Here is a 47868-nt window from a genome sequence, read left to right as displayed (position 1 = left end):
TCCTGCTCCAGGACCGAGCAGGATTTGCGAAACCCAGCTGAGACTCGACGCTAATCAGGTGCGGGCAGGGGGGTGAGGCATGGGTCTGTGCTTAGGGCTTCCCTACCACCAGCAAGGTAAACCCACTTACCGGCTTGCCTTTCTCCGCTACCTTCGCACCCACCAGGTAGACCTGGTTCGACGCCGTATCCAGCGCCATGGTGCGCGCGCTCTTCATGGTCGGCACATCCACCACCTTGGAGTACTGATCCGCCGAATCCTGGTGATACACGTTGAGCACGCCATCACGGCTGGAAGCGAAGACGTCATGCGTCTGAGGGTCGTAGGCCGCGGCATCGGGCCGCTTGCCGATCGGCAGCTTGGCGACCTGATGGCCGTCCGTCGCGTCGGTGACAATTAGCCAGCCATTGGCACAGGCGGAAAACAGCCGCTTGTTCGCTGCGTCCAGCGCCAAACCGGTCGGCCCTTCGCACGGTGCCAGCGACCAGGTGTGCAACACCTTGCCCGCCTTGATGTCGATATGCGCCAGCTCGGCCTTGTCTTCGATGTTGTTGTAGACATTGCCCTGGCCGTCACTGACGGCGAATTCCGGGTTGCCATCCAGTGCGATCGTGCTCAGCTCCTTGCCGCTGGCCGGATCGATCACGCTGATGTTGTTGCTGTCGCCGTTCATGGTCAGGACGTGCGAGGTAGCCGCATCGTAGATGATGGCATCCGGGTCCTTGCCGCTGATGGCGATATGGCCGGTGACCTTGAGGGTATCCAGATCGATCACGCTGACGTTGTTGCCATGGCCGTTGCTGGCATAGGCGCGATGCAGGCTGGGTACCAATGCCACGCCGTGCACGTGCTGCATGCCTGGAATTTCCTTGAGCAGCTTGCCGCTGGCCGGATCGGCCACCATCACCCGGTCGTCGCGCGCAATGAACAGGCGATGCCCAGCCTCGTCCAGGCTCAGGTAGTCCCAGCTACCCGTACCGCCGAGCGCATATTGATGCGTGAGCTTGTAGGCATTGGAGCTTTGCGCCGCAGCCCATAGCGGCGTGCAAAGCAGGCCTGCCAGGGCAAATGCCTGCACGATGTTCTTGTTCATGGGGAGACTCCCTTGGTGAAGTTTTGGGGGTAAGTGAAATCCAACTGCACGCGCAAACCGGGGCCGGCATCGGCGAGCGTCAGCCTGATCTCGTGCAGATCGGCTACCGCTGCGACCAGGGCCAGGCCCAGACCGTTGCCGGGGGTGGTGCGTGAAGCATCCAGGCGCACGAAACGCTTCAAGACGCGGCTGCGTTCGTGTGCGGGGATGCCCGGACCGGCATCTTCAATGATGACCCGGCAAACCTTATCTAAAGCTTCAAGCTTCAGGCGGACCGGCGTGCCGGGCGGGGTATGGCGCAAGGCGTTCTCGATCAGGTTGACGAACATTTGCGTAAGCAGCAAGGCGTCGCCATGCACGTGGACCCCTTGGGCGATATCGGCGTGGAGCATACGCCCGACGTCCTCCACCAGGGGGCGATAGTCTTCCGCCAGGCGCTCCAGCAAGGGGGAAAGCGCCACGCCGGCAAAGCCGGCCCGCCGCTGGCGACTCTCGACTTTGGCAATGCGAAGCAGGGCGCCGAAGGTCTCCAGCACGCTGTCGACGTCCGTGAGGGCGCGCTCGCAAGCCTTGTCATAGCTTTCGACGCTGGTGGCTTCCTGCATCGCGGCCTCCAGCCGCTGGCGCAGATGGGTGAGCGGGGTGCGCAAGTCATGTGCGATATCGCTCGACACCTGGCGCAGCCCTTCGACCAGGGTCTGGATGCGTTCCAGCATGCTGTTCAGCGACACAGCAAGGCGATCGAACTCGTCGCCACGCCGGGTTATCGCTACGCGCGCCCCAAGGTCGCCTGCTGCAATGCGGGAGGCGGCAGTGGCGATCACTTCCACGCGCCGCAAATAGCTGAGCGAGGTGACCATACCACCTGCCAGCGCTAGCAGGACCACGGCGAGGCTGGCCCAGGTGAATGTCTGTTTCAGCAGGGCATCCAACTGCTCGACACTCGCCAGGTCGCGGCCCACCGCCAGCACGCGGCCATCCTCCAGGACGGTGCCCAATACCAGCATGTGGCGAACATATTCGTCGCCTCCCACATGCTCTTCGCGTTGTTCCACCGTGCTCCAGCCAATTGCCGGCTCGTGCAGCACATCGCCAGCGATCAGCGTGTGGTCGCGTTCGAACAAGCTGTAGTCGTAGGGATTGCGTGGCGCTCTGGCCAACGCTCTGCGCACCGAATTGGCGCGTAGATTGGCCGGCTGGGCGACTACTTCGCTGGTCTCGTCGGAGATGTCTTGGCGCAACTGGTTTTCGATGTAGTTGCGCGCAGCCAGCCAGGACACCAGGAACAACGCCAAGGCTGCCAGCGCGAACAAGAAAGCCTGCAGTGCCGCCAGACGGAATGCGGCGCTCTTGAGCAAGCGTGCGCCAAGGCCGGAACTCGCAGGGGCAGTCATCAGTGATCTTGTTTTCCGCACAGCATGTAGCCTTCGCCCCGTACCGTGCGCAGCAGGCGCGGCCCGAAGAAATCGCGCTCGATCTTGCCGCGTAGCCGGCAGATATGCGTATCGACCAGATTGCTCTGGAACGACGACTGGAAGCCCCATACGTGCTCCAGCAGCATGGTGCGGGTAATCACTTCGTCTGCATTCAAGGCGAAGTACTTGAGCAAATCCCATTCACGCGGTTGCAAATGGATCTGGCGCCCGGCGCGGAAAACGCGCTGGGTAATCAGGTCGAGTTCCAGATCGCCCACTCGCAGCGTAGTGGCCGCGCTCGTATAAGCGCTGCGGCGGCAGATGGCGTTGAGCCGCGCGATCAGTTCGCTCAGCGCAAACGGCTTACCGAGATAATCGTCGGCACCGGCCTCCATGCCCTCGATGCGGGCATCCACGTCGCCCAGCGCCGTGAGCATCAAGACCCGCGCATGGGTGCCGCTGTTACGCAGGGTTCGCAATACGTTCATGCCATCGACCGCGGGCAGCATGCGATCGAGAATGATCACGTCGTATTCTTGCGCGCTTGCGCGCGAAAGGCCATCGCTGCCATTGCCGCTCTCGTCAACGCAATGCCCGCGCGCCTGCAGTCCCGAGGACACATACGATCGCGTATCCATATCATCTTCAACCAGCAGGATTTTCATGGCGTGCGCTGCAAATGTCGTGCGGTAACGGCTAAGCAAGCCTGAACAAGCTTGCAAATTCATGACAAGGTCATCCGGGTGACGTGTTTGTTGGCCCCTCCCCCATGAACGGTAGGGGAGGGGCTAGATGGTGACCCGGCTTTTTTTATCCTTGGCCCGTTCAGAACTGGAACCGAATCCCCGCCAGATAAGTCAAGTCGTAGAACTCGCGCTGGATCGGACGGTTCGGTGTACCCTGATAGAACGCATGCGGCGTGTTCAGCAGGTTCTTCACATCGAAATAGATCGACCAGTTCTGCGGAAATTCATAGCTCGCGCCGAAGTCCATCGACGTACGCTTCGCGTTGAACACGTCGCTGGTGCGATCGGTGCCGATGGCAAACAGGTCGGCCGAGACCGAATAGGCAGCCAGGTTCACCGAAAGCCCGCCGCGCTTATAGAACAGCGAAGCGTTCCAGGTGTTCTTCGAGGTTGACGGCAGCAAGGAATACTCGCCTGGACGAATCTCAAAGCGCGAATCCACCCAGGTGTAGTTGGCGCCGGCGCCCAGGCCCTGCAGCCAGTCCGGCAGGCCGCGGAACTGCTGGTTCCAGTTCAGTTCCAGGCCGCGCGCAAAGGACGAACCGGCATTCTGGTAGGTATAGACGCGCAGCGGTTGGGGATTGCCGGGCAGCACGCTGGTATCGAACGACGCGGTGGTTTGTGCGGCAACGATGTAGTTGGAGATTTCCTTGTCGAACACCCCGATGGACGCGATGCCGCCACCGGGCAGGTATTTCTCGAAGCTGAAGTCCACGCTGTTTGCCGTGGCGGGCTTGAGCGACGGGTTGCCGGTGGTCACGATGCCCGAGCCCAGATCCACGGACAGCGCCGGGCTGTTCTGGTTGAAGCCGGGGCGGGCGATGGTGGAGGAATAAGCCAGGCGCAGCAGCATGTCGTCGCCCAGGTCGTAGCGGAACTGCACGCTGGGGAAGATGTTGTGATAACGATGCCGGTTGGTGATCGGATTGGCGAAGTTATTGCCATTGGCGTCGACGCCGGCGGAGAACGCGTTGGTGCGGTTATTGGTCTGCTCGTAGCGAAAGCCAGCCAGGATACCCAGGTTGCCGTAGGTTCCCATGTACTCGCCGTAGCCGGCATAGACATCTTCGTGTACGTCGGAGAATTGCTGCTCAGCGCTCAGTATCTGGGCGGCCCCGATGCTGCCGTAGCCAAAAATGTGCTGCAGCGCGCCCGGAATGATGTCTTGACCGTTCTGGTAATTGCCGTCGTAGTAGGTCTCCGGCGTGCCACTCGATACGCTGCTCAAGGAAATCGGTGTGCTTGCCACGGCATACGGTTGCGAATTGGTTTGCTTGTGACGCTGGCGTACGCTCAGGCCGAAGTTGATCGATTCATCGCTGAGACTGCCCCAATTGACGTCCGTCTTGGAGTTAATGGCGTAAGTCATCTCACGATCGAAGTTGTACGCTGTGCTGTTGTTGATGGATGTCAGCGTGTAGTTCGCCGGGTCCAGGTAGCCTGGTGCGCCGGAGATGGTATACAAGGGAACATTGCCCGGGCCGGTGGGGCCATAAGTGACCTGGCCTTGCGATCCGGCCGGCGAGTTGTAGGTGAAGGTGGAGTTGTAGTCATAGGGCTTCTTGTAAGTGCCCTCGACGTAGGCGATGTGATAGTCGATGGTGGTTTCGCTACCTTTGAATTCGTTCTGGCCGCCAAGCATGTAGAAATGCTCGCGCGAAGTTTCCTGTTCGTCGCGCAGCGACTTGGTGATGGCGTTGGGGAAGGTCAGCGTATCCTGCAGCATGCCGTTCGACGACACCGTGGTGTTGCCGTCGGGGATGACGTCGAAATACTGGCGCTTGTATTTTTCCGTGTAGCCGGCTTCGAAAGCACGGAAGTACCACTGGTTGTCATCGTCGGGTTGATAGCTCATGTCGACGGCATAGCCATGGCGGCGGCGATGCAGTTCGTAGTCGCGCTGTTCGATGTCGTTGACTGCCTGGTAGGGATGCGCGCTGTCGTTGAAATAGGCTGGCTCCACGTCATCGATGCCGCGCGAGTCGACGTGACTGGAAGCGGTCAGCGAGATCGAGAAGGGGCCGTAACGGCCGCCACCGGTAAGAGAGAAGTTGCTTACGCCGGTGCCGCGCAACGGTTCATAGCCGCCGCCCACGTCGCCTTCGAGGAACGAGCCTTGCTCTTCCGGTGCCGTCTTGGGCAATACTTCGATCGTGCCGCCTAGCGCTTCGGCATCCTGGCTGGGCAGGTTCGACTTGGTTACGTTGACCGCGCCAATGAAGCCGGTCGGGATGGAATCCAATGCCACGGCGCGATAGCCGCCGAACGGCGATGCATTATTGGTGGGCAGCAGGCGCACGCCGGCATAGCTGATGCCGTTTAAGTCCGCGTCAAAACCACGAATATTGACGTAACGGCCTTCGCCTTCGTCGGTCTCCATCGACACGCCGGGAATACGGCGAACTGCTTCAGCGGTGTTGACGTCGGGCAACGATCGGATCTCGTCGCCGGTGCGGATATTGATCAGGTTGGGCGCGTTTTGCTGGGTAAAGCGGGCCATTTCCTCGGTAGTGCGCGGCGCTACCACATGCACACCCTGCAGATCCTTCGGCTTTTTCCTGTTCTCGGGCTGTTCGTCGTCGCTGTCCGTGGCTGCAGGGGCATTGGTGTTGGACGGTCCATGCGCTGCAGCGGAAGGCGTACTTTGATCCCCCGCGTAACCGGGTGCACACCAGGCACCAAGACCAACGATTGCCATACAGCTTAGGATTGCCTTAGTTAAACTTGAACGTTGCATGAAACGAGCCTCGATTGGGAAAAACTCGCCCTGGACGCATGCGGAACATGCGTCACGGAAGAGCGTTGGGGGACTCGTTCAAACTAGAAGTTGCGTATGACGATTTTGTTGCTGTCGATTGACGATGCGGTAAGACATCCTTCAATAATGAAGAAAATCACATGCGCATGTGAGCAATAGGTATAGGTGCTTGACGATCGCCGATAGAGGGCGCGGGCGCGATCACGTGGTTAGTTCTGCTTAGCCTGCCGCTGCTTTCGGTACTCGGGCACCGGCAATCCGCCCCAGCCCCAGTTCGTAGGCTGGGATGCTAATCCCAGCTTGCTAGGTTGCGTCCTAATGCTGGGATTGCCATCCCAGCCTACAAGCTCTTTGGCATTAGGCGGGCATCGCGCCCGCCCCATGTCGGTTATTAGTGACCAGCGCTCTGGCCACCGTCGACGTGCAGGATCTCGCCGGTGACGAAACCCGCAGATTCCAGGAACAGCACGGCGTCCGTGACGTCGCTGACCTCTCCCAGGCGGCCGACCGGATGCAACGAGGCCAGTGCGGCATGGGTTTCGGGCGCATGCATCGGAGTCTTGATCACGCCCGGCGCTACTGCGTTGACGCGAACACCGCGCTTGGCGTACTCGATGGCGAGCGACTTGGTCGCTGCATTGAGGCCACCCTTGGTCAGCGAAGCCAGTACCGAGGGCACACCGTCGATGGCATATTCGGCCAGCGTCGTGGTGACGTTGACGATGTGGCCGCTGCGCTGCTTCTCCATCTCGGCGATGGCCAGCTGCGTGATATGGAAGAAGCCATTGACGTTGATCCCCAATATGTTGGCGTAATCCTCGGCGGTGTAGGCAGTAAACGGCTTGGCAATGAAGATGCCGGCGTTGTTGACCAGCGTATCGATGCGGCCAAAGCGAGCCATCGCTTCCTTCACAATGCGCTCTGCCACGGCGCGATCGGAAATGTCGCCGGCAACAGCCAGCACGTCAGGATCGCCGGACGGCTTGATGGAGCGCGAGTTGGCCACGACGCGATAGTCGCGATCGCGAAATGCCTTGACCAGGCCTGCGCCAATACCTTGGGATGCGCCGGTAACGACGGCGACTTTGCGTGAGCTGTTCATGCTGATGACCTCTGAAGAAAGGGAAGCCAGCGCGCTACCAATCAGTTGTGGAGCGCCGACGCCTTCAATCTAGGCTCATCGCGTGGATTAGCGAATCCCTGCTATCCGGCAGACATTCTTCCGCGGCGCGGTGGAATCGGTGCCTGCGGCTTGGTTTCCACATCCCTGGCCAGGCTTGCGAATTGCGTGCGTAGGCGGGGCAGGGCGAAGTCGACGAAAGCGCGCACTTTCGGTACGGAAAGACGTCCATACGGTGCTACGACATGCACCGGAATCGGCGCCTGCTCCGCATCCGCAAGTACGATGCGCAGCAGCCCCTGCTTGATTTCTTCGGCTACGTGATAGGACAGCAGGCGCGTAACGCCATGGCCTTCGACGGTCGAGGCGATCGTCGCCCGTACGTTGTTCACGATCAGGCGCGGCGCGACGGGCACGACTCGTGGGACTGACGAGCCTTCAAGCGGTGGAAAAGTCCACGACTCCACTCCGCTATGTTGCAGGGCGATAACCGGATGCTTGGATAGATCCCCTGGTTCATCGATGCGAGGATGCGTGGCCAGGTAGCGGGGTGAGGCCACGATTACCCTGCGCACCTCGCCGACACGATGCGCGACCAGGGTCGAATCGGGAAGATGCGTGATGCGCAAGGCCAGGTCCATGCCTTCGTCGATCAGGTTGACCGGCCGTTCCAGCAGATACATCCGCACACTGACGGTCGGGTATTGCTCCATGAACGCATCCACGATCGGACGCAGCAGTTCCACGCCCGCATAGACGGTGGCGGTAATCGTAAGCGTGCCGCGGGGCACGGATTTTTCCCCTGCCGCCTGGCGATCCGCTTCTTCCAGATCTGCAAGCACTTTCCGGCAAGCCATGGCATAGCGTTCGCCGGCTTCGCTGAGCTTGATGGAGCGGGTAGTCCGATGCAGCAGCGGCACACCTACGTGTGCTTCCAGGAAAGCGATTGCGCGGCTGACTGCCGCCGCGGAACGCCCGGTCTTTCGGCTTGCACCGGCAAGGCTGCCTTCATCCAGCGCCGTAACGAAGACTTTCATGGCGTCGATGCGGTCCATACGGCGTGCCTCTTGGTTTGTGCGTGGATGGCGGCAGCCGGAAGTTTGCTACAGGTTTGGGGATGCCGTGTAGGCTGGGATGACAATCCCAGCTTCGCGATGCTGCATGTATGGCAATGCTGGGATTGCCATCCCAGCCTACTCGCTCAATGCAGCGCCAACTCCAGTTCGTGCTCCAATTCCCGCATCAACGCGTGCGTAGGTAACGCTCGCGCCAACGGCGCCCCTTGTCCAGCCCATTGCGCTCCATAACCGGTCAAGCCCGCAGCCTTGCCCGCCGCATTCAACGCTTTTCCAGCATCGTAAGTAATCGGATAGTCAGGCACTGCATTGTCGGGCACGGTGGCGCCCCAATGGGTGAAGTCATTCGCCAGACTGCGCGCGGGTCGTCCGGAAATGACGCGCGTCATGACGGTGTGATGCGCAGCATCGCTGAACAACCGCTCGCGAAAAGCCTGGTCCGCCAGCGATTCATCCGTGGCGATAAAAGCCGTGCCCAATTGCGCGGCTACCGCGCCTAATTTCATGACCGCGGCAATGCCGGCACCATCCATGATGCCGCCCGCCGCGATCACGGGAATGCCTAGCGTGCGTACCAGCAAGCGCGTGAGGGCGAATGTCCCCAGGCGACTGTCTTCATCATCCGGTTCGAACACGCCACGATGTCCACCTGCTTCATAGCCCTGCGCGACGATGGCATCGACACCTGCGGTTTCGAGCGCTTTGGCCTCTTGTGTATTCGTGGCCGAACCCAGCAGTACAATGCCGGCTTCATGCAGCGCCGCGAGCTGGTCCGGTCGCGGTACGCCGAAGTGAAAGCTCACGACTTGCGGCTTTTCTTCCACCAGCATGGCCAGCATGTCGTCGTCGACAAGAAAGGATGTATAGACCTCGCGCAGGTTTGCGGGCGGTTGCGCGTTGGCACGTCCAAACTGCGAGTCCAGACGCTGCAGCCATGCGCTTTCCTTTTGCGGATGGGCCTGGGCGGGCCGATGCACGAACACGTTCACGTTGAGCGGCCCCTGGCTCAGCTCGCGGAACTGATGAATCGCTTGCCGTGCTTGCGGTGCAGTCATGGCGCCTACACCGAGCGAGCCGAGACCGCCGCAGTTGCTTACGGCTGCCGCCATGGCGGGCGATGACACGCCGGCCATCGGCGCCTGGACGATGGGTAGCCGGATGCCAAGTCGGCCGAGCAATGGCGAGTAGGGCGAAGCCGCCATGAATGGAAACTCCTGTGCAGAACGGTGAACGGTGGGGACAATCACGGAAGGGCAGGATACTTTACGCGCGCCGGCGTGAGGATCGAAGCCATGCCGCATGGGAGCTAGGGATGCTTTGATCTATTCCACGTACCCGTCACCGCCGAAATCGACGACCATCAACGGCGCTGGAAATTCACCCCTGCGGACATCAGCCTCGGTCTTGGTCGAGGGCAGCCACGGCTTTCCCTGATCGAAGGCTTCGATGGAGGTGTACGTGCCCCGGACACGGAAACGCTCCAGAGCATAGGGCAAGCCCTCCGCGCTGAGCGGTGCATTGGCGTCGCTGACATGAAAATGCAGGTGGGGGCCGGTGGATTCGCCGGTAAAGCCCAATTGCCCGATGACTTGCCCGCGACGCACGTGGTCACCGGCTTTTACTGTGATGCTGGCCGGCTTGAGATGTTCGTAAAACGCGTAGCGCCCATCACCCAGTGCCAGTGCCACGTAGTTGCCTGCCGCATTTTCCAGCGAGACCTTGTGCGCGGCACCCTCGGCGAGCGTGCGGGCTTCAGGAATGCCCTCGCCGGTGGACGCCACCACGGCGTCAGCAACGGCCAACACCTGGGCGCCGTAACCAAACCACTGCGCAGGCGTAGCACCATCGCCACGTGCATAGCCGCCATGGTCGCCGACCAGGATCCAGTCGATCGCAAATCGCCCGGGAATGTGCACGGTTCCGTTGGTCGCGTAGAGCACGCGGCGATGGCCACGTTCCCAACGGGCATCGTAGATGGCTACCCAGGGACCGCCACGCAACGGTGGCCCCAACTGCAATGGCTTGGGTGGATCGATCGCGAAGGTCCCGCCTTCGACATGAAAAGTCTGTCCTGAACTCGTCGCGTACAAGATGCGATGCTTGATGCCGCCTTTAGCTGCCGTGCTGCTGTCTATGGGAGTCGACAGGAAGGCGATGGCAGAGATGCCGGGCGGTAGCAGGGCATTGTCGTGATCGGCGGGGTGGTCGGGCCGGCCGAGTATCTGGTCGAGTGCGGTTTTCCCCCATTCGGCCAGCACATGATCTTGTGCATCCAGTACGGTGAGTTGCGTCAGCTTCAGTGGTTCCTGCGCGTAGTTGGTCACGCGTAGCTCATAAACTAGCGATGTCTTGCCATCCACCTGCACCGGCTGCGGTATCCACGGCACGTGCAGGTCGAATGACTGCTTCTGCGGTGTGCGTTGCGCGATCGCGCCGGCAGCGGCAAGACTCAGCAACAGGGCCACCAGGGAACGGTGCCAGGCATTCACTCACATGCTCCGCAGCAGAAAAGCGTGTGCCAGCTTGCGGGCAACGTCCAGGAGGAGCCAATGCCAGAGGTCACTGCTGAAATGCTTCCCATCGGCGTCGTACCATCCACGATGGTCCTGGGCATTGCCAAAACCTCCATGGAGCATCGTCATGTCAAGCAGAACAGCCTCCTGCTATTGCGGGCAGCTAAGGATAGAAGTCCAGGGGGAAATCCTTGGCACGGGCGTTTGCCACTGCCTGGCCTGCCAGCAACGAACAGGCAGCATGTTCGCTGCGCTTGCAGCTTTCGCCATGCCCTATACGGTTAGCGGTGCGGCCGCCGAGTTCGTTCGCACCGGCGACCAGGGCGCGAAGTTTTGTTTTCGGTTCTGCCCCATCTGCGGCAGTAACGTGTTTCATACCGAAGTAGGCAATGACAACTATGTAATGGTGGCAGTGGGGGCCTTTGCCGACCCCAGCTTTCCAGCACCGCAGGATTCCGTCTACGAATGCCGCCGGCATCCGTGGGTGCAATTGCCGGCAGGCATCACCCGCTACGACAAAGACCCGATGTGAGGAAATCCGGTCGCCACGCCCTCTGCTTTGCCTCAAATATCCCATCCATTTTCATTTGCGCCGATCCGCACGGCATTCGCCAGACGAAGCTGTCGGTGAGAGAAGACGGTTCGCCGACGATGTTTCCGGCCAGCGGAATGGTGCTGGGAGGCGCCGAACATCCATGGAGCGTAGGCTGGGATGACAATCCCGGCATCGGGATGCCGTGTGGAAAAGCTGGGATTATCATCCCAGCCTACGCGCTTTTCTTCGTACTCGATGGCCGCTTCATCGCACCTGGGCGCCCGAGCGGGCGATCATCCTGATGGTTGAGACGGTCGCCATCGTTCCTACCGGCGACGCCTGAGCATTCATTGTCTTGTCGTGGTGCAGGCGTGAAAGCGGCCGAGCGCGGCCGTGAACGCAAAACCGTGGCCGAATGCGGTTTGCAGCCGACCGTTACAGCAAACTGTTTTTCACATTTGGACCACAGCGCAATGGGTACATCAGAGAGCTGTCACCGCCCTGCAGCAGTTTGCGCCCACAATGAATCCCTTTGATCTTTCCGTTCTCCGGTTTATCAACCACTTCGCGTTTCGTTCGACTCTTTTCGACTACATGGCGATGGCCATCGAAAAGTTCTATTTCACACGCGGTCTTGGCTTGATCTGTTTGCTGTGGTGGATCTGGTTCCGGAACGGACCCGATGCGCGCCGCGATCGGGAAATCGTCGTCTGCACGGCTGCGGCGACCATGCTTTCGTTAATCATAGGCAGGCTACTCGCCCATTATCTGCCGTTCCGGGTGCGCCCCTTTGCCGATCCTGCCTTGGCCATGCACTTCCCTGCGGAGGTCTCCACCTGCAAGGCTCCCATCATGCGTTCGTGGAGTTCCTTTCCCAGCGACCACGCGATGATGTGGTGCGCGGTGGCAACCGGCGTTTACCTGGCCTCTCGAAGGTTGGGCATCGTTGCGTTTATCTACACCATCGCCTTCATCTGCTTCCCGCGCGTGTACCTGGGCATGCATTATCCGACGGATATATTGGCTGGCGTTGCTCTAGGCGTCGTGATCTGCCTGCTGCTCAATCATGCCGTGATTCGGCAGCGTATTGCCGCTCCGGTACTGGAGTGGTCGGTCAAGTACCAGGGAGCCTTTTACGTTTGCATCTTCCTGCTGAGCTTCGAGCTGGCCAGCCAGTTCGATGAGTTGCGCAAGCTGAGCGAATTCCTGTGGGACAGAGCCTGAGAAGCCGATTTTGGGAGCTGCGATGGCTCTGCGCTCATGCCGGTTGCGTAGCCTCCACCGCTATAATCGCCTCATGCAGCTGGGTCAGCGTAAAAGGCTTGTTGAGCACTCGCACGCTGTCGGGAATATTCGAGATGGCATCCGCATGACCGGTGATGATGATGGCCGGCAGCGAGTTTTTCCTGGCGCGCAGCTTGCGGATGACCTCGGACCCGGACATCAGCGGCATGGCGTAGTCACTGATCAATACGTCCACGGCCTCCAGCTCCTCCTCCGGCAGTTCGGCAGCCTGCACACCGTCGGGCAGGGCGGTCACGCGATAGCCGAGCTCTTCGAGCAAGGTGGTGGTGGTCAGGCGCACTCCGTCGTGATCATCGACCAACAGGATATGCTGCATGCCACCCACCTGGGCGTGCGCCGGTTTTGACAGTGCTCGTGGTTTTTCCGCGGCGGTTTGCGGTAACTCCACTGCACGCGGCAGCCAGATCTCCACCGTGGTGCCCTGGCCAAGGCGGCTTTCGATCTGCACCATGCCGCCGGATTGGCGCGCGAAACCGTAAACCATGCTGAGACCCAGGCCGGTGCCTTTCCCCTGCGCCTTGGTGGTAAAGAACGGTTCGACCACTCGTTCGAGATCATTCGGTGAGATGCCTATGCCCGTGTCGGATATGGCCAGCACCACATAATCGCCGTCGGCCAGGCCGTTATGGCCGCCATGCGCATTTCTGCCGCTTATGCGTATCGTGCCGCCTTCGGGCATGGCATCGCGGGCATTGATTGCCAGGTTTACCACGGCCAGTTCCAACTGCCCTGCGTCGGCGTAGGGATGCCAGAGATGTTCTTGCCGTTCCCACTCAAGCGTTACCAGGCCGCCGAGCGTGTGTTCCAGCAGTTGCGTGACGGCGGTGGAAAGCGTCGCGATATCGATACTGGCCGGTTGCAGCTTCTGCTTGCGCGCAAAGGCCAGCAGGCGTGTAACCAGGGCTGCGCCCTGTTCGGCGGCGCGGCGCGTGATGGCGAAAAGCTTGCCATGCTCGGGCGCCATTGGTACGCGCATCTCCAGCATTTCCAGCCCGCCCAGTACCGCCGCAAGAAGATTGTTGAAATCATGCGCTATACCGCCGGTGATCTGGCCGAGCGCATCCATCTTGCGTGCATGCAGCAATTGCGATTCCAGTTCCTGCTCCTGCAGGGCTTTCACTTGCACTTCTCGCCGCATCATGAACAAGTCGACGAACACCGCCACCTTCGATTGCAGCACGACGGGTTCGACCGGCTTGAACACATAATCCACCGCGCCCATCGCATAGCCATGCAGCAAATGCTCCACTTCTTTGTTGACGGCGGAGAGGAAAATGATCGGAATGCGCTTGGTCTGTTCGCGCGCGCGAATCAGCTGCGCGGTTTCGTATCCGTCCATGCCCGGCATATAGACATCCAGCAGGATGACTGCGAAATCCCCCTTCAACAATTGTCGCAGCGCTTCCTCGCCCGAACCGGCGAGCACCACCTCCGCAATGTCTTCCAGTACGGTCTTGATTGCATGCAGGTTGCGCTCGTCATCGTCCACTAGCAGAACCCGCGCACGGGGGGTGTTCGATAGCGGTACCTCGCTGGAGGTCACGGAGGTAGACGACGAAGGAGAGAAATTCATGGACTATTCTCCAGCACCAGGTTCAACGTGCGGGGAGGCGTCGATGCGCGTTCGCGCGACCGTATTATCCAGACGCGCAGCAGCGCGAGCAGCAACTCGATGTCGACCGGCTTGGCGATGTAGTCGGAAGCCCCGGCGTCCAGGCATTTTTGCCGGTCGCCCTTCATCGCCTTGGCGGTGACCGCAATCAGCGGTACGCGAGCCAGCTTGGGCAGCGCACGAATCTGCTGCATGGTTTCGTAGCCGTCCATCTCGGGCATCATGATGTCGATCAGCGCAAGGTCGATGCCCGGCGTTTGTTCGAGAATGAGAATGCCGTCCCGCCCACGCTCGGCATGCAACACCTGCACATCATAGTTCTCCAGCACGCTGGTGAGCGAATAGATATTGCGGATATCGTCATCGACGATCAGGATTTTTGCCCCCGCCAGCTCGGGGACAGCGCGTAGGCCCGTCACCGGAAGGCTGGCGCCATCGGCAGTAAGGGGCGAGGGCGATATCGGCGTGTGGCGTATATACCTGGCAAGATCGTTGAACACCGTGGTCAGGTGCTCAAGCGTGGCGGGTTTTTCCGTCACCGGGTACTCGCTCAGCGATTGATCCGACTGCAGGTTGTCGGCGCCGGAAATGATATGGATCGGCACGTGCATGGTGTGAGGATCGTGCTTGAGCAAATCCAGCAGCACGAAACCATCGATGTCCGAGAGGCCAAGGTCCAGGGTGATTGCGCTGGGGCGCAGCTTGCGCGCCAGTGCCAGCGTGCCGGCACCGGCGGTCGAGACTATGCCCTTGAGTCCGGTGTCGCGCGCGATGTCGAGCAGGATCGAAGCGAAGGTGGGATCGTCCTCGATGATCAGCACGAACGGAGAATCGTCGATCGTATCGCGATCGTCGGTTACCTCCATCGGTGCCGGCAGCGCGTTGGGCACACTGGCGCCGCTGTTGTCATAGCGTGCATTGCCGATGTTGGAGGAAGAGGCCGCGTGCGAAGGCAGCTCCAGCGGGACGAACAGGGTGAAGGTGGAGCCTTGGCCGGGCGTGGAGCGCACTTGCAGTTCGCCACCCAGCAGGCGGGCGATTTCCCGGCTGATCGACAATCCCAGGCCGGTGCCGCCGTATTTGCGGCTGGTGGTGCCGTCGGCCTGCTGGAACGCTTCGAAGATCAGCTTCTGCTTGTCCTTGGGAATGCCGATGCCGGTGTCGGTGACGGCAATCTCGATGGTGCAATCCACATCGCGCAGCACCGGATGGTTGGTGCTCCAGCCTTCCTGCGCGCGATTGACGGCCAGCGTGACGCTGCCCTGCGAGGTGAACTTGAAGGCGTTCGACAGCAGATTGAGCATGATCTGCTGCAGGCGCTTTTCGTCAGTGCGGATGGAGGCCGGCAGCTCGGGGCTGAAATCCACCTGGAAATCCAGGTTCTTGTCGGCCGCCAGCTGACGGAAGGTGCGCTCCATATGCTGTTTCAGGCTGTTCATCGACATGTCGCCGACTTCGATCGACACCGTGCCGGATTCGATCTTGGACAGGTCCAGGATGTCGTTGATCAGGCTGAGCAGGTCCGAGCCCGCCGAGTGGATGGTGCGCGCGAACTCGATCTGCTTTTCGTTGAGGTTGCCCTGCGGGTTGTCGGCCAGCAGGCGCGAAAGGATGAGCAGCGAGTTCAGCGGCGTGCGCAGCTCGTGACTCATGTTGGCCAGGAACTCGGACTTGTATTTCGAAGTGAGCGAAAGCTGCTCCGCCTTTTCTTCCACCGCGCGGCGGGCGAGCTCGATTTCGAAGTTCTTGGCCTCCACCTGCTTCTTTTCGTTTTCCAGAAGCTGTGCCTTTTCCTGCAGCTCCTCGTTGGTGGTATGCAGCTCTTCCTGTTTGGTGGTCAGCTCGGTTTGCCGCGCCTGCAGCTCTTGCGTGAGCAGCTGCGATTGCTTCAACAGGCCTTCGGTGCGCATGGTAGCGGCGATCGTGTTGAGCACGATGCCGATCGATTCCATCAGCTGGTCGAGAAAGCTCTGGTGCGTTTCGTTGAAGCGGCTGAAGGAGGCCAGCTCGATCACGGCTTTTACGTCGTTCTCGAACAGCGCGGGCAGCACGGCGATGCTGGACGGCGCGGCCTGACCCAAGCCGGAGTGGATGCGAATGAAGTCCCCCGGCACATCCGACAGCAGGATCGCCCGCTTGTCGACCGCGCACTGTCCGATCAGGCCTTCGCGCAGCTTGAAGGTGGGCCTTAAGCTATCGCGGTTTCCCGCGCCGTAGCTGGCGACCAGGTCCAGCACGGTTTCGTTTTCTTCGCGGCGCGCTACGTAGAACACGCCATACTGCGCGTTCACCAGCGGTGCGAGTTCCGACATGATCAGGTTGGAAACCGTAGCCAGGTCGCGCTCGCCTTGCAGCATGCGGGAGAAGCGGGCGAGATTGGTTTTCAGCCAGTCCTGTTCCGCGTTCTTCAAGGTCTGGTCCTTGAGGTTGCGGATCATCTCGTTGATGTTGTCCTTCAGCGAGGCCATTTCGCCGGAAGCTTCCACCGCGATCGAACGCGACAGGTCGCCCTTGGTTACGGCGGTGGCCACGTCGGCGATCGAACGGACCTGGTTGGTCAGGTTGGCGGCCAGCTGGTTCACGTTATCGGTAAGGTCACGCCACAGGCCTGCTGCGCCGGGCACGCGCGCCTGGCCGCCGAGTTTGCCTTCGATACCCACTTCGCGCGCCATGTTGGTGACTTGGTCGGCGAAGGTGGCCAGGGTTTCGATCATGCCGTTGAAGGTTTCGGCGAGCGAGGCGATTTCGCCCTTGGCGTCCACCGTCAGTTTGCGCTTGAGGTTGCCTTGCGCCACCGCGGTCACCACTTCGGCAATGCCGCGCACCTGGTTGGTGAGGTTGGTCGCCATCAGGTTCACGTTGTCGGTCAGGTCCTTCCAGGTGCCACCGACGCCGGGTACCTGGGCCTGGCCACCGAGTTTGCCCTCGGTGCCTACCTCGCGTGCCACGCGCGTCACTTCCGAGGCGAAGGAGTTGAGCTGATCCACCATGGTGTTGATGGTGTTTTTCAGCTCCAGGATTTCGCCTTTCACGTCCACGGTGATTTTCTTGGACAGATCGCCACGCGCCACGGCCGTGGTGACTTCCGCGATGTTGCGCACCTGGCCGGTGAGGTTGTCGGCCATCAGGTTGACGTTGTCGGTCAGGTCCTTCCAGGTACCGGCAATACCGCGCACTTGCGCCTGGCCGCCGAGCTTGCCTTCGGTACCCACTTCGCGCGCCACGCGCGTCACTTCCGAGGCGAAGGAGTTGAGCTGGTCCACCATCGTGTTGATGGTGTTCTTCAGCTCCAGGATTTCGCCCTTCACGTCCACGGTGATTTTCTTGGACAGGTCGCCCAGCGCCACCGCGGTAGTCACCTCGGCGATATTGCGCACCTGGCCGGTGAGATTGGCGGCCATGGCGTTGACGTTCTGGGTCAGGTCTTTCCAGGTGCCGCCCACGCCGATCACTTGGGCCTGGCCGCCCAGCTTGCCTTCCGAGCCTACTTCGCGCGCCACGCGGCTGACTTCCGAGGCGAAGGAGTTGAGCTGGTCCACCATCGTGTTGATGGTGATCTTCAGCTCAAGGATTTCTCCCTTCACGTCCACGGTGATCTTCTTGGACAGGTCGCCGCGCGCCACGGCGGTGGTGACCTCGGCGATATTGCGCACCTGACCGGTGAGGTTGCCGGCCATCAGGTTGACGTTGTCGGTCAGGTCTTTCCAGGTGCCGCCGACACCTTCCACGCGCGCCTGACCGCCCAGCTTGCCTTCGGAACCTACTTCGCGCGCCACGCGCGTCACCTCCGAGGCGAAGGAGTTGAGCTGGTCCACCATGGTGTTGATGGTGTTCTTCAATTCAAGAATTTCACCTTTCACGTCCACGGTGATCTTCTTGGAAAGATCGCCTCGCGCCACGGCGGTGGTCACCTCGGCGATATTGCGCACCTGGCCGGTAAGGTTGTCGGCCATCAGGTTGACGTTGTCGGTCAGGTCTTTCCAGGTGCCCGCCACACCGGGCACCTGCGCCTGGCCGCCGAGCTTGCCTTCGGTACCCACCTCGCGCGCCACGCGCGTCACCTCGGAGGCGAAGCCGTTGAGCTGGTCCACCATCACGTTGATGGTGTTCTTCAGCTCCAGGATCTCGCCCTTGACGTCTACGGTGATCTTCTTGGAAAGATCGCCGGAGGCCACTGCGGTGGTGACTTCGGCGATGTTGCGCACCTGGCCGGTGAGGTTGTCGGCCATCAGGTTGACGTTGTCGGTCAGGTCTTTCCAGGTGCCCGCCACACCAAGCACTTGCGCCTGGCCGCCGAGCTTGCCTTCGGTACCCACCTCGCGAGCCACGCGCGTCACCTCGGAGGCGAAGCCGTTGAGCTGGTCCACCATCACGTTGATGGTGTTCTTCAGTTCAAGGATTTCACCCTTGACGTCCACCGTGATCTTCTTGGACAGGTCGCCGGAGGCCACCGCGGTGGTGACTTCGGCGATGTTGCGCACCTGGCCGGTGAGGTTGTCGGCCATCAGGTTGACGTTGTCGGTGAGGTCCTTCCAGGTGCCGGCCACGCCTTCCACGCGAGCCTGGCCACCGAGCTTGCCTTCGGTACCCACTTCGCGCGCCACGCGCGTCACTTCCGAGGCGAAGGAGTTGAGCTGGTCCACCATGGTGTTGATGGTGTTTTTCAGCTCCAGGATTTCGCCTTTCACTTCCACGGTGATCTTCTTGGAAAGATCGCCCGAGGCCACCGCCGTCGTCACCTCCGCGATGTTGCGTACCTGGCCGGTAAGATTGGTGGCCATGGCGTTGACGTTGTCGGTGAGGTCCTTCCAGGTGCCGGCTACGCCCACCACGCGTGCCTGGCCGCCGAGCTTGCCTTCGGTACCCACTTCGCGCGCCACGCGCGTCACTTCCGAGGCGAAGGAGGCAAGCTGCTCCACCATGGTGTTGACCACCTTGCCGATGCGCAGGAATTCACCGCGCAGCGGGCGCCCGTCGATTTCCACCGTCATCGATTGCGACAGATCGCCTTTGGCCACCGCACCGATGACGCGGGCCACTTCTGTGGTGGGCTGCACCATGTCCTCGATCAACTCGTTCACCGCGAGGATGGCGTTTTCCCACCCGCCGGTAGCGGCCTTGACCCGTCCGCGCTGGGTGATCTTGCCTTCCTTGCCGACCACCTGGGAGAGGCGCTCGAGTTCCGCCGTCATCTGCTGGTTGAGATCCACGACTTCGTTGAACAGTTGCGCCAGTTCGCCATCGGAACCTTGCAGGTCCTCGGGCAGGCGCACATTGAAATCGCCGCGGCGGAAACTGCGCAATGCGGCGATGACCTGACGACGTTCGAGAATTGCCCCTGTTTCGGTGTTCATGCAAGCCCTGTCAGTGAAAAGCTGGTGGACCCAGAGCCCTTCCGCGGGTTGTCGATAAAACGAACCCGCTTGCCGCACATTCCCAGTGCGGAGGCAATCAAAAAAGCACACTTGGGAACGCCATGCTAAGACGTCCGGAGGAAAGTGGCTATAACGAAAATACACGGAAACTTGCACGGTACCGTGATGCAAGAGATCTTTTCGTCAGGAAAATTTCAGCTCGCTTAGACGTCCGTAGGCCTGAACGTGTAGGACTCGTGAAAGCGTGCAAGCGAAGTGTTGGGTGCGCTTGTAATGGAGGCCTTAAATCCGCGCGGTAGGCGACTCATTTCGTTTGCTGCCAGGCAAGATATACCTGGTCCGAGGCCTGTATGCGGCAGCACGTCCAGGAAGGAGCGCTACTAATTTTTTTGCGAAAAGAAAGCATCAGTACAGAAATAGTAGCCCGTCATGCAGAGCAGGGCTTCAATCCGTAAAAACGCCGGATCGGAAAGATCCGGCGTTGCCGCACGACATCATTCGTGTGGCGGGAGCTTACGGCAAGCTGTCAATGTTTGCCGGCGGAAGCATCCGCACTGGCGCCCGTATTGGCGCCCCCCGAACCGGCACCCGCACTTCCGTTTACCGAAGCGCCGGTTTGCACATTGGCGTTAGTAGCGTCCGTTGCGCCTACTGCGGTCTTCTTGGCAGTGGTTGTAGTTTCGTCAGCGGCTGTTGCGGCGGAATGGGTAGCTTTGTGTGCAGTGTGCTTGGCTCTGTGCGCGGTGTGCTCGACCGTCTCACCGGCTGCAGTGGTTGCGCCGGTCGCCGTCTGTGTTGCGCCGTGCAGGGCCCCACTGGCGTTGACGCCCGCCCCGACGCCTGCACCCGCAGCGCCACCCACGTGGACTTGGGCGAAGGCGGGGACGCTCAGCACGGTGGCGGCGGCGATGGCGGCGACGAGAATGGACTTGCGCATATAGGTGACCTCCATTGGGCAATGTCGCGTTCGATGACGCGGCGAACAGACGCTAGGAGAGTGGGGGCAACTGCATCCTGAACGGAATCGGGCAGGTTTCAGCTGTCGGACAGCTGGATGAATCGCAGTGAAAACGGCTTTGAAAAAATTGCGTTAGCTGGCCACGCCGCATTTGGCCATGAGCAGGAATCATCATCGCAAGTTTTACACCACTTCCTCGGCAAATGCAGATCTCAATTCCTGCGCAAGCTCCTGTATCGAGAAAGGCTTGGTGATAAGCCGTACATTGGTATCGAGCATGCCGTTGTGCATGATCGCTTCGCGCGGATAGCCGGTCATATAGAGCACCCGCAGCTTGGGATAGAACGGCCGCACGGTATCGACCAGTGCCTTGCCGTTCTTGCCCGGCATGACGACGTCCGTTAGCAAGAGGGCGACGTCAGGATGGGTAGCCAGCTTCTGCTGGGCCATATTCGCGCTCTCCGCCGAAATGGTCGAGTAGCCCAGCTCGTTGAGGCAGGAGACCACGAATTGGCGTACCTCGTCGTCGTCTTCGACCACCAGCACTTTCTTGGAGGCGTGGGCGGCGAAAACCATGGCTTCGGTGAATACTTCCGCGTCCTGCTGGGCCGATGCGCGTGGCAGGTACATTTTTACCGTGGTGCCCACGCCGGGCTCGGAGTAGATCTGGATGTGGCCGTGCGATTGCTTGATGAAGCCATGCACCTGGCTCAGGCCCAGGCCGGTGCCTTGCCCGGGTTCCTTGGTGGTAAAGAACGGGTCGAACGCGCGCCGCATCACTTCGGGCGACATGCCGCTGCCGGTGTCGGTGACGGCCACCAGCACATATTGCCCAGGCACCACTTCGACATTCGTATCGGCAAAGCTCTGGTCGAGATGGGCATTGGAGGTTTCGATGCTCAGTCGGCCACCGCCTTGCATCGCATCGCGGCTGTTCACGGCGAGATTGAGCATGGCGCTTTCCAATTGCGGGCGATCGATGAAGGCGCGCCATAGCCCGGTAGCAAACTTGGTTTCGATGATGATGTCTTCGCCCAGCGCGCGCTGCAAAATCAGCAGCATGCCGCGCGCGCAGTCGTTGACATCGATGGATTTGGGCCGCAATGGCTGCATGCGCGAGAACGCAAGCAGGCGCTTGGTCAGATCGGAACCGCGCGTCGCGGCACTCAGTGCCCGCGAGACGACGTCCTTCAAGGCCTCGTCCGATTTGCCGATCTGACGCAGCGACATCTCCAGATTGCCAACGATGATCGCCAGCATATTGTTGAAGTCATGGGCGATGCCGCCAGTGAGTTGGCCCAGGGCCTCCATCTTCTGAACCTGGCGCAGCCGCATTTCGGCGGTTTGGCGCTGTTGAATCTGCTCCTCCAGTGCCTGGTTTTTTTCCTCGATGGCATGCTGGCGAGCCTTTCCTTCGCGATGCACACGATAGGCAAGCAGGCAGGCCAGCAATACAGACGCGAGCGCGGCGGCCAAAAGTAGCGAGCTGGTACGACGCGCCGCATTGAACCGCTGATCGAGCAAGGCGTATTCGTTTCGATCCATCTCCTTCGTCAGCGCCTGGATGTCGTCCATCCATTCGCGGCCCATGTTCGTCTTGACCAGCTGGATCGCGGCGGCGTCATGGCCCTGCGCAGCCAGTTGTACAGTCTGCTGCAACTCACCCAGCTTCCGGGCGGCAAGCGGGCGGAACTTGTCGAACAGGGCTGTTTGCTGCGGATTGTCGGAGACCAAGGAGGCAAGCAGCGCTTCTGTCTTCGTGATGTCCGAGCGTGCCCGGGTGTATGGCTCCAGGTAGCGTGGGTCACGTGTCAACAGGAAGCCGCGTTGACCGGTTTCCGCGGCGCAGACGTCACTGTAGAGCTGGATCAGGGTTTCCCGCACGCGTAGGGTGTGAGCAACCCATGAATGAGCCCGGGCGCTGCTGATCGTCGCAAAAATCGTCAGGGCGCAGGCAATCAGAAGAAGTACGAAGCCGGCGCGAATTTGCAGCTCTGCGTGGTTATTTCCTCGCTCCATCCAAAGGCCCTGTCTGGTCGAGTGCCAAGAGCATGGCTACATCGTAGGGTCGGTAATGTGAAGCGCGGAAGTGTGCGTATTGGCCAGTCAGACTCAGGCTGGGACCGCCATGGTTGCCACCCTCAGCCTGGCCACCATGGCAAGGATCTGCTGGCCAGTCGCTTGCGGATGCAGTACCAGGAAGCGATTGCTGCATTGGCCAGACGGGAGGCGTGCGGCGGCGATGCACACTTTGCCGTCATTGGATGCCACTACCGGTGGCGCCGAATATCGCGGGTCCCACAGCTGCAGGCGTACCAGGCCATGCTGGGGGCCGCCGACTATAAGACATTCAACGATCTGTTCCATCCCCTGCTTCCCCCTGCCGTACTGGCGAGATCCCTTCGGGTTACTCGCTGGTTACCCCCTAAGGAAGCACGCGTCACGCCATGTTTGCAGTTGGAGTGTGCGGTACATCACGGATTGATGCCGTGGCTGAGCCAGCTTCGTTAAACGCATCGTTGCCCGGGGGCGATAGCCAGGCCCGGGGGCGGATAAAACGTCGCTCCCGATGCCTTCGCGCTGTAAATCCGCGCCTCCCGGCCGCGCTACTACGGTCTTTTGCAGGCCCAGCGGGTGCCTCTGTTTCGGGAATCTGACGTTTCAGGGCACAAGTAGCAGTGCGATGCCCACGTGCGTCATCGGCCTGACGGGGGACGGCGGCCAGCGGGGGTGTTGCGGGCCACCCCGCCACATTGATGCTGCACTGCGGTCCGATAAATACTCGGCCATCGCGGCTCCTTGAGTATGGCCATGGTCGAGTTGCTTTCCCCCGATTCACTTGCTGCACAACAGCTCGATCACGCCCTGACCCTGCCGGCCCGCTTCTATACCGACCCGCGCATCCCGGCCCTGGATGCTGCGGCGATCTTTGCGCGGAGCTGGCAACTGGTGTGCCACCAGTCGCAACTGTCCGGCGTGGGAGACCACGTGGTTACCGAGATTGCGGGGCTGCCGTTGCTGCTGGTGCGCAGCAATGAGACCGGCATTCGCGCTTTTCACAATGTATGCCGGCATCGCGCCGGGCCGATCGCCAATTGCAACGGACGGGGCGCGCAAAACCTGCGCTGCCGTTACCACGGCTGGACCTACGGCCTGGATGGCGTGCTGCGCGGCGCGCCGGAAATGGGCCGCACGCCGGATTTCAATCCAGCCGACATTCGCCTGCCTGAAGTTCGGGTGCACGTGTGGCAGGGCCTGGTGTTCGTCGCCATTGGCGAAGCCCCGCCATTCGAATCATTCGTTGCCGGCATCGATGCGCGCCTTGGCCCGCAGCGCGCGTTGGACGACTACGAGTTCCATCACCGTGTCAGCTACGACGTCGCCTGCAATTGGAAGGTGTACGTCGACAATTATCTGGAAGGCTATCACGTGCCTTGCATCCATCCCGGGTTGAACAGCCTGCTCGACTACCGCAGCTACATCACCGAGACGGCGCAATGGTATTCCTTCCAATATAGTCCGCTCGAAAGCGGCGACGATCTCTACGGCAGCGGCGAAGCGCTGTACTACTTCCTGTATCCCAATGCCATGCTCAACATCCTGCCCGGCCGCTTGCAGACCAATCGCGTGCTGCCGGCGGGGGTGGGCCGCTGCAGGGTGGAGTTCGACTTCTACTACGCGCCGGATAGCCGTCCGCAAGCGCAGGCGCGACGCGCCAAAGACATCCAATTCAGCGATGAAGTGCAGGACGAGGACGTCACCATTTGCGAAGACGTGCAGCGCGGACTGGCGTCAGGCTCTTACGAAGCCGGACGCTTGAACCCGCTGCGCGAAAATGCCGTGCACCATTTTCATGAAATGGTGCGCCGTGCCTATCGCGATACGCTCGCCCAAGCATGAGTACCGCGCGGCGGTCACTCGGGCTGTGGATGCTGATAGCGCTGGTCATCGGCAACATCATCGGATCGGGCGTATTCGTGTTGCCGGCAGCGTTGGCGCCTTACGGTGCCGCAAGCCTGCTTGGCTGGGGTATCAGCCTGGGCGGTGCGCTGATGCTGGCGCTGGTGTACGCGCGGCTGGCACAGATCGTTCCCAATCATGGCGGCGCGTACGCCTATGCGCGTCGCGCTTTCGGCGATCAGGTCGGTTTTCTCGCGGCCTGGAGCTATTGGGTCTGCGTGTGGTCGGCGAATGCGGCGATCGCGGTGGCCTTTGCCGGCAGCCTTGGCTCGGTTTGGCCGGCGGCGACTGCTACACCGCTGCGTGGTGCATTGTGCGCGTTGGGCGCGCTATGGGTCTGCACTTCCATCAGCCTGTCCGGCGTGCGTGAAGCGGGCTATACGGCGATCGTCACCACTTCGCTGAAACTGGTGCCGTTGCTGGTATTTGGCGTGTTGGGATTGGCCTGGGTGCACGCAAGCGCCTTTCACCCTTTCAATCCCAGCGGTCATCCACTGGTGAGCGTGGCCTCGTCCGTTGCTGCGCTCACGCTTTGGGCGTTCCTTGGCCTGGAGACGGCCACTGTGCCGACCGGTGTCGTGCGGGATCCACAACGCACGGTGCCGCGCGCCACGGTGATCGGCATGACCATCGCAGGAGTCGCCACCATGCTGGCTTGCACCGTGGTGGTGGGCATGCTCCCGGCGGACGTGCTGCACGCATCGGCGGCGCCGATGGCCGAGGCAGCACGACGCGTGTGGGGTAATGCGGCGGGTATCGGCATTGGCGTGATTGCCACCATTTCCTGCTTCGGTGCGCTCAACGGCTGGGTCTTGCTGCAGGCGCAGACCACGCTCGCTCCCGCGCTGGATGGCCTGTTTCCCAAAGCCTTCGCCCGCCTGGACAAGCGCGGCACGCCCTGGTTCGGACTGCTGACCAGCAGCGTGCTCGCAAGCGCCCTGATCGTTTCCAACTACAGCCGCACGCTGGTTGCGCTGTTTACTTTCACCATCCTGCTGTCCACTGCGGCAACGCTGTTGCCTTATCTGATCACCGTGCTGGCATGGTGGCGAATCGATTCCGCCAGCAGTCTTTTGCGGCGATGGATTGCGATTGGTGCGCTCGCTTTCAGCGTGTGGGCGCTTATCGGTACCGGCACGGAGACCATGCTGTGGGGCGTTGTGCTGTTGCTGGCGGGGCTGCCTATTTATGTGTGGCAACGCCGGGCTGTCAGGCAATTGCCTGCGCCATGAAGTGTCCGCCCGCAAGGCGGACGCTTCATGCGGCCGCCTATCAAGACCAGAGCGTACGCCCCAGGAAGGTAAACGTCCTGTCCCAGGCCAGCTGAGCCCACTCAGGATCGAATTGCGTGCCGGGAATACGGCCATGTCCGACCGCGGTTTCATTGGCAAAGGCGTGGTGCGCGAGATAGCGGTGGAACTGGGCAGACACGCCGCTTTGGGCAAACTTCGCCTCCAAAGCGTCCACCGACTTGATCGGGAAGAACGCATCTTGCGTGCCCCAGTGCCCAAGCACAGGCACCTTGATGCGCGAGGCATCGATGTACTCCAGCGGCGGTAGTCCGTACCACACCACCCCGGCAGACAGATCGGCATGCTGGCCGAGGGCGAGCAGGGCGAGCGCGCCGCCCATGCAAAAGCCCATCACGGCAACCTTCCCGGTGCGTTGCTTGAGGTAGGCCACGGCGGCGCCTATGTCCTGCGAGGCCGCATCACCGAAATTCAGCCCTTCCATCAGGTGTTGGGCTTCTTCTTGCTCCAGGGTGATCTCGCCACGGTACAAGTCGGGCACCAGGGCGAGGTAGCCCGATTGCGCCAGCCGGTCGGCCACGCTCCGGATCTGCTCGTTCAGGCCCCACCATTCCTGGATGACCACCACCGCAGGCGCGCCATCGGGCTGTTCCGGCGTGGCCAGGTAACCCTCGAGCCGCTGACCGTCCGGGCGCTGCAGGCTGACCATGGATCCGGCTTTTACATTCATGACACTTCCTCATGGGTGGGAGAGATGTTCAACCGGCGCAGTGTGACTCGCCAGGGCGACAAAGGTAAGCGCAGGCCGGGTCCGATGGATGGCCGGGTTTCGTCAACCTGGGCGGCTTTGCCTAAAATTGACATTCTCCCGCCCAGGAAGGAAGCAGCTGTTCGTGTCCCATTACTCCGGTCCCTTGCTTACGCGCCCTATCGCCGAAACCTTGCTGGCTGCGCACGGCGCTGATGCAGCCCAATGGAAAGGCTCCCTGGATCTTGGCCGTTCCCATGGTGATGCATTGCTGCATACGGATGCCTGGCAGTGGCGAGGGCAGAGTTATCCCTATCCAGCCAAACTGAAAGACCGCACGATTTACTACTGGGATGGCGACGAATTCGCGCCGGTGTCGCGTTTTTCCGGCTCGTTGATCAAGCTGGTGCCGACCGAATGGGGAGCGCCCACCTTCGAAATCGACGGCATCAAGATGCTGCCCACGTCGAAGGAATCTCCGATTGACGATGCACGCCGCAAGGTGGCCTTGGTCGAGCCTCGCGGTAAGGCGCTACTGGATACTTGCGGTGGGCTGGGCTACTTCGCTGCCTGTTGCCTTGAGGCCGGCGTGGCGCGTATCCACTCGTTCGAAAAGAACCCCGACGTACTATGGTTGCGACAGCTCAACCCCTGGTCACCGGATCCGGACGATCCCGCCAGCGGTGGCCGCCTGGAGCTGACCCATGCCGACGTGCTGCAAGCGATCCCGCAGGTCGAACAAGGCTCGGTAGACGCCGTACTGCACGACCCGCCACGCTTCGGCATTGCCGGTGAGCTTTACTCGCAGGCCTTCTACGACCAGCTTGCACGCGTGCTTCGCCGTGGCGGGCGCCTGTTCCACTACACCGGCAGCCCGAATAAGCTCACCAGTGATCGTGACGTTCCACGCGAAGTAGCCAAGCGCCTGGAGAAGGCGGGATTCAAGGCACAGTTGGCACTGGATGGCGTGTTGGCGACACGGCGCTAAGCGCGTCGGGTTGTGTGCAAAGCGTCTGCCCGGCGTAGGCGACCTGGCGATCAGTTTGGGGAAATCGGCCAAAAAACAGGGGTTTTGCAATGACACCACAGGAATTTGTATCGAAGCTCGGTGCCGAGGTTGTCGACAAGAACTACGCCTTATACCGCAGCCTGCTGCTCAATACTGAAGTAAAGCAGGCATCCGAGCCGTATTGGCGGCGAGTCTTGACGCTTTTCAGCGAGTTGAGCGCCGACCAGCGGGAAGTCCTGCTTGAGCTTACCCGCCATGTGACGATTGATGCCGTAGCCAACGTGCTTGGTGTCATCGACGGCACCCAGGAACTCGCAGATGCCGATGATGTATTCCGTTTGACTTATGCAGGTCAGGAGCTTGGCGGAGAACTGCAAAGTCTGTTCCTGGAACTGGCTGAACAATCCTTGCCGTAGGATTCTGCGCGTGGCGTAGGCTGGGATGATAATCCCAGCTGCTTTTCACACACTCGCGTCGCTGGGATGGGTATCCCAGCTTGCTCGCTACAGCCCTTCGATGATGCGAACATCTCGCTCGGCGGCGCCGACCAGGTGCTGCACGGTGGCCTGGTACTCCGGGCTTCTATAGGCGGCATCGGCGGCCGCAAGGCTGCTGAATTCGACCACGGCGACGCGCTGTGCCATCCCGGCTTCGTAAGCGAAAGCCGGCTGGCCGGCAATCAATACCCTGCCGCCCAGCGCCTTGATCACCGGCCCGGCAGTTGCTGCGTATTGGTCGAGGCCAGCCTGGTTCGTGACCGAGCGGAAGGTAATGATCCAGTATCCGTTTGCCATCTTCTTGCTCCGCTATGTTCATTGGAAAACACACGAAGCGAGTGCTGTCAGCTTCGTATAGGAGGCAAGCGTAGGCCGATGACGACGCCAAGCAAATAGACGCGGCTCGAAAAACAGTGTTGCGGAAATTGCAGGAATGCGCCGCAGCTAATGCGCCCGAAGGCGCCGAGCCAAATAGCGCCTTGTTCAAGCGAGCGTGGGCGGTCGCGTCGGCTGGGATGCCAATCCTGGCGGTTTTTTTGCGTGTCCTGGTTTGCTGGGTTGGCATCTCTAGTTCGAGGCGATCGCCATTGACCGCATCGGACGGTGAGTATTTAGCTGCATGGCCAAGGCATGGGCTGCCTTGTGAATCTCGGGCATGGCTACGCATTCCCACAAATTACCTTGCAGCAGGGAGCCGATGGCGTACAAGCCAGGCTGGATGCCGCCGGCAGTATTGATCAAGTGGCCGTCGGCCCGAGCCAATAGGCCAAGTTGAAGCGGATCGGCAACGGCCAAGCCATCTTGGATGAGGCCGCCGAGCAAGCGATGTCCGGCGAAAGAAACGGCGGTGTCCAGCCCGGTTGCTTGTACCACGACATCCGATTGCAGCGTTGTCACCGCCTGGTTGGCACGATGGCGAATGCTTACGTTCAGAGGCCCCGTGCCATCCACTTTCAACACACGGGCAGCGTAGACGTGCAAGCGCCCTTCATCGCGCAATTGCTGGATGATTGCTCCGATTCCGGGTGGAAATCGATGCCGTGACGAGTCCCACAGCCATCGGATGTGCCGCAGGAATTGCCTGCGTTGGCGCAGTGAGAGGGCTTGCCAGAGCCTGGCGTTGATCGGGCGCATGCCGTCGATGATACTGCGCCAGTCGATCGCCGGATTCTCTCGCAACAAGCGGCGAATCTCGGCGAGGATGGAAGCCGGACCTGCGCACGCCATAAGCTTGGCGTTGAGGTCGGCCTGATGGGGATAAGGCTCGACGGGAAGCGGAGGATGGGCGGACGGCAACAATCCGTGGCGGGAGAGCGCAATCAGCTCGACATCCGGCCATCGCATGGAGGCCGATAGGATTGTATCGATGGCGGTAAGGCCTGTGCCGATCACGATGAGCCTGCGCGGCTGAAGCGGACGTCGAGTCAAACTCCATGGGTCGAGCACATACGCAGCACTCGCAATTGCGTCTTCGGACACGGCTCGCAGCGGGCGAGGTGGCAGTGAACCCAGCGCGAGAACGACTCGGTCGGCCATCACGATCTGGCCATCGTCGAGCATGATTTCGTAGCCTGAGCCCTTGGCGCTAAGCCTGGTTGCGATGGAATACGCAATCGTAAAGCAGCGGCCCTGCTGCTCCGCATTGCGCAGTCGCTTGCTCAATTGCGATTGGATGTAGTCGCCGAACATACGGCGTGGCAGAAAATCAGTGGGCTGCGATCCTGGACGATGGCGGGCGCCGTATCGCGCGAAGTCTTCATCGGCGTCAATATAAAGGCCCATGTCCTTGGCGCGCACATTCAACAGGTGATGATCTCTAGCGGCACCATAAGCAACGCCTCGACCGAGGTCGTCCTGCCTTCCCGTTATCCAAAGCACGTGATCGAAGGCTTCTTGCGCGAGCAGCGCTCCGAATATCGCCGCGCCTGCCGCGCCGCCTCCGACGATTGCGATGCCTGTCGTGCAGGTGGACTTTCCTGTCCGCTCTCCGTTCATCCTTGAAGCTCATTCTGCTTGCGCTGCCCGCAGTCTAAAAATTAGATATTTGTCGGATGTTTCAGCTAGCCTTGGAATTGTTACAACTTGTTGCGGCTGCGACTCAATGGTGCTCGCAACTATGCATAAGCCATGGGCGCTCGAAGGCGCCAGACGAAATGCCGTTTCTTTCGTCAAGCGCGCGCGGGCAGTTTCCAATCCGGCCGGATGAAATGGCAGGTATAACCCTCAGGATAACGTTCAAGGTAATCCTGATGTTCCGGCTCGGCTTCCCAGAATGGACCGGCAGGAGCTATCTCGGTAACAACTTTGCCGGGCCACAGACCCGATGCCTCGACGTCGGCCACGGTATCTTCGGCCACCTGCTTCTGCTTTTCGCCGCGGTAGAAGATGGCCGAGCGATAGCTCGTACCCCTGTCGTTGCCTTGGCGGTTCGGAGTGGTCGGGTCGTGGATCTGGAAGAAGAATTCCAGGATCTGGCGATAGCTGATCCGGTCCGGGTCGAACACGATCTCGATCGCTTCGGCATGCGTACCGTGGTTACGGTAGGTGGCGTTGACCACATCGCCACCCGAGTAGCCCACGCGCGTGGACAACACCCCTGGGTAGCGCCGCAGCAGGTCCTGCATGCCCCAGAAGCATCCGCCGGCCAGGATGGCAGTTTCAGTTTTCGCTGTCATGTTCGTGTCTTCCCATGGATGACAGCCAAGTAATGCCGCACGGCCCGGAATACAAGGGACCAGGAGCAATCCGCCCGATTTGCTCCGTGCGTCTAGCCGCGCCCCGTCTGTTCGAGCAGGCTCGCAACAGTGTCCACCAGCTCGATTTGCCGAAACGGCTTGGATAGCCGCGGCAGTTCGCCAATCGCTTGCCCATCCATGGCAGCGAAGCCGGTGATCATCAGAACAGGTAGCGTGGGGCGAAGTTGGTTGACACGATGGGCCAGCTCGACACCGGTCATGCCCGGCATGGCGTAATCGGTGATAAGGACTTTCACTTCGATGTCCTTGGCCAACATGGCCAAGGCTTCGTGGCCGGAAGCGACTTGCTGCACTACGTAGCCCGCATCCGACAGCATCTCGGCGGTGCCGAGTCGAACTAGTTCCTCATCATCGACCAGCAGTACGGGTGTCGCCGGCACACGTCGCAGCTCGGCTTTAACCGCGATGCGTGCTGGTTCGTCAGTCATCGGCTCCGTGGACGCGGGTAGCCACAAGCTGGCCGTAGTGCCATGTCCCGGTTCGCTGGTCAGGGAAAAATCCCCGCCCAATTGCGCCGCAAACCCATGCACCATGGACAAGCCAAGCCCGGTACCTTGGCCTGTGGTTTTCGTGGTGAAGAACGGTTCGACCGCACGCCGCATCGTTTGGGCGTCCATGCCGAGCCCGGTATCGGAGACCGCAATCCGAACGTAGCGGCCCGCAGCCAGCTTCGAATGCCCTTCGACGCTTTGTTCGGTCACGGCAATCTTCAATACGCCACCGTTCGGCATGGCGTCACGAGCGTTGACAGCCAGATTCAACAGCGCCAGTTCGAGCTGGTTAGGGTCGGTCATGGCCTGCGGAAGTTTGGCGGCGCAGTCGATTTCCAGGCGGATCTGTGGTCCGAGCGAACGGGTCAGCAAGTCTTCCATACCGCATACCAGGTTGCGGATAGGGGTGGGTCGTGCCTGAAGGTGTTGACGCCGCGCGAAAGCGAGCAGTCGTTGAACCAACGTGCGCGCGCGCTCGGCAGCCTGGAGCCCGGCTGTGGTCAGCCGCTTGATGCGCTCATCGCCATCCTGCAGGCGCGCCACCATTTCCAGCGCCCCCACGATGGGTGTCAGCAGATTGTTGAAATCGTGCGCGACGCCGCCGGTCAGTTGTCCTATCGTTTCCATCTTCTGCATTTCATGCACGCGGGCAAGCGCTTCCTTCCGCTCGTTGATCGCCTGCGCCACCCGTTCTTCCAACTCCCGGTTCAGGCGTTGCAGTTCGGCCTCTGCATGTTTGCGCGCGGTGACGTCCTTCAACAGGATGGCCACCCGGCGCCGCTCGACCGGTCCCGCCCGGAAGGCGGCAATCTCCAGGTAGCGGCCTGTCGCGGCAAGTTCATGGTCAAGGCGTACTGGTTCGCCACTAAGCAATACTTGCCTGATGATTTCGATCCAGCCGTCCACGCCTTGCGGATACAACTCGCGCAGACGTTTGCCGATCACGTCGGGAAGGCCGGTATTGGCCGAGAAAGCAGGGTTGGCTTCCAGGTGGCGGTAATCGCTCAACGGCCCATATTCGCCGTCCAGCAGTTCGACGACGCAGAAGCCTTCGTCGATTTGCTCGAAAAGGGTTCGATATTTCGCCTCACTTGCCGCAATACGTTGCTCGGTCTGGCGCCGTTCCTCGATATCGATGAGCACCCCTGGAAAGGTCAGCGGCGTGCCATCGTCCTCCGTGTTGATTCTGCCGCTTGCTTCCACCCAGTAATACCGGCCGTCGGCGCGGCGGATCCGGTGTTGATGCATGTACAGGCCGCCGCGCTCGATCGCCTTCTGCATGGTTGCCTGCATCCCGGCGGCGTCGTCGGGATGCACCAAGGCAACGAATTGCGAAAGGTGAATGTGTTGCCGTCTCGGGCCTTCGTCCAGGCCGAGCGCGGTCACCAGCGACTCATCCAATTGAAGCCGTGAGGTAGCCAGATCCAGATACCAGGTGCCGATAATCGCTCCTGCGGCAAGCGCCAATTGCACGCGCTCGGCATCCCGCCGTTGACGCGCTTCACTTTCGCGCAAGAGCGCTTCGGCCCTGACGCGTTCCGCGGCGCTCCAGGCGCGCTCGGCCACTGAGCGGGCGAATTGAGCTTCCTCATCCGTCCAGCAGCGCGAGGGAGCGCAGGCCATGGAAAATCGCCCCACGACTTGGCCGTTTCGCAAGACGGGAATATCGAGCAAACAGGTATCGCTGCTTGTCTCTACCCCGAGCGCGTTGCCCAAAACAGTGGTGCGGCAATGATCGAGGAGGCTTGGCCCGGCCAGGTGCTGCTCCGTGCCCGGACTATCCAGGTCCGAATAGTGAACGCTCGAAGCTGCCAGCTCGCGCTGCAACAGCTTGGCGGCGATCTGCTTTGCCTCCTCGGCATCGCCGACAGTTCTTAGTTGATCTTCCAGGTCCAACAGCGCTGTTTGGCGGCGCGTGCCAAGCACTCGCTGAGTCGTTTCCGAAACGATGCACAGAACGCCGCCTACCGTACCGTCCACTTCGGGCACCGCCGAATACGAAACATCGAAGTAGACCGTTTCCCCGTAGCCGTGCCGCTCGATATAGAAAGCTCGATCTTTGGCGTGAAAGGTTTTGCCGGTTTCGCGGACGCCGCGCAGAAGCGGGCCCAGATCGTCCCAAAGCTCGGTCCAGCTTTCCACGGCAGGGCGTCCCAACGCACGCGGATGCTTGTCGCCAATGGTGGGCGTGTAGGCGTCGTTGTAGAGAGCCACGAATTCAGGCCCCCAAAACAGCACGATCTGAGCTTGGGCGGCAAGCATCATGCCGACCGTTGTCTTGAGGCTTGGCGACCAGGCTTCGGGCGGGCCGAGCGGGGAACGCGACCAATCACATTGCTGCATAAGTGTCTTCAAATCACCCGTGTGCAGTGATGGTGAACGTCTCTGGTTTTTGCCGATGGCCAGGCTGGACACGCGATCACCTCCTCACAGGCCTCTTGCTGCAGCAAAAAAGCGCCCCTCTGCTGCCAAGCGACCGGCCATGAGCAGGGAAAAGCGGAACGGGTACGAAAATACCAGCTTAATCCAGCCTGATAGCTAAGACGCTGTCTACGTTTTGAGAAATTCGAGGCGAACGGTCTTGCCTGGATGTGGAGGCCTTCAGTGGGTCACATTTGGCGGCCTGGCGTGCTCGTGACGAAAACTGGAGCGGAGCGCAACATCACGCCCGCAATTTCTTTCGTCAGCTTCGCGACAACTGTCGCGGTCATGTTGCCGATGTCGTTGCGTGGATTGAACTCGACGATATCCGCGGCCACGATGGGCTGATCGATGCTTTGAATCAGGCGGATCACCTGTCGGGTCGACAGGCCGCCGGGTTCGCGGTGCGATACGCCAGGGGCATATGCGGGGTCGAGCCCATCCATGTCCAGCGAAATGTACACGGGAGTATCCAGCCGGATGTGCAAAGATTCCCCACACTGGGCGGCCTCGATCACCTCTACGCCGAACCGCTTGAACTGCTCGCGGTGATGATCATTGACGGTGCGTAGGCCGACCTGGATCAGGCGATCCGCCAGCCTCTCTTCCATGATTCTTGCGAACGGAGACGCGTGGGAGCGTGGATTGCCCTGGTAACAGTCGTAAAGATCGGCATGCGCATCGATGTGCAGGATCGTCAACTGCGGGTGATGCCGACGCACGGCGCGCATGATCGGATGCGTGATGGCGTGGTCGCCACCCAGGCAAATCAAGCGGTCGCCGGAGCCGCAAATTCGATCGGCATGTTCTTCGATGCTTTTCCAGGGATCGGTCGCCGCCTCGAATGCCACGTCACCGCGATCGACGAGTCTGCCGGGTGCACCCAAGTCGATCCCCGTTTCGCTCCAGCTGCTGTAGGCATCGCTATACAACTCCTGGCGGATGAGCGGTGGTGCTTCGGCGGCGCCGCGCATGGACGAGGAATTGGCGTCATGCGGAACGCCCAGCAGCGATACCTTGGCCATGTTTGCATTGCCCGATTATGGAGCCCGAGGTGGAGCGGTGTTCGCAAACTAACCCAGGCTATTGCAAACTTCTACTTCATAGGGCTAATCAAATGGGTAAGTAAAACTTTATGGTTGACCTGGTCCGCCTACGCCTGTTTCGCGAACTTGCCCGGCTCGGCACGATGACTGCCGTGGCTGAATCCCTGGCGCTGACTTCATCGGCAGTCTCGCAGCATCTGGCCATACTGGAGCGCGAGGCAGGGGTGCGATTGCTGGAACGGGTTGGGCGGCGAGTTCGCCTGACACCCGACGGCGACCGCCTGGCTGAGCATGCGGAGACCATTTTGCGGGCCGTGGAGAAAGCGGAACTCGATCTGCGCGGTGCAAGCACGCGGCCGGCCGGCAAATGGGTGATTGCCTGTTTCGCAACGTTCGCGGCGGCCCACTTGCTACCCGCGCTCGTTCGCGTCCGAGCGCAATGTCCCGAACTCGACATCGTGTTCCATGAGATGGAGCCCGACGATGCCATCGTTGCGCTGCGGGAGGGACGCTGCCATCTGGCGGTGACGTTTGCATACAGTCTTGTTCCAAAACCAAAAGACGATGTCTTGATCGCGCAAGAGCTGTTTCGGGAGCCGGTGTTGCTGGCATTTCCGCGTTCCAAGGCGCGCATGCGTTCTTCCATCGACTTGGCGGCGTTTGCGCAGGACGACTGGATTGTCGGGTCGCGCCAACCAGACGATCGCCTGCTGGCGGAACGCGCTTGTGCCGCTGCAGGATTCGTACCGCGGATCGTGCATGCCGTCGACGACTATGAGCTGGTGTTGAAAATGATCGAGGCAGGGCTGGGTGTCGGTTTTGTCCCGCAGCTGGCGCTGGAACGCTCAAGCAAGGTCGACTTGGGTATCGGCACCCCCAAGGACCACGCGCTCGTTCGCGTTGTTCAGGCCTTTACGCGGCCAGCTATCGCCGCGTCGCCATCGATCCGGCTTTTGCTGGCGGAATTGGCGCGCCAGCGTTGAAAGGGGAGGGATGAAGCCATTTCGCTATGTATTGAAGCGCTTGCTTCCGGCCCAAAAACGCAGCGATGGCCGGCTAAACCGTCTTTGAGGTCAAGCGCCGATCGCGGCCAGGTTCCAGGACCACCATGGTGAAGCGGAGCTTCTTCTTGCCGGCACAAGCGTAGGCGTGATCGCAATCGGTGCGGGCGTGCGCGGAGCTGCCCTTGCCGATTTTGAAGCGGCTGCCCCTGAGTTCCAGCAGCAACTCGCCCTCCAGTACGTGAAACAGCTCCTGCGTACCGGCTGGATGGGCATGCGCCTGAAACCGCTCGCCGGGATGCAACTCCCACATCCAGTGTTCCAGCATCTCCGGTCCGTCCGAGCCGATCAATAAGCGAGCCGCGCCGCCGTGAGGGCCCGTCCATAACGTAGGTGCCTCAGCCTGCGAAACGACGCGCACCAGGCGATCTTCGGATTCGGCCACCTCGACCAGTTCGGCCACGGACACGCCCAGTCCGGAAGCGATCCGGCACAGCGTGCCGATGCTTGGATTGGCCTTGCCCTGCTCGATCTGAACCAGCATGCCCTTGCTTACGCCGCAGATCGCGGCGAATTGATCGAACGACAGTCCGCGCTGTTTGCGCAGTGAAGCAATGCGGCTCGCGATCGCCGCTTGCACCGCTTGTGCAGGAACATGGGCTGGAGTATCGTCGGTCAATATATTGACTGTGTCGGTCATTGGCTTATTTTGGACGCGTCCAGTCTGCCGGTCAATTCCAACTTCGGCCCGAACTCAAAATGCCACTCGTACCCTCAATAGCCCCCGACATCTTTGCGCTACGCCCCGACCTCACGGCACTGAGCATCTACGCTGAAAACGCGCGGAACGCTTCCAGTGACGCGCGTAGTAGTGAGTTGCTGCGCAGCGCTTGCGGAGAGCTGGACTCGGCGCCTTGGGCGGAAGCCCATCTCTCGGCGTGGCGTGATGCCTATCGCGCCTTCGGCGCCAAACCGCAGCGCACTCCGTGTTCGGCTGAGGCGTTGCGCAAGCGAGCCCAGCGTGACCAGTCGCTGCCAATGGTCAACGCTGTCGTGGATCTCTACAACGCCATCAGCGTCCGTTACGCCCTGCCGGTGGGTGGTGAGGATGCCGCGATGTACGAAGGTTCTCCGTGCCTGGTTCGGGCATCGGGCAGTGAACCTTTCGAGACAGTCGCCGAGGGAGCGCCGAAGATTGAAACCGCGGAGCAGGGCGAGGTGATCTGGCGCGATGAGCGAGGCATCACCTGTCGGCGTTGGAATTGGCGACAGGGGATTCGGACGCGCATCACCGAACACAGCACGCAGATGTGGTTTGTGCTGGAACGCCTGGATCCCATGCCGATCGAGGCGCTGCTGAAGGCGGGTGAACAATTGGTCGAAGGGCTGCGTCGGCTGAGCCCGGAGGTTCGCACCAGCCAGCTCTATCTCGACGCATCGACGGCCCTGGTCAATCACTACGCGTAAAAAGGACAAATTACAGCTTTGCTATTGTGAGGCGCCACGGGTTTCGCCGGAATGACGACGCGATTCTTTAGAGCGTCTTTCGCCAGACGCGATCATCATCGATGCGGTCGCCGAGTTGAAAGGTGCAGCGCCCAACCTCGGTGAAGCCGTGCCGTGCGTAGAAGCGTTTGGCCCGCTCGTTGTGATCAAAAACGGTGAGGTAGATCTCTGGCGCACCGAGCGTGCGGGCACGATCCAGCGCCCAGAGCATCAGGCGTTCGGCAATCCCACGCCCATGCCATTCACGTAGCACATAAATCTGCTGCAGCTCTAACGAACCGTTGCGCGGATTGGGCGCAGGAGCCGCAAGTGGACGAAGCTTGGCATAGCCTATGATCTCCCCGCGCATCTCGGCGACGAGCCATTCCATGCCCGGATCGAGCAGGTCTTTCGACATGGATCCGCTATCGCCGTAGACCTCGTCCAGGAATCGCGCAAACGGCTCCGGCTCATAGAGGTGCGAAAAAGTCTCGGTGAAGCACCTTCGCGCCATCACCCGAAGCGCGGCTGATTTGTCGTTGCCCGGGCTGGCATACCCGACTTGTTCGTCCATCTCAACGTCACCCATGGCTATCGATTGCAACATTCCACCGACATTCGCACGTCGGATTTTGTAAGTCCAATATTTAGCGCGTAGGCTGGGATGACAATCCCAGCTTTTCATGCAGTGTGCAGATGCTGGGATTGCCATCCCAGCCTACGAACCTTAAGTCGCATATGGCATCAGGCAGGCTGCCACAATTCGATGGGATTTCCTTCCGGGTCGTGCAGATGGGCGAAACGCCCATTGGGATAAGTCTGCGGGTCAAGCTTGACCTCAATGCCTGCCGTTCTTAGTTGCGCAATCATCTTGTCGAGGTTGCGCACGCGAAAGTTGACCATCCACAGCTTTTGAGGATCACCGAAATAGCCGGTCTTTTCGGGAAAGGGGCTGAAGACAGTCGGCCCGGCTTCTTGTTGCCAAACGGGGGCGTCGTTGCTTGTTGGCGTGAGTGCGATCCCCAAGTGTTGCAGATACCAGCGTCCCAAGGCGTCCGGATCATGGGCCCGGAAGAACAAGCCTCCAATGCCGGTCACTTTTTCCGTTCCCGAGACGGTTGCTACTGGTTTGGCAGTTGCCTTCGCTGGTGTGGCGTGACTTGCCGGCTGCGGGGGACTGGGCGCAGCCATGGCTGATTCATTGCGGGGCAGGATCACGCTGGCCCCGAGCGCGTATGACAGGGTTTGCAGCAATTGGCGTCTTTGCAAGCTCATACCATCGTCCTCCCGAGACATTGTGCGAGTTCATCCAGGATACCCGCAGGGCGCTGGTTCAGCGATTTCGCATGGGTACGTCGATGTAACTGCTGGTCAGCCAGTGAACCGAAAGCGGTTCGCCGGCGTCCTGGATGGTTTCATCGCTGACGTCTTTGCCGCTGCCGTAGTTGATTTGTTGACCGCTACCCTTGATGACGCGCAAGACCATGACCAGGCGGCTGCCCGCCTGAAGTTGGCGGCTCATCAGATGGTTGCCGTTAACGAAGAGATGCTGCTCGCGGCCAGGTACCAGCAACTGACGCCGCGTGCGGTCTGCCGCATAGCTGAGGCGGTTCCAGTACTGGCTGAGCTGCACATAGCGGCCTTGGGGCGTGAGTTCGTACAGATCGACACCTACGTCGAAGTCTTTCTTGTTGGTGGTGAAATCGAGCTGGCCAGAAAACAGGCCGCTCAGTTCGGTCGGCTTATCGAGCGGTTGGCTGGCGAATACCAAGCCGTTGCTGGAGTCCACGGCAGTGTCCACCACGCCGCCTCCGATGGGCGGATGGTTGAGGTCGCTTCGGTCGGCGAGGTTTACCGTGAGGGGAATGTCCGCGCTCTTTTCCGAAGGAAGCTTTTCATCGAGCGTGAGGGCGTGGTCTTTTGCTGCACCATGGCCTAGATAGAAGCGCAGCTTGGCATTGCCCATCGCGGAAAGGGATGGTGCGTGCTTCCAGACGTTCGCGCCGGTCACCTCATAGTTGACTTTGTCTCCAAGCAGCACGGGCTTGGGCGCATGCTTGAATACATAGTCAAACCATTGGTAGCGCAGTTCATAAAGGTCCAGCTGCGCCACCGGGTCGATGGGCAATCCGGCCAAAACGTCCATCAGGTTGCCCTGCTCGTCGAGGACGCCATACTGGGCGCGCAGGTGGTTATAGGGACCGATCAGCAAATAGTGTTCCGACGCGGGCGCATACTTTTCCAACTGCTGGAAGTAGTAGATCGCCGCACCGGGGCCGCCGTAGTAGTAGCCCGCCACCAGCAGCACGGGAATCGTGACGCGCGAGAATTGAGTCCGATACGGGATCATGCCTTGCCAATAGCTGTCATAAGCCGGATGGGAGATCCATTCGTCGAAGGTGGGGTTCGGCGTCCCGTCGATCTTGTCCAGGTCGCGGTAGGCGCGGCCGCTCGCGTACCAGGACTGGTCCAGTTGTCGCCAGCGTTTTGCATCGCCATAGGTAGTCTGGTCGTTGAATTTCCCGTCGAGCGTGAAAAACGGCCAGGGATAAATGAAGTTCCAGAACACGTTGCCTTCCATCGGGACATCGATGCCGGGGGCAACCGGGGCACTGGGCATGATCGCCTTCAATGCTTTTGGCATGTGTTTGGCAGCGGCCCACTGTGTGAAGCCGTTATAGCTGCCGCCGAACATGCCCACGCGACCGTCGTTCCACGGCTGGGTGCTGATCCAGTCGATCAGGCTGCTGGCGTCGTCCGCATCGGTCAGGTAGGCCGAAGCTTTACCTGGGCTGCATACTTTGCCGCGTGTAAAGCCGAGCACGCTGACATAATTTTTTGCCGCCGACAAACGAGCCCTGGCGCGGATCGCTTCGGGCGACGAGGCATAGATGGTGAATTCGAGCAGCGCTGGCAGCGGCCCTGCCTTTCTCGGGCGCATCACGTAGGCACAGACGCCGGCGCCGTTGGCTTCCTTGATCAATATGTTTTCCTGCGTGATGTATCGGCGTGCGTCGTCCTCTTTGATGAGCGGCGGTGCAAGTGATGACGCCTGCTTGAAAACGGTGGCAGCCAGATAGTCGCTCACCAGGCGAACGGCATCGGCCTGATTGAGGTGCGATGCCCCCTTTGCTGTTTCCAGGTCCGCCTGGAAAGTGGCGCGAAGATCGGCTGGGTCCGTTTCAGTGAAGGTGCGTGCGACTTCCGCTGAGGGCCAGTCGTCCAGCTTGGCAAAGCGGTCGCGAAATGCCTTGTCATAGGCATGGGCGCCGTCCAAATGGCCGCTCGCTTCGTTTATCCGGGCTTGGGCGTAGATCTCATAGGGCACGGTGACCCAGTCAGCGCGCGTGGGAATGATCTCCTGGCTACGCAAGCGCTCGCGCAGCGTGGCCATGCTGCGTAGCGCCTGTTCGTACTGGCCGGCGGCCAGTTCGAGCCGGTAGCGGCCGTCGAGATTTACCAGGCTGTGATCGTCCGGGAAGTCGCGCAGCACCCGGGCGGCCAGGTCCGATACGTCCTTTGGCGAAGCCGCCGCATCCGGCGCCGTCCATGCATACGTCTGCGCAAACAGGGGCAGGGGTACAACGAGGGTGAGAAGCAACAGGGCCCTGGGCGCTGGCCGCATGAGGGAGGCGAATATGTTCATTGGATGGTTTTCCCCGCAAGTTTCCCGGACCGATACCGGTCGTCGGGCGTGGTGTCTAGGCAGTGGGAATCATTCCGGGCGGCCAGGGAAAACGGTCGAAAAATCGGCGAACGAGCACTCCGGATCGGCGAACGGTCAAATGACACGGTCGCGCAGCAGCCTGGCCCCCGTGCGGCTGGTCGAAATCACCTGCCCGGTTTCCATGTGCAGGAGCAAGCGCCCGCCGCCGGCGGGTTCCGCCCGGGCGATGCGGTGGACGTTGACGATCCATGAGCGATGCACACGGGCGTATTTGGCCGGGTCCAGCGATTTGGTAAATTCCGCAAGCGTCATGCGGACGAGATGCTTGCCGGAAAGCGTCCGGACCTCGGCGTAGTCGTCGGCGCCACCGATGCTCACCACGCTATCCAGATCGATCGGTCGAAGTTCGTCGCCGATCCGGACGAAGTAGCGAGAAAGGTCGGCATTCGCGCGGGAGTCGTCGGGCTCCTTTGGGGGCTCCTCCAGTGCAGGCGTGACCGGAACGGCCGCGTAGTCCGGGGCCGCACGCATCCCGAGGTTTCCGGCCAGGGCGAGCTGTTCCGGGACCAGCGCTGCTTCCGCGGGCGCCGAGGGCACCATGTTATGGCGTCGATATTGGGCCTGCAGGTAGGTCATGGCTGCGATAAGCGCATAAGTCGTCACGTTCTCCAGCGATTGCCAGGCCGTTCCGCTGATAGAGAAGGGTTTCACCAGGAAGCCGGAAAATCCTCTGCCATCGAACAGCAGTCCTAGAAGAACCATCAGCAAGCCATAAGAGAGGGCGGAAAAGGCGACGCAAAGCGGAAGGTGAGCCAACAGCTGCAGGGCGGCGGGCTTGCCGATGAGTCTGCGCAAGATAATGCGGCGTACCATTGCTCCGAAGATCACTACCGGAATCGTGTTGGCGACACCGCCAAGCAGACTCCCGCGTACGTCCGCTTGCAAAGCGAACCGGATGGTAATGGAGTAGGCCACAAAGACGCCGGCTATCGCCAACAGGTCGAAATGCCGCTGCTTCATCCTCGTTCCCGTCCATGACCCTGGATTTCAACGCGGAGCGTGCAGCGTTATGGGCACGACTTCAAGTCTTTGGACCTGCGTCGGGACGAGCCGAAACCGGCGCGGTGGGAAACGGCCGGACATGTTGTTGTCCGGTACAGCATCGGGGAGATCATCCCTATGATCTAGCGAGCGCGCGTGAAGTAGTGCGTCTTCATGACGGGCAAACCCTTGGCTCCGGGATAGACCTCGGTCTCGACAAGGCTACGACCGTCCGGCATGACGGAATAGATTCGCGTCGAAACAAGGGTGTCGCCTTTCTCAAGCGCCATGACCAGGACATTGGGTGAAGGTTGTTTCAACGCCACCCGATCGGCCTCGGGACTGTTCTGGACGACAGCGGCAGTTCCATCGAGCGCGGACGTGGAAACGGAATGGACCTCATTGCCTGGCGCATAGACGATATCGACGTGTACCGTCCACTTGTCGGCACCTGCATCGCTGAAGGTAAACCTGACGCTCTTGGGGCGTTGCGCCGGTGGCATGGGCAGGCGCGAGATGTCCACCGACCAGCTTCCGAGCAAGGGAGAAACTGCCGCATGTAACGGAAGCGCGTCTGCCGGTGACCCGGGTATGGCGGCTGCAGCGAGCGAGCAAGCGGGAGCGACAACAGACGCCAATAACAGCGCTTTCGGCAACAGCTTCATGTCCTATCCTTCCATCCATTTGCAGTGGGGGGATATTCGTCAAGCGGGTGCAAGCGAGTATGAATGAAACGCGGGGAAGGAGATAGCCGCTAGTCAGTCGTGCAGGCTGGAGCGTGGTGTGGGAGTCAGTCGCATGGATTGGGTGTTGCCCGTCAACCAGGTGCTGAGGGTTGGAGCGATCAATCGATACCATGTGCCCGACATGACAAACGCGTCATAGCTCTGTACGTCATGAAACACGGCCACCCCCACCAACACGTGTTCGCCGGTCCGAACCGGTAGCCGGGGAAAGTTGTTGGGTGCGTCCTCGGTTACGTACCACGCAACGTCGTGCGCGCCGGCGTTCTCAAGAACGCGGGTCATTTCCTCACGGCAAAAGTTCAACAAACTCGGGTCGGCGGCGTCCTTCAGCGAGAACACGGTCATGTCGACGAGGCCCGATGGATTGACTCCCCTGCCGACGGGGGCGCGGCGAAGCGGTTGATGCGCCAAGCCCGAGTCCGTCCAGGCCGGCTTCAGCAGCAGGACGTTGTCCGAATCAATCATCGTCTCATTGGCGGCATTGCGGTTCGCCATCCAAGCGGGACCGGTGTAGAAACTCGTCAATCCTGCCTGGCGCGAGGGCATGTCCTTGAATCCGCGCAGCCACACGAATTTGTTCGGGTCGTCCAGGTCACGGAACTGGCCGAGCAGGCGCATGCCCAAAGCCTCCTGGGATTCCACAAACTCGCACTCGAACAATTCGATCAAGGCGTCCCGCTTGCCCGGGTGCAGCGTATATTGCCGCAGCTCGATGACCATGCACTCGGCGTTGTCTTTAATCGAATTCGGAGTCGGGATGTCGGAAGGGGGCGCGAGCGTGGGCGTTGAAGTCATGGGGGCTGGCCGCGGATGGGGCAGAAGAGTAGGGAGGATCCAAGCTAAAGTGGAAATAGGACGTTCGGTGTCCTATATCTGGCGCGTAGGTTGGGATGGCAATCCCAGCATTGGAATGCCATAGGGAAAGCTGGGATTACCATCCCAGCCTACGCTTAGGGCATCGAGGAATAGGGCGATATTTCCATCGGCGTGAAACCTGCGAGATGGATCACGCGCCAGTAGCGATTACTTCTCCCGGTGAAGTGATGCCCGTTGCGGCCGCTGTCATGCCGGGCTTGATTCCGCAGAAGAGCACATCAAGACGTGCGGCGATGATGTCTGGGAGTCTCTCTGTCACGAGCCGCTGCACATCATCGCCACGGCTTTCTGCGCGAACTTTCGCAGCTCATTGCGCGAGGTGCCGGAACGGGCCCGGATGGCCATGCTGTGCATCGTAGCGGAGGCGAATTGAGCGAGGGCTTTGGGATCGGCATCCCCCTTCAATTCCCCGCTGGCACGCGCGAGTTTGAAACGTGCCTCGAACCCGGCATCGAGCGCATGAAAGCCTTTCGAGGCGATACCGCGGATCTCCGGATCGACAGGCGCCTCGGTAATCGCCGTGCCGACCACAAAACATCCAAGCACTTGATCGCTGCTTGAGAAATAGATGGACAACGCGGCGTCATAAACCCGCATCAGCGTTTCGGCCAAGGTACCGTCGAGCTCGAACGCTGCACGCATCGATGCAAGCTTACGATCCCAGTAAGCGTTGAGCGCCTTGACATAGATGTCGTGCTTGTCGCCGAAAGCGGCACTAAGGCTGGGCCGGTTCATGCCGGTCGCGGCGGAGATGTCATCCAGGGAAGTGCCTGAATAACCCGTCTTCCAGAACGCTTCGGCAGCCGCCCTGAGCGCGGTTTCCGGGTCATACGCGCGCGGCCGGCCGCGTGGCCTTTTCGCAGTCTTGTCTTTTTTTGTTCCGGTTTGCATAAAAATACTTGACCTGAGGTGATTCTGGTGCTTATTATTTTTCGAGTTTGTACAAAATTCAATATTCACGTAGTCCAAGTGAACGACCGGTTGAATGCCATTCCCAACCGATCTGGATGTTTGAAGAGACGTAATGGCTATAGCAACCGGTTTTCCTGTGCAGACCAGATCACCGAGTAGAGAACACGAACATGAGTACACCTCGCGATCTTCGTCATATAACCATTCCCCTTGTCCATGGATCCGGAGCCATTCCGGCTCTCGGGTTTGGGTCGCTGATCCCTGATCCTGTCGCGGCCAAACAAGCTGTCAAGGCGGCATTGGAGGTGGGATTCAGGCACATCGACAGCGCAGAACTCTATCGAACCGAGGGCGCGGTGGGTGATGCGGTGAAGGAGGCCGTGGGGGCGGGCGTGGTGAAGCGGGAAGCATTGTTTCTGGCCACCAAACTATGGAACAACAACCACCGCCCTGATCGGGTCAAGGCCGCCTTCGAAGCAAGCCTGCAGCGTCTTCAGCTTGACTATCTCGATTGTTATTTGATGCATACGCCTTTTGCGTTCAAACCTGGTGACGAGCTGTTCCCGGCGAATGAGCGTGGAGAGCTGATCTACGACACGGAAGTAACCTTGGTTGAGACATGGCGAGCGATGGAGCGTCTTGTCGATGAGGGCAAATGTCGCTCCATCGGGCTGTCCGATATCACGCTGGAGAAGCTAAAGGCGATTGTTGCGGTGGCGCGTATCAAGCCCGCGATCGTTCAGGTCGAGTGCCACCCTTATCTGCCCGAATGGGAACTGTTCGATTTCTGCAAGCAACACGGCATTGTGTTACTTGCCTTCGCGCCCTTGGGGCATGGCATGGAGCCAAAAATTGTGGATGACCCCGTGATCAAGGCGATCGCATGGCAAGTCGGCAAGACGCCGGCGCAAGTGGCGCTGGCTTGGGCCGTGCAGCGCGGTACGGCATTGCTGACCACGTCCACCAACCCGGCACACATCAAGGAGAACTTCGACATTTCTCCGCTGCCCCAAGACGCCATGCAGGAGATGCAAGAGCGTATCGCCACCAGCATCCGGCTGAACGCGGTGGTAGAGACCGGAGTGCCTGGATTTGTTCCTCGGCCTACGTCGGAATGACGATCAAAACCATCCGGAATGGGCTACACGATGGGCACGTGGTTGACGTTGTTCTTGGGATCCATCCAGAACGCTTCGTTCGCGAAGCGTCCAAAGATTTCGCGCGGTAGGACGGGCTGGCGTTCGATCGATGCCACTTTCGGCCGAACGGAGTGCAGGCCGGGCATGCCGACGCGAGCATCAAACTCTTCGGCGTGGTATTCGATATGGTCGAAATCGTGCTCGAACCAGGGCTCGTCCAGGAATCGATACACCGAGCGCATGGCCGCGACGGGATCGCTAACCAGGCTTTCATAGGTCAGCATCAGCAGATGTTTCTGCGCGTACTGGCCGTAAAACGCGTCCTTGGTAGCCTGGTAGGCGAATCCCACCATGCCTCGTGGATCGGTCAATGCCTCGACGCGCGAGTACACCGTGGTGTTGGTATCGAAGCGGAACACCTTGCTGACGCTGACCGGTTGGCGTTGCACCAATCGCTCCATGCTGTCCAGCACCCATGCCAATTGGCGCACGCACGCAATGACTTTTACTCCAGGGAATAGCGTGTTGAGCAACTGCATCCGGCTGCACCACAGGCGGCTGGTATCGAACACCACGCCGGCATCAGTCTGAACCGAGTAGAAGTTCTCGACCAGTCCGCGCAACAGGGCGACGCGCTGCTCGTCGGAGACATCGAACGAAAAATCGTTCTTGCTGCTTGCTTCGGCCATCACCACACCCATGATGTCGGCAAGCGGGCTGGTCATGCCGGCGCGAAAGCGCGGATTCTGATTGAGGATGGCGGCCAGCAAGGTAGTGCCGGAGCGCGGCAGCCCGGATATGAAATGGAACTTGCGTGACGGGTTGCTGGCGTCTGGTGTAGCAGGCATGCGTGCAGTCTCCTGTTGATCGGTGGCGTGGGCTGCAAGATAACCCGGCTCAGGGTGCGGCTGCCGTCGAGGCGCGCATGCGCATTTCGTAGCCGACTTCGACCATGCTGGGTTCTCCCTTGCCTAATACGCGAAGCAACAGCTCCTCCGTTGCGCGCTTGCCCATTTCACGCACGGGCTGGTGAACAGTGGTCAGAGGTGGCCACACTTGCGTCGCGATGGTGGTGTCGTCGAAGCCGCAGATGGACATCTCCGCGGGAACCGATACTCCAGCCTCCGCGGCGGCCCAGATCGCGCCGACGGCCATGTCGTCGTCGGCCGCGAAAATGGCGGTTGGTCGCTGTTTCAGGGCGAGCAGTTGACGGGCTGCGGCGACGCCGGACTCGAAAGAAAACCGCCCTTGCACCATGTACGCGGGGTTTTCTTTCAAGCCTGCGCGCTTAAGGCCGTCGCGGTAGCCGGCGAGGCGCCAGATGCCCGCGCCGTGCTTGGGGTCGCCCAGGATGTGGGCGATACGGCGATGCCCCAGCGAGACAAGGTGCTCCACCATCGCCGCGGCGGCTTCGCGCTCGCGCAGTCGCACGCCGATGCAATCCTTGGGCTGGCGCGGGGCGATCGAGGCGAACGGAAGCTCGTTCTTGCGCAGGTGATTGAGCAGTTTCGGATGGTCAGTGATGGGCGGCGTAAGGATCAGTCCATCGGGCTGGTGCCGCGAGAGGATGCCCTCAACACGCTCGACGAAGTCCGGTGCTGTCGAGACCAGCGGCTGCACCATCATGATGTATTGCCTTGCCTCGCACGCTTCCAGCACGCCTGCCTGGACTTCCATGATGTAGCTAGGCGACAGGTTGTCGTAGAGCAGGCCGATCATGAAGGAGCGGTTCGCCGCCAGGCTGCGCGCCGAGGTGAGCGGCCGGTAGTTGAGTTCGGCGACTGCCGCAAGCACGCGTTCCCGCACCATGTCGCGTACGTTCGGCTCGTTGTTGAGCACACGCGATACAGTCTTTTTCGAAGTGCCCGACGCACGGGCGACATCATTGATGGTCACGCGTGACATGGAAGTCTTTGTGTCTTCAAGGATCTGCCTTCTGCGTGACGGCCGCCGGAACGCTTTGGGCCGGACTGTTCCACCCACTCACTTCAACTACCGGTACCGCCGTTCCCCGAGCTTCGTATCGCGCGGTCAGGCTCTTCGATTCGCCGGGCCAAAGCGTGAGGTCATTGTCATTCCACCTTATCGGTAGCGCAAGATCGCCATGCGCACCACGCCGGATCGACACGTGCTGGAACAGAGCCACCGCTTTGGACGATGCGGGCACCGACAGCGTGACCGTGGTGACGTCATCATTTCCCTCGCGCCGCGTCGTTGCACGGACCTCGCTCGTCGCAGTTGGCAACGACTGCAGCGCGGTCAGGTCGGCATACTGCGTCACCGGGGTAAGGTACCAGTTCGAATGCGCCCAATCGAG

Annotated in this window: 39 protein-coding genes (1 of these 39 running past the window's edge); 9 read left to right on the top strand and 30 right to left on the bottom strand. The window is 60.6% G+C overall.

Translation table 11 applies throughout. The features are described from left to right. Positions 1-91 precede the first annotated feature (91 nt). The 8 genes from QQJ96_RS12045 to QQJ96_RS12010 all read right to left on the bottom strand — a co-directional run bounded on the left by QQJ96_RS12045 (position 92) and on the right by QQJ96_RS12010 (position 10697). Positions 92-1093: a YncE family protein gene (locus QQJ96_RS12045; RefSeq protein ID WP_284332249.1), complete on the bottom strand. Its 1002-nt coding sequence runs from the start codon at positions 1091-1093 to the stop codon at positions 92-94. Beyond that, entirely contained in the window at positions 1090-2487 is a 1398-nt protein-coding gene (locus QQJ96_RS12040; protein WP_284332248.1) for a sensor histidine kinase, read from the bottom strand. The genes QQJ96_RS12045 and QQJ96_RS12040 overlap by 4 nt, the downstream gene beginning before the upstream one ends. Further along, a complete protein-coding gene (locus QQJ96_RS12035; protein WP_284332247.1) occupies positions 2487-3173 on the bottom strand; it encodes a response regulator transcription factor in 687 nt (228 codons plus the stop codon). Before QQJ96_RS12035 ends, QQJ96_RS12040 begins: the two co-directional genes overlap by 1 nt. 160 nt (positions 3174-3333) lie before the next feature. Continuing rightward, positions 3334-5952: a TonB-dependent receptor gene (locus QQJ96_RS12030; protein WP_284332246.1), complete on the bottom strand. Its 2619-nt coding sequence runs from the start codon at positions 5950-5952 to the stop codon at positions 3334-3336. Between the two features lie 451 nt (positions 5953-6403). After that, positions 6404-7114 carry an SDR family NAD(P)-dependent oxidoreductase gene (locus QQJ96_RS12025; RefSeq protein WP_284332245.1) on the bottom strand — a complete coding sequence of 237 codons (711 nt, stop codon included), beginning with the start codon at positions 7112-7114 and terminating at the stop codon, positions 6404-6406. A 101-nt stretch (positions 7115-7215) separates the two neighbouring features. Next, a complete protein-coding gene (locus QQJ96_RS12020; RefSeq protein WP_284332244.1) occupies positions 7216-8187 on the bottom strand; it encodes a LysR family transcriptional regulator in 972 nt (323 codons plus the stop codon). A gap of 146 nt (positions 8188-8333) precedes the next feature. Beyond that, the gene (locus tag QQJ96_RS12015) at positions 8334-9410 is read right to left on the bottom strand and encodes an NAD(P)H-dependent flavin oxidoreductase (protein ID WP_284332243.1); all 1077 of its coding nucleotides are present in this window, start codon (positions 9408-9410) and stop codon (positions 8334-8336) included. A gap of 120 nt (positions 9411-9530) precedes the next feature. Then, on the bottom strand, positions 9531-10697 hold the full coding sequence (locus QQJ96_RS12010; RefSeq protein ID WP_284332242.1) for a M23 family metallopeptidase: 1167 nt from the start codon (positions 10695-10697) through the stop codon (positions 9531-9533). A 4-nt stretch (positions 10698-10701) separates the two neighbouring features. On the opposite strand from QQJ96_RS12010, the gene QQJ96_RS12005 reads away from it, so the two are divergent. Together QQJ96_RS12005 and QQJ96_RS12000 are read left to right on the top strand one after the other, a co-directional pair. Further along, a complete protein-coding gene (locus tag QQJ96_RS12005; RefSeq protein WP_486599109.1) occupies positions 10702-11253 on the top strand; it encodes a GFA family protein in 552 nt (183 codons plus the stop codon). 396 nt (positions 11254-11649) lie between these two features. After that, positions 11650-12480, top strand: coding sequence for a phosphatase PAP2 family protein (locus tag QQJ96_RS12000; protein ID WP_284332240.1), 831 nt, complete (start codon positions 11650-11652; stop codon positions 12478-12480). Positions 12481-12514: 34 nt separating this feature from the next. Here the strand turns inward: QQJ96_RS12000 and QQJ96_RS11995 are convergent, their stop codons facing one another. From QQJ96_RS11995 to QQJ96_RS11975, 5 genes are all read right to left on the bottom strand, one after another. Then, positions 12515-14134, bottom strand: a complete 1620-nt coding sequence (locus QQJ96_RS11995; RefSeq protein ID WP_284332239.1) for a response regulator — start codon at positions 14132-14134, stop codon at positions 12515-12517. Then, positions 14131-19527 (bottom strand): HAMP domain-containing protein, encoded by a 5397-nt coding sequence (locus tag QQJ96_RS11990; RefSeq protein WP_284332238.1) that lies wholly within the window; start codon positions 19525-19527, stop codon positions 14131-14133. Before QQJ96_RS11990 ends, QQJ96_RS11995 begins: the two co-directional genes overlap by 4 nt. Before the next feature lie 547 nt (positions 19528-20074). Then, on the bottom strand, positions 20075-20485 hold the full coding sequence (locus QQJ96_RS11985) for a hypothetical protein (protein ID WP_284332237.1): 411 nt from the start codon (positions 20483-20485) through the stop codon (positions 20075-20077). A 204-nt stretch (positions 20486-20689) separates the two neighbouring features. Further along, positions 20690-22525 carry a CHASE3 domain-containing protein gene (locus QQJ96_RS11980; RefSeq protein WP_284332236.1) on the bottom strand — a complete coding sequence of 612 codons (1836 nt, stop codon included), beginning with the start codon at positions 22523-22525 and terminating at the stop codon, positions 20690-20692. A gap of 93 nt (positions 22526-22618) precedes the next feature. Further along, positions 22619-22873 (bottom strand): hypothetical protein, encoded by a 255-nt coding sequence (locus tag QQJ96_RS11975; protein ID WP_284332235.1) that lies wholly within the window; start codon positions 22871-22873, stop codon positions 22619-22621. A 444-nt stretch (positions 22874-23317) separates the two neighbouring features. On the opposite strand from QQJ96_RS11975, the gene QQJ96_RS11970 reads away from it, so the two are divergent. Together QQJ96_RS11970 and QQJ96_RS11965 are read left to right on the top strand one after the other, a co-directional pair. Beyond that, positions 23318-24406 carry an aromatic ring-hydroxylating oxygenase subunit alpha gene (locus QQJ96_RS11970; RefSeq protein ID WP_284332234.1) on the top strand — a complete coding sequence of 363 codons (1089 nt, stop codon included), beginning with the start codon at positions 23318-23320 and terminating at the stop codon, positions 24404-24406. Then, the gene (locus QQJ96_RS11965; protein ID WP_284332233.1) at positions 24403-25698 is read left to right on the top strand and encodes an amino acid permease; all 1296 of its coding nucleotides are present in this window, start codon (positions 24403-24405) and stop codon (positions 25696-25698) included. Before QQJ96_RS11970 ends, QQJ96_RS11965 begins: the two co-directional genes overlap by 4 nt. Before the next feature lie 40 nt (positions 25699-25738). Here the strand turns inward: QQJ96_RS11965 and QQJ96_RS11960 are convergent, their stop codons facing one another. Beyond that, positions 25739-26446, bottom strand: a complete 708-nt coding sequence (locus tag QQJ96_RS11960; RefSeq protein ID WP_284332232.1) for a dienelactone hydrolase family protein — start codon at positions 26444-26446, stop codon at positions 25739-25741. 163 nt (positions 26447-26609) lie between these two features. Between QQJ96_RS11960 and QQJ96_RS11955 the strand changes: the two genes are divergently transcribed. Continuing rightward, positions 26610-27452, top strand: coding sequence for a class I SAM-dependent methyltransferase (locus tag QQJ96_RS11955; protein ID WP_284332231.1), 843 nt, complete (start codon positions 26610-26612; stop codon positions 27450-27452). An 89-nt stretch (positions 27453-27541) separates the two neighbouring features. Then, positions 27542-27889, top strand: coding sequence for a hypothetical protein (locus QQJ96_RS11950; RefSeq protein ID WP_284332230.1), 348 nt, complete (start codon positions 27542-27544; stop codon positions 27887-27889). A gap of 87 nt (positions 27890-27976) precedes the next feature. Here QQJ96_RS11950 and QQJ96_RS11945 read toward each other — a convergent pair whose 3' ends face one another. From QQJ96_RS11945 to speB, 5 genes are all read right to left on the bottom strand, one after another. Beyond that, positions 27977-28267 carry a DUF1330 domain-containing protein gene (locus QQJ96_RS11945; protein ID WP_284332229.1) on the bottom strand — a complete coding sequence of 97 codons (291 nt, stop codon included), beginning with the start codon at positions 28265-28267 and terminating at the stop codon, positions 27977-27979. 270 nt (positions 28268-28537) lie between these two features. Further along, complete coding sequence (locus QQJ96_RS11940) at positions 28538-29965, bottom strand: FAD/NAD(P)-binding protein (protein WP_284332228.1); 1428 nt, start codon at positions 29963-29965, stop codon at positions 28538-28540. 173 nt (positions 29966-30138) lie between these two features. After that, on the bottom strand, positions 30139-30645 hold the full coding sequence (gene msrA, locus QQJ96_RS11935) for a peptide-methionine (S)-S-oxide reductase MsrA (RefSeq protein ID WP_284332227.1): 507 nt from the start codon (positions 30643-30645) through the stop codon (positions 30139-30141). 92 nt (positions 30646-30737) lie between these two features. Further along, on the bottom strand, positions 30738-33560 hold the full coding sequence (locus tag QQJ96_RS11930) for an ATP-binding protein (protein WP_284332226.1): 2823 nt from the start codon (positions 33558-33560) through the stop codon (positions 30738-30740). Between the two features lie 266 nt (positions 33561-33826). Continuing rightward, positions 33827-34663, bottom strand: coding sequence for an agmatinase (gene speB / locus QQJ96_RS11925; protein WP_284332225.1), 837 nt, complete (start codon positions 34661-34663; stop codon positions 33827-33829). Positions 34664-34773: 110 nt separating this feature from the next. Between speB and QQJ96_RS11920 the strand changes: the two genes are divergently transcribed. Then, entirely contained in the window at positions 34774-35667 is an 894-nt protein-coding gene (locus QQJ96_RS11920) for a LysR family transcriptional regulator (protein ID WP_284332224.1), read from the top strand. Positions 35668-35740: 73 nt separating this feature from the next. Here the strand turns inward: QQJ96_RS11920 and QQJ96_RS11915 are convergent, their stop codons facing one another. Next, positions 35741-36385, bottom strand: coding sequence for a helix-turn-helix domain-containing protein (locus QQJ96_RS11915; protein ID WP_284332223.1), 645 nt, complete (start codon positions 36383-36385; stop codon positions 35741-35743). A 59-nt stretch (positions 36386-36444) separates the two neighbouring features. Here QQJ96_RS11915 and QQJ96_RS11910 point away from each other — a divergent pair, with 59 nt between their 5' ends. After that, on the top strand, positions 36445-37152 hold the full coding sequence (locus tag QQJ96_RS11910; protein WP_284332222.1) for a B3/B4 domain-containing protein: 708 nt from the start codon (positions 36445-36447) through the stop codon (positions 37150-37152). Positions 37153-37219: 67 nt separating this feature from the next. On the opposite strand, the gene QQJ96_RS11905 is transcribed toward QQJ96_RS11910, so the two are convergent. The 7 genes from QQJ96_RS11905 to QQJ96_RS11875 all read right to left on the bottom strand — a co-directional run bounded on the left by QQJ96_RS11905 (position 37220) and on the right by QQJ96_RS11875 (position 44460). After that, positions 37220-37744 (bottom strand): GNAT family N-acetyltransferase, encoded by a 525-nt coding sequence (locus QQJ96_RS11905; protein WP_284332221.1) that lies wholly within the window; start codon positions 37742-37744, stop codon positions 37220-37222. Between the two features lie 170 nt (positions 37745-37914). Continuing rightward, positions 37915-38466: a VOC family protein gene (locus QQJ96_RS11900; RefSeq protein WP_284332220.1), complete on the bottom strand. Its 552-nt coding sequence runs from the start codon at positions 38464-38466 to the stop codon at positions 37915-37917. Positions 38467-38503: 37 nt separating this feature from the next. Further along, a complete protein-coding gene (locus QQJ96_RS11895; RefSeq protein WP_284332219.1) occupies positions 38504-40816 on the bottom strand; it encodes a CocE/NonD family hydrolase in 2313 nt (770 codons plus the stop codon). Between the two features lie 135 nt (positions 40817-40951). Then, entirely contained in the window at positions 40952-41857 is a 906-nt protein-coding gene (locus tag QQJ96_RS11890; protein WP_284332218.1) for a LytR/AlgR family response regulator transcription factor, read from the bottom strand. Between the two features lie 164 nt (positions 41858-42021). After that, positions 42022-42543, bottom strand: a complete 522-nt coding sequence (locus QQJ96_RS11885; RefSeq protein ID WP_284332217.1) for a hypothetical protein — start codon at positions 42541-42543, stop codon at positions 42022-42024. Positions 42544-42636: 93 nt separating this feature from the next. After that, the gene (locus QQJ96_RS11880) at positions 42637-43419 is read right to left on the bottom strand and encodes an NIPSNAP family protein (protein WP_284332216.1); all 783 of its coding nucleotides are present in this window, start codon (positions 43417-43419) and stop codon (positions 42637-42639) included. A 336-nt stretch (positions 43420-43755) separates the two neighbouring features. Further along, positions 43756-44460 (bottom strand): TetR/AcrR family transcriptional regulator, encoded by a 705-nt coding sequence (locus QQJ96_RS11875; RefSeq protein WP_284332255.1) that lies wholly within the window; start codon positions 44458-44460, stop codon positions 43756-43758. A 122-nt stretch (positions 44461-44582) separates the two neighbouring features. Here QQJ96_RS11875 and QQJ96_RS11870 point away from each other — a divergent pair, with 122 nt between their 5' ends. Continuing rightward, the gene (locus tag QQJ96_RS11870; protein WP_284332215.1) at positions 44583-45530 is read left to right on the top strand and encodes an aldo/keto reductase; all 948 of its coding nucleotides are present in this window, start codon (positions 44583-44585) and stop codon (positions 45528-45530) included. Positions 45531-45553: 23 nt separating this feature from the next. Here QQJ96_RS11870 and QQJ96_RS11865 read toward each other — a convergent pair whose 3' ends face one another. The 3 genes in view from QQJ96_RS11865 to QQJ96_RS11855 are tightly spaced (at most 49 nt apart) and all read right to left on the bottom strand, a layout consistent with a single transcriptional unit that may run on beyond the window. After that, complete coding sequence (locus QQJ96_RS11865; protein WP_284332214.1) at positions 45554-46399, bottom strand: sulfotransferase family protein; 846 nt, start codon at positions 46397-46399, stop codon at positions 45554-45556. Between the two features lie 49 nt (positions 46400-46448). After that, complete coding sequence (locus QQJ96_RS11860) at positions 46449-47456, bottom strand: LacI family DNA-binding transcriptional regulator (protein ID WP_284332213.1); 1008 nt, start codon at positions 47454-47456, stop codon at positions 46449-46451. 16 nt (positions 47457-47472) lie between these two features. After that, positions 47473-47868, bottom strand: partial view of a glycoside hydrolase family 2 protein gene (locus QQJ96_RS11855; protein WP_284332212.1) — the final stretch only. It continues 2307 nt past the right edge of the window; only the last 396 of its 2703 coding nucleotides appear in the window; its start codon lies beyond the right edge, outside the window; its stop codon occupies positions 47473-47475.

It is taken from the genome of Dyella flagellata (assembly GCF_030160275.1).
Lineage (GTDB): Bacteria > Pseudomonadota > Gammaproteobacteria > Xanthomonadales > Rhodanobacteraceae > Dyella_B > Dyella_B flagellata.
Note: the sequence above shows the minus strand (reverse complement) of the source record. Positions and strands in the feature narration are given on the sequence as shown.

What these genes read in the sequence shown, in the direction of transcription:
- QQJ96_RS12030 (WP_284332246.1), bottom strand. Translation starts at nt 5,952, where the DNA reads ATGGCAATCGTTGGTCTTGGTGCCTGGTGTGCACCCGGTTACGCGGGG.
- QQJ96_RS11890 (WP_284332218.1), bottom strand. Translation starts at nt 41,857, where the DNA reads ATGAAGCAGCGGCATTTCGACCTGTTGGCGATAGCCGGCGTCTTTGTG.
- QQJ96_RS11960 (WP_284332232.1), bottom strand. Translation starts at nt 26,446, where the DNA reads ATGAATGTAAAAGCCGGATCCATGGTCAGCCTGCAGCGCCCGGACGGT.
- QQJ96_RS12020 (WP_284332244.1), bottom strand. Translation starts at nt 8,187, where the DNA reads ATGGACCGCATCGACGCCATGAAAGTCTTCGTTACGGCGCTGGATGAA.
- QQJ96_RS11860 (WP_284332213.1), bottom strand. Translation starts at nt 47,456, where the DNA reads ATGTCACGCGTGACCATCAATGATGTCGCCCGTGCGTCGGGCACTTCG.
- QQJ96_RS11895 (WP_284332219.1), bottom strand. Translation starts at nt 40,816, where the DNA reads ATGAACATATTCGCCTCCCTCATGCGGCCAGCGCCCAGGGCCCTGTTG.
- QQJ96_RS12045 (WP_284332249.1), bottom strand. Translation starts at nt 1,093, where the DNA reads ATGAACAAGAACATCGTGCAGGCATTTGCCCTGGCAGGCCTGCTTTGC.
- msrA (WP_284332227.1), bottom strand. Translation starts at nt 30,645, where the DNA reads ATGACAGCGAAAACTGAAACTGCCATCCTGGCCGGCGGATGCTTCTGG.
- QQJ96_RS11910 (WP_284332222.1), top strand. Translation starts at nt 36,445, where the DNA reads ATGCCACTCGTACCCTCAATAGCCCCCGACATCTTTGCGCTACGCCCC.
- QQJ96_RS12005 (WP_486599109.1), top strand. Translation starts at nt 10,702, where the DNA reads ATGCTCCGCAGCAGAAAAGCGTGTGCCAGCTTGCGGGCAACGTCCAGG.
- QQJ96_RS11865 (WP_284332214.1), bottom strand. Translation starts at nt 46,399, where the DNA reads ATGCCTGCTACACCAGACGCCAGCAACCCGTCACGCAAGTTCCATTTC.
- QQJ96_RS11970 (WP_284332234.1), top strand. Translation starts at nt 23,318, where the DNA reads ATGGTCGAGTTGCTTTCCCCCGATTCACTTGCTGCACAACAGCTCGAT.
- QQJ96_RS11900 (WP_284332220.1), bottom strand. Translation starts at nt 38,466, where the DNA reads ATGTCTCGGGAGGACGATGGTATGAGCTTGCAAAGACGCCAATTGCTG.
- QQJ96_RS12035 (WP_284332247.1), bottom strand. Translation starts at nt 3,173, where the DNA reads ATGAAAATCCTGCTGGTTGAAGATGATATGGATACGCGATCGTATGTG.
- QQJ96_RS11990 (WP_284332238.1), bottom strand. Translation starts at nt 19,527, where the DNA reads ATGAACACCGAAACAGGGGCAATTCTCGAACGTCGTCAGGTCATCGCC.
- QQJ96_RS11915 (WP_284332223.1), bottom strand. Translation starts at nt 36,385, where the DNA reads ATGACCGACACAGTCAATATATTGACCGACGATACTCCAGCCCATGTT.
- QQJ96_RS11965 (WP_284332233.1), top strand. Translation starts at nt 24,403, where the DNA reads ATGAGTACCGCGCGGCGGTCACTCGGGCTGTGGATGCTGATAGCGCTG.
- QQJ96_RS11975 (WP_284332235.1), bottom strand. Translation starts at nt 22,873, where the DNA reads ATGGAACAGATCGTTGAATGTCTTATAGTCGGCGGCCCCCAGCATGGC.
- QQJ96_RS12015 (WP_284332243.1), bottom strand. Translation starts at nt 9,410, where the DNA reads ATGGCGGCTTCGCCCTACTCGCCATTGCTCGGCCGACTTGGCATCCGG.
- speB (WP_284332225.1), bottom strand. Translation starts at nt 34,663, where the DNA reads ATGGCCAAGGTATCGCTGCTGGGCGTTCCGCATGACGCCAATTCCTCG.
- QQJ96_RS12040 (WP_284332248.1), bottom strand. Translation starts at nt 2,487, where the DNA reads ATGACTGCCCCTGCGAGTTCCGGCCTTGGCGCACGCTTGCTCAAGAGC.
- QQJ96_RS11995 (WP_284332239.1), bottom strand. Translation starts at nt 14,134, where the DNA reads ATGAATTTCTCTCCTTCGTCGTCTACCTCCGTGACCTCCAGCGAGGTA.
- QQJ96_RS11940 (WP_284332228.1), bottom strand. Translation starts at nt 29,965, where the DNA reads ATGAACGGAGAGCGGACAGGAAAGTCCACCTGCACGACAGGCATCGCA.
- QQJ96_RS11870 (WP_284332215.1), top strand. Translation starts at nt 44,583, where the DNA reads ATGAGTACACCTCGCGATCTTCGTCATATAACCATTCCCCTTGTCCAT.
- QQJ96_RS11980 (WP_284332236.1), bottom strand. Translation starts at nt 22,525, where the DNA reads ATGGAGCGAGGAAATAACCACGCAGAGCTGCAAATTCGCGCCGGCTTC.
- QQJ96_RS11905 (WP_284332221.1), bottom strand. Translation starts at nt 37,744, where the DNA reads ATGGACGAACAAGTCGGGTATGCCAGCCCGGGCAACGACAAATCAGCC.
- QQJ96_RS11885 (WP_284332217.1), bottom strand. Translation starts at nt 42,543, where the DNA reads ATGAAGCTGTTGCCGAAAGCGCTGTTATTGGCGTCTGTTGTCGCTCCC.
- QQJ96_RS11950 (WP_284332230.1), top strand. Translation starts at nt 27,542, where the DNA reads ATGACACCACAGGAATTTGTATCGAAGCTCGGTGCCGAGGTTGTCGAC.
- QQJ96_RS11985 (WP_284332237.1), bottom strand. Translation starts at nt 20,485, where the DNA reads ATGCGCAAGTCCATTCTCGTCGCCGCCATCGCCGCCGCCACCGTGCTG.
- QQJ96_RS11930 (WP_284332226.1), bottom strand. Translation starts at nt 33,560, where the DNA reads ATGCAGCAATGTGATTGGTCGCGTTCCCCGCTCGGCCCGCCCGAAGCC.
- QQJ96_RS11945 (WP_284332229.1), bottom strand. Translation starts at nt 28,267, where the DNA reads ATGGCAAACGGATACTGGATCATTACCTTCCGCTCGGTCACGAACCAG.
- QQJ96_RS12025 (WP_284332245.1), bottom strand. Translation starts at nt 7,114, where the DNA reads ATGAACAGCTCACGCAAAGTCGCCGTCGTTACCGGCGCATCCCAAGGT.
- QQJ96_RS11920 (WP_284332224.1), top strand. Translation starts at nt 34,774, where the DNA reads ATGGTTGACCTGGTCCGCCTACGCCTGTTTCGCGAACTTGCCCGGCTC.
- QQJ96_RS11880 (WP_284332216.1), bottom strand. Translation starts at nt 43,419, where the DNA reads ATGACTTCAACGCCCACGCTCGCGCCCCCTTCCGACATCCCGACTCCG.